The organism is Litorivivens sp. (assembly GCF_041625495.1).
Lineage (GTDB): Bacteria > Pseudomonadota > Gammaproteobacteria > Pseudomonadales > Spongiibacteraceae > Litorivivens.
In genome coordinates this window covers 1-41,085 of sequence record NZ_JBFJTH010000012.1, presented here as the reverse complement: position 1 = coordinate 41,085, position 41,085 = coordinate 1, and the positions used below count along the sequence as shown (strand labels likewise).

At 55.3% G+C, this 41,085-nt stretch carries 38 protein-coding genes, 1 tRNA gene and 1 pseudogene; 13 read left to right on the top strand and 27 right to left on the bottom strand.

What is annotated here, in order from left to right:
- From ABYP39_RS02675 to ABYP39_RS02665, 3 genes are all read right to left on the bottom strand, one after another.
- Window positions 1–314: SDR family NAD(P)-dependent oxidoreductase (locus tag ABYP39_RS02675; protein WP_372781009.1), on the bottom strand; the 314-nt coding region annotated here is incomplete at its 3' end.
- Between the two features lie 41 nt (window positions 315–355).
- Complete coding sequence (locus ABYP39_RS02670) at window positions 356–925, bottom strand: nuclear transport factor 2 family protein (RefSeq protein WP_372749622.1); 570 nt, start codon at window positions 923–925, stop codon at window positions 356–358.
- Between the two features lie 72 nt (window positions 926–997).
- Window positions 998–3,433 carry a TonB-dependent receptor gene (locus ABYP39_RS02665; protein ID WP_372781007.1) on the bottom strand — a complete coding sequence of 812 codons (2,436 nt, stop codon included), beginning with the start codon at window positions 3,431–3,433 and terminating at the stop codon, window positions 998–1,000.
- 289 nt (window positions 3,434–3,722) lie between these two features.
- Between ABYP39_RS02665 and ABYP39_RS02660 the strand changes: the two genes are divergently transcribed.
- The gene (locus ABYP39_RS02660; protein WP_372758882.1) at window positions 3,723–4,565 is read left to right on the top strand and encodes a sugar phosphate isomerase/epimerase family protein; all 843 of its coding nucleotides are present in this window, start codon (window positions 3,723–3,725) and stop codon (window positions 4,563–4,565) included.
- A 53-nt stretch (window positions 4,566–4,618) separates the two neighbouring features.
- Here the strand turns inward: ABYP39_RS02660 and ABYP39_RS02655 are convergent, their stop codons facing one another.
- The 5 genes from ABYP39_RS02655 to ABYP39_RS02635 all read right to left on the bottom strand — a co-directional run bounded on the left by ABYP39_RS02655 (window position 4,619) and on the right by ABYP39_RS02635 (window position 9,395).
- Entirely contained in the window at window positions 4,619–4,861 is a 243-nt protein-coding gene (locus ABYP39_RS02655; protein WP_372749041.1) for a hypothetical protein, read from the bottom strand.
- 12 nt (window positions 4,862–4,873) lie between these two features.
- A complete protein-coding gene (locus tag ABYP39_RS02650; RefSeq protein WP_372781005.1) occupies window positions 4,874–7,117 on the bottom strand; it encodes a xanthine dehydrogenase family protein molybdopterin-binding subunit in 2,244 nt (747 codons plus the stop codon).
- Window positions 7,114–7,596 carry a (2Fe-2S)-binding protein gene (locus ABYP39_RS02645; protein ID WP_372758885.1) on the bottom strand — a complete coding sequence of 161 codons (483 nt, stop codon included), beginning with the start codon at window positions 7,594–7,596 and terminating at the stop codon, window positions 7,114–7,116. The genes ABYP39_RS02650 and ABYP39_RS02645 overlap by 4 nt, the downstream gene beginning before the upstream one ends.
- Before the next feature lie 22 nt (window positions 7,597–7,618).
- Window positions 7,619–8,479 carry a xanthine dehydrogenase family protein subunit M gene (locus ABYP39_RS02640; RefSeq protein ID WP_372781011.1) on the bottom strand — a complete coding sequence of 287 codons (861 nt, stop codon included), beginning with the start codon at window positions 8,477–8,479 and terminating at the stop codon, window positions 7,619–7,621.
- Window positions 8,480–8,636: 157 nt separating this feature from the next.
- Window positions 8,637–9,395 carry a prolyl hydroxylase family protein gene (locus ABYP39_RS02635; protein WP_372781003.1) on the bottom strand — a complete coding sequence of 253 codons (759 nt, stop codon included), beginning with the start codon at window positions 9,393–9,395 and terminating at the stop codon, window positions 8,637–8,639.
- A 135-nt stretch (window positions 9,396–9,530) separates the two neighbouring features.
- Here ABYP39_RS02635 and modF point away from each other — a divergent pair, with 135 nt between their 5' ends.
- On the top strand, window positions 9,531–10,979 hold the full coding sequence (gene modF, locus ABYP39_RS02630; protein ID WP_372781001.1) for a molybdate ABC transporter ATP-binding protein ModF: 1,449 nt from the start codon (window positions 9,531–9,533) through the stop codon (window positions 10,977–10,979).
- Window positions 10,980–11,064: 85 nt separating this feature from the next.
- Here the strand turns inward: modF and ABYP39_RS02625 are convergent, their stop codons facing one another.
- The 3 genes from ABYP39_RS02625 to ABYP39_RS02615 all read right to left on the bottom strand — a co-directional run bounded on the left by ABYP39_RS02625 (window position 11,065) and on the right by ABYP39_RS02615 (window position 16,077).
- Window positions 11,065–12,744, bottom strand: a complete 1,680-nt coding sequence (locus tag ABYP39_RS02625; RefSeq protein WP_372780999.1) for an MFS transporter — start codon at window positions 12,742–12,744, stop codon at window positions 11,065–11,067.
- Between the two features lie 99 nt (window positions 12,745–12,843).
- The gene (gene oadA, locus ABYP39_RS02620) at window positions 12,844–14,646 is read right to left on the bottom strand and encodes a sodium-extruding oxaloacetate decarboxylase subunit alpha (protein ID WP_372780997.1); all 1,803 of its coding nucleotides are present in this window, start codon (window positions 14,644–14,646) and stop codon (window positions 12,844–12,846) included.
- 15 nt (window positions 14,647–14,661) lie between these two features.
- Window positions 14,662–16,077, bottom strand: a complete 1,416-nt coding sequence (locus tag ABYP39_RS02615; protein ID WP_372749789.1) for an acetyl-CoA carboxylase biotin carboxylase subunit — start codon at window positions 16,075–16,077, stop codon at window positions 14,662–14,664.
- Window positions 16,078–16,194: 117 nt separating this feature from the next.
- Here ABYP39_RS02615 and ABYP39_RS02610 point away from each other — a divergent pair, with 117 nt between their 5' ends.
- On the top strand, window positions 16,195–17,130 hold the full coding sequence (locus ABYP39_RS02610; RefSeq protein WP_372780995.1) for a LysR family transcriptional regulator: 936 nt from the start codon (window positions 16,195–16,197) through the stop codon (window positions 17,128–17,130).
- A 73-nt stretch (window positions 17,131–17,203) separates the two neighbouring features.
- Here the strand turns inward: ABYP39_RS02610 and ABYP39_RS02605 are convergent, their stop codons facing one another.
- The 11 genes from ABYP39_RS02605 to ABYP39_RS02555 all read right to left on the bottom strand — a co-directional run bounded on the left by ABYP39_RS02605 (window position 17,204) and on the right by ABYP39_RS02555 (window position 27,583).
- A complete protein-coding gene (locus ABYP39_RS02605) occupies window positions 17,204–17,500 on the bottom strand; it encodes a DUF6122 family protein (protein WP_372749180.1) in 297 nt (98 codons plus the stop codon).
- Window positions 17,500–18,408, bottom strand: coding sequence for an alpha/beta fold hydrolase (locus tag ABYP39_RS02600; protein WP_372749181.1), 909 nt, complete (start codon window positions 18,406–18,408; stop codon window positions 17,500–17,502). The genes ABYP39_RS02605 and ABYP39_RS02600 overlap by 1 nt, the downstream gene beginning before the upstream one ends.
- Window positions 18,409–18,463: 55 nt before the next feature.
- The gene (locus ABYP39_RS02595; protein ID WP_372749185.1) at window positions 18,464–19,645 is read right to left on the bottom strand and encodes an acetyl-CoA C-acyltransferase; all 1,182 of its coding nucleotides are present in this window, start codon (window positions 19,643–19,645) and stop codon (window positions 18,464–18,466) included.
- Between the two features lie 55 nt (window positions 19,646–19,700).
- Window positions 19,701–20,618: an SDR family NAD(P)-dependent oxidoreductase gene (locus ABYP39_RS02590; RefSeq protein ID WP_372749182.1), complete on the bottom strand. Its 918-nt coding sequence runs from the start codon at window positions 20,616–20,618 to the stop codon at window positions 19,701–19,703.
- Between the two features lie 11 nt (window positions 20,619–20,629).
- Window positions 20,630–21,088 (bottom strand): MaoC family dehydratase, encoded by a 459-nt coding sequence (locus ABYP39_RS02585; RefSeq protein WP_372749183.1) that lies wholly within the window; start codon window positions 21,086–21,088, stop codon window positions 20,630–20,632.
- A gap of 161 nt (window positions 21,089–21,249) precedes the next feature.
- Window positions 21,250–23,037 (bottom strand): acyl-CoA dehydrogenase, encoded by a 1,788-nt coding sequence (locus ABYP39_RS02580; protein ID WP_372749184.1) that lies wholly within the window; start codon window positions 23,035–23,037, stop codon window positions 21,250–21,252.
- Window positions 23,038–23,218: 181 nt separating this feature from the next.
- Window positions 23,219–24,379: an epoxide hydrolase gene (locus ABYP39_RS02575; protein WP_372780993.1), complete on the bottom strand. Its 1,161-nt coding sequence runs from the start codon at window positions 24,377–24,379 to the stop codon at window positions 23,219–23,221.
- Between the two features lie 33 nt (window positions 24,380–24,412).
- The gene (locus tag ABYP39_RS02570; protein ID WP_372750014.1) at window positions 24,413–24,814 is read right to left on the bottom strand and encodes a hypothetical protein; all 402 of its coding nucleotides are present in this window, start codon (window positions 24,812–24,814) and stop codon (window positions 24,413–24,415) included.
- 1 nt (window position 24,815) lies between these two features.
- Window positions 24,816–25,304 (bottom strand): ribosomal protein S18-alanine N-acetyltransferase, encoded by a 489-nt coding sequence (gene rimI, locus ABYP39_RS02565; RefSeq protein WP_372780991.1) that lies wholly within the window; start codon window positions 25,302–25,304, stop codon window positions 24,816–24,818.
- Entirely contained in the window at window positions 25,277–26,023 is a 747-nt protein-coding gene (locus ABYP39_RS02560; protein WP_372750016.1) for a hypothetical protein, read from the bottom strand. The genes rimI and ABYP39_RS02560 overlap by 28 nt, the downstream gene beginning before the upstream one ends.
- Window positions 26,024–27,583 carry a 2-isopropylmalate synthase gene (locus ABYP39_RS02555; RefSeq protein WP_372758777.1) on the bottom strand — a complete coding sequence of 520 codons (1,560 nt, stop codon included), beginning with the start codon at window positions 27,581–27,583 and terminating at the stop codon, window positions 26,024–26,026. It abuts the gene before it with no gap.
- A gap of 226 nt (window positions 27,584–27,809) precedes the next feature.
- Between ABYP39_RS02555 and ABYP39_RS02550 the strand changes: the two genes are divergently transcribed.
- The 4 genes from ABYP39_RS02550 to ABYP39_RS02535 are packed head-to-tail and all read left to right on the top strand — an operon-like array spanning window position 27,810 to window position 32,190.
- Window positions 27,810–29,141, top strand: a complete 1,332-nt coding sequence (locus ABYP39_RS02550) for a succinylglutamate desuccinylase/aspartoacylase family protein (RefSeq protein WP_372747396.1) — start codon at window positions 27,810–27,812, stop codon at window positions 29,139–29,141.
- A 9-nt stretch (window positions 29,142–29,150) separates the two neighbouring features.
- Complete coding sequence (locus ABYP39_RS02545) at window positions 29,151–29,675, top strand: ATP-dependent zinc protease (RefSeq protein WP_372747397.1); 525 nt, start codon at window positions 29,151–29,153, stop codon at window positions 29,673–29,675.
- Window positions 29,676–29,710: 35 nt separating this feature from the next.
- On the top strand, window positions 29,711–31,255 hold the full coding sequence (locus ABYP39_RS02540; RefSeq protein ID WP_372780989.1) for an inactive transglutaminase family protein: 1,545 nt from the start codon (window positions 29,711–29,713) through the stop codon (window positions 31,253–31,255).
- On the top strand, window positions 31,252–32,190 hold the full coding sequence (locus tag ABYP39_RS02535) for an alpha-L-glutamate ligase-like protein (protein WP_372747399.1): 939 nt from the start codon (window positions 31,252–31,254) through the stop codon (window positions 32,188–32,190). The genes ABYP39_RS02540 and ABYP39_RS02535 overlap by 4 nt, the downstream gene beginning before the upstream one ends.
- Window positions 32,191–32,281: 91 nt before the next feature.
- Here ABYP39_RS02535 and ABYP39_RS02530 read toward each other — a convergent pair whose 3' ends face one another.
- Window positions 32,282–32,500: a hypothetical protein gene (locus ABYP39_RS02530; RefSeq protein ID WP_372747400.1), complete on the bottom strand. Its 219-nt coding sequence runs from the start codon at window positions 32,498–32,500 to the stop codon at window positions 32,282–32,284.
- A gap of 85 nt (window positions 32,501–32,585) precedes the next feature.
- Complete coding sequence (locus ABYP39_RS02525) at window positions 32,586–34,064, bottom strand: HDOD domain-containing protein (RefSeq protein WP_372747401.1); 1,479 nt, start codon at window positions 34,062–34,064, stop codon at window positions 32,586–32,588.
- A gap of 153 nt (window positions 34,065–34,217) precedes the next feature.
- Between ABYP39_RS02525 and ABYP39_RS02520 the strand changes: the two genes are divergently transcribed.
- Window positions 34,218–34,901 carry an SDR family oxidoreductase gene (locus ABYP39_RS02520; RefSeq protein ID WP_372764102.1) on the top strand — a complete coding sequence of 228 codons (684 nt, stop codon included), beginning with the start codon at window positions 34,218–34,220 and terminating at the stop codon, window positions 34,899–34,901.
- 95 nt (window positions 34,902–34,996) lie between these two features.
- Here the strand turns inward: ABYP39_RS02520 and ABYP39_RS02515 are convergent, their stop codons facing one another.
- Window positions 34,997–35,590 carry a hypothetical protein gene (locus ABYP39_RS02515; protein WP_372747403.1) on the bottom strand — a complete coding sequence of 198 codons (594 nt, stop codon included), beginning with the start codon at window positions 35,588–35,590 and terminating at the stop codon, window positions 34,997–34,999.
- A gap of 278 nt (window positions 35,591–35,868) precedes the next feature.
- Here ABYP39_RS02515 and groES point away from each other — a divergent pair, with 278 nt between their 5' ends.
- Both groES and groL read left to right on the top strand, forming a co-directional pair.
- Entirely contained in the window at window positions 35,869–36,183 is a 315-nt protein-coding gene (gene groES / locus ABYP39_RS02510) for a co-chaperone GroES (RefSeq protein WP_372747404.1), read from the top strand.
- Complete coding sequence (gene groL, locus ABYP39_RS02505; protein ID WP_372780987.1) at window positions 36,180–37,808, top strand: chaperonin GroEL; 1,629 nt, start codon at window positions 36,180–36,182, stop codon at window positions 37,806–37,808. The genes groES and groL overlap by 4 nt, the downstream gene beginning before the upstream one ends.
- A gap of 41 nt (window positions 37,809–37,849) precedes the next feature.
- Here groL and ABYP39_RS02500 read toward each other — a convergent pair whose 3' ends face one another.
- Window positions 37,850–38,158, bottom strand: a complete 309-nt coding sequence (locus ABYP39_RS02500; RefSeq protein ID WP_372759470.1) for an SET domain-containing protein — start codon at window positions 38,156–38,158, stop codon at window positions 37,850–37,852.
- A 149-nt stretch (window positions 38,159–38,307) separates the two neighbouring features.
- Here ABYP39_RS02500 and ABYP39_RS02495 point away from each other — a divergent pair, with 149 nt between their 5' ends.
- On the top strand, window positions 38,308–39,030 hold the full coding sequence (locus tag ABYP39_RS02495; RefSeq protein WP_372780985.1) for a 4'-phosphopantetheinyl transferase: 723 nt from the start codon (window positions 38,308–38,310) through the stop codon (window positions 39,028–39,030).
- 325 nt (window positions 39,031–39,355) lie between these two features.
- Here the strand turns inward: ABYP39_RS02495 and ABYP39_RS02490 are convergent.
- Window positions 39,356–39,432 (bottom strand) — tRNA-Pro (locus ABYP39_RS02490).
- 197 nt (window positions 39,433–39,629) lie between these two features.
- On the opposite strand from ABYP39_RS02490, the gene ABYP39_RS02485 reads away from it, so the two are divergent.
- The gene (locus ABYP39_RS02485; RefSeq protein ID WP_372780984.1) at window positions 39,630–40,289 is read left to right on the top strand and encodes an ABC transporter ATP-binding protein; all 660 of its coding nucleotides are present in this window, start codon (window positions 39,630–39,632) and stop codon (window positions 40,287–40,289) included.
- Window positions 40,289–41,085: pseudogene (locus ABYP39_RS02480) on the top strand (ABC transporter permease); the annotation flags it as partial. The gene ABYP39_RS02485 and the pseudogene ABYP39_RS02480, both read left to right, overlap by 1 nt.

Below are 41,085 nucleotides of genomic sequence, written 5' to 3'. Positions count from 1 at the left end.
TCATCTGGGAGCGAGAAGGCGTTGTTCACAAGAACATCCAAACGGCCTTGTTCCTCGCGCACGCGATCGAATAATGCGGCCACATCACTGTCGCTGCTGTGATCCACTCTGACAGCAATGCCTTTTCCGCCACGTTTCGAGCAGGCTTGTGCAGTCTCCCCCACAGTACCGGGCAGTGCGTGCTCACCGTGCGCAACGGTTCGGCCTGTCACATAAACCGTGGCTCCCTCACTCGCCAAAGCCAGCGCAATGCCCTTCCCTATACCGCGGCTCGCGCCAGTTACAACGGCAACCTTTCCCTCAAGACTCGCCATTCGCTGCTCCCTTCTCACTTCTGCGCGTATCTGTGATCGCGCTATGCCCTACCAAAAAACGTCTTACTGTAATCATCTGTGGTTTTCCCAATAAAATGACTACCACTGAATGACTGTCCCATTAATCCCTGCGACCAGTCTGCCGCAGCACCCCAGTCCTGATGCCAGTCATAAAGCATGGTGCGCTGGTAAATACGCCACTCATTGCCCCGTTTTTCCAATGCATCCAGATAGCGCCCACCGATGACAATATCCCGAAAGCGGTCAGCTCCATCCTGACCACTATCAATACGGTGGTAAGACATGACATGTGTTTCCACCCTGCTGTTATCTGACGATGCATTTGTCGGGTTGTCCGAACTCAGCTCGACAAGTGACTGCCCGAGTATATGTTGTGTCAGCACAACTGCCGGAGAACCAGGAAGCACCCAATGCAGATACTCTTTCAATGTTCCCGCAAAGATACCGAAATCCAGCTGCGCATCCGGCCAGAAGCATGCAACAAGCTCCGCTTCACAGCGCCGGTCCTCACCGCGTGCCAGTCGTGCTATGCAGTCACGAATTTTTTCCCGGTCAATAACGTTAATTATTTCGTTGTGCTGTTCACTCACGAAACCTGATCCAGATAGCATTTCAAAAATAAAGCCGGGCTAATGCCCGGCAGTGAATCAAGACTGTTGACTTTAAAAGTTGTAGCGGAAATTCAACCCGATTTCGCGCTCGGGTGTGACGCTGATTTCACGGTAGGTTGATGAACGTGTTTCACCGGATGCTGATGTGAACGAAGGCGGTTGTAATACCTGTACGCCGACACCCGCCGGGGTAGCACCACGGCTCAGCACTTCTTCTTCGTCGGCAATGTTTTTGGCATACAACATCGCCTCCCATTTGCCCTCACTGCCGCGGACACCAGTGTAAAGATTCAGGATATTGTAGGAGTCCACATTGTCGAATGCATTCGTCGGGTCGTTCTTTGACGAACCATAGACAGTCCACAAGCCGCGCACGTACGCATTGAGACCGGCGACTTCAAAGCCATACTCGGAGGACAGGGTGGTGGTCCACAGCGGTGCGTAATTGGAGCGGTAATCCACATCACAGGCACCGACATTCTGGCCACCCGTAGCGGCATCAATCTGGGCGACTGTGGGTGCAGAACCACTGGAATCAGGCTGGCCATCTGCCGGCGCGTAATCGTTGCAGGGCACAGTGCCGCCGTCGATTTCACCCTTGGCATAGCTGAACAGGGCGCCCACCGACCAAACAGAGCTGACCTGATAACGGGTTTCCACTTCCAGCCCGTAAACGTCTACCGGCACCGCAGCCACAAAGCTGTGCTGTTTGACAGAACGGGTTCCAGAGGAATCGGTTTCTACGTAGTACACACCTTCGCCACCCGCGCGATAGGGGTAGTTATCAAACGTCTGATAGTACAGCGCTCCGTTCAGTTGCATGCGCCCGTCCAGCAATGTGGATTTGGCACCAAACTCGATGGAATCCGAGGTTTCCGGATCGAGGCTCTCAAACTGTCGCTCGCGCGCACTTTTATTGCGACTGAAGTTGCCCACCACGTTAATACCCGGCCGCCAGGAGGAACCCGCTGTGGCGTATGCCATCAGGTCATCGCTGTAGTGATGCTTGTAAGACAGGGAGTAAATGGTTTCTGTCCAGTCTTCATCGGTATCGGAAATGGTAGCACCAGAGACCCTGACCTGGTTTTCGGTCTGGTAATCGATATATCGCAATCCGCCTGACAGTTCCGATTTCTCGTTCAGCATCCAGGTCACATTAGCGAAGACCGATTGCTCAGTGGATTCGCCCTGGGAGGTGACCGGCGTCTGAACCACAGTAGCCAGACCACCGCCAGCAAAGGACGGCAGGAACACTGGGGTAGGCCGCATCAGCTCGGTATCGGATTCATTTTCCTGATACAGCACACCCACCACATAGCTGAATTTGTCATTGATCAATTCCGACGGCGAGAGTCTGAACTCATGACTATGTCCATTGGTTTCGGTATCTGTCACCTGTCCGTAGTCCTGCAGACGCGGATCAGAGCCCGGACCAAACACATCACCGGAATCGTCCGCATCTTTCCAGTTGACCATCATATCGGTTGACGAGCCGGCGTAGTTCAGCATCAGGCCGCCCACTTCCCAGCCCAGTTCAAATCCGAGCCGGCGCAGGTCGTGGCGAGATTCAGTGGCGATATCGCTGACCGCTTTGCGGTCACCAGCGTCAAAATCCCCCTGGGCAGGTGCTGGCTGGCTCGGGTCGGCGCGATTTGCCGATTCAACCTGCGTAAACAGCCTGCGTCTGGGCTTAATGCGCTGATACATCAGGTTCGCTTCCAGCTTTTCGTTCGGCGCATAGCGCAGCGAAATACGTGCTCCTCCCCCCTCGTACAAAGGGTCTTCATCGCTGTTGATACTTTCAACCCGGTTGCCTTCATTCTGTTCATAAAAACCCGCCAGCCGAACCGCAAGTACGTCGTCGATCAAGGGGCTTCCGACGGCAAATCGGGCGTTCTGACCACCGATATCCGTTGCCGTCAGATCAATATAGCCCTCCATTTTCTGCAGGTCAGGACGCTTAGTGGTCAGGGTAATGGCGCCAGAGGGAGAGGCGCGACCGCGCAGTGTACCCTGCGGCCCACGCAACACTTCAATCTGGCCGATATCGAACATGGCCTGCATCGCCGACAGTGACACGATGGGCGAGTCATTCATATAAAACTCGACCGTAGGGTTATTGCCACTGGCGAAGGTGTCGAAGCGCACACCCCGCACACTCGCATTGGGCGCAATGGTGTCTTCCTGCATGCTCAGGCCGGCGACCACGCTGGAAATATCCTCCAACTTGCGAATATTCAAGTCAGCAATTTTTTCAGAGGATACCGCGTTCACAGAAAGCGGCACCTCTTGCAGTGTTTCGTCTTTGCGGCGAGCAGTAACAATAACCTCTTCAATAATCTGTTCGTTTGCAGACTCGCTGGTTGATTGGGCCAGCAGGGTCATCGGAAAACCGGCCAGCATCGGCGCCAGCATCACTCCTAGCAGGCTGGCACCACTGCGATTGGAATCCCGCTGGCTGTTTTGTACTGAATCTTGTGTTGCCATAAAAATACTCGCTTCTTTGATGATCTCTTTGTCCGTACAAATCAGCACATGGAATAGCTGACTGACTGCAAGGGGCACTTTGGTAAAATGTTTCTAAAGCTAGGCTCTATCTGCCTGAGTTAAATTCAGAAACCTGAATCGAACCTTAAATTCGTAACACCGTCCTATATGCACTTATACTTATAGGTCGCGTTTTTACATCCGGTCAACTAATCAGTACACCTTATTCCGGATAGTTGTTTCGATAACCGGCCATTTCAGCCTCCATCAATGCAGCACAGAGCATGACATGAAAATTGGTATGAACCTGTTTCTCTGGACCACCCGAGTTACTGAGCAGCATTTCCCGCTGATAGAGCATCTCGCCAACAGCGGCTTCGATCTGATTGAGCTGCCCAACGCAGAGTATTCCCGGCATGAGATCAATGCGCTTCGCGGCCATCTGGACCAACTGGGCTTGGCCAGAACCGTTGCCACCCTGTGTCAGGAAGAGACGAACCCTATCGCGAACAACCCACAGGTACGGCAGCGCGCACTAGAGCAACTCCAGCGTGAGATTGATCTCACCGCACAACTGGGTGGCGAGGCCCTTATTGGCCCCATTCATTCGGCGCACAAGGTGTTTAGCGGGCAAGGGCAGAGTGACACCGAGTTTGGCTACTGTGTTGAGTTCCTGCGAACCGCTGGCGAATACGCACAATCTGCTGGTATTGAGCTAAGCGTCGAGTTTCTTAACCGCTTTGAATGTTATTTCCTGAATACCAGTAAACAGGCGCAATCGCTGGTCAATGCTGTGGCTCTGGATAATGTTGGCGTGCTTTACGATACACACCACGCCCAGATTGAAGAACGCAATCAATATGATGCCCTTAGCGAAAGCATCGGCTGCATAAACCAGATTCATGTGAGTGAGAGTCACCGTGGAACGCCAGGTACAGGCACCGTGGATTGGTCAGGGGTATTCAGTGCGTTAAATCAACACCACTATAATGGACGCATCGTCATTGAAGCCTTCGGCAACACCGTGCCAGACATCGTGTCCGCCGTTAATATCTGGCGCAATAATTTCAGTTGCGAAGAAGAGGTGTACCGGGAAGGGCTGGCGTTAATTCAAAGTAAGCTGAGCTATTGATCAACCGACAAAATCAGCGCGGCCTCTGGTGAGTGTGGGTTTTGCGGTCAACATTAGCCTCCGGCAATCCGTCCCATAAATACCAACTCGCTGTCTGCCGCAAAGCGCTCCAAAAGCGGTCTCTGAATGATCATGCCGTCGATGGCGACGGCATATTTGTGCAGTCTTTCAGGAGACAACGCCGAATAGCGCGCGCACAGCTCCACGACCAATCCACGAAAATCCGACGCCACAACCTGCGTTTCTCGCTCGCCGGTAAGCTGTTGCAGATCGCTTGGAAAGATAACCCGCGCCATAAGAGATTTACCCTAGCTCATGGCCGCCAACAGTTTGGCGGGCGTGAGCGGCAAATCGCACACCGACGTACCGGCCGCCCTGTTTACGGCGGTCACCACAGCGGGCATTGGTGGCACAATAGGCACTTCGCCCACTCCGCGCACGCCGTAGGGATGCAGCGGGTTGGGCACCTCCACAATCTGGGTGTCGATCATGGGCAGATCTGACGCAACGGGCACCCGGTAATCGAGAAAGCCCGCGTTTTCCATCGAGCCGTCCGGGTTAAACATATACTCTTCATTTAACGCCCAGCCAATTCCCTGCACTGCACCACCCTGCATCTGCCCCTCGACGTAGGCCGGATGCACCGCCTTGCCCGCATCCTGAATGCAGGTAAATCGAGTAACCGTAACCTTTCCGGTTTCGGAATCAACCGCAGCGTCACACAGGTTTACTGCAAACGCCGGTTGCGCTGTATGGGCATTGAGGCGGGCAGTTACCGTTAGCGGCCCGCCAGTGGCGCCCGCCTGCATGGCCAATTCCTGCAACGTCAGTTGTTTTTCTCCGTCAGCGGCTACCGCTTTCCCATCACGCCAAGTCACCTGCTCCGGTTCGATCTGCCAGAGCTGGGCTGCGCGCGCCTTCATATCATCTACCAGCTGCTCAGCGGCCTGAATGACCGCGCCACCGGTGGCGAGCGTTGTGCGGCTACCACCTGTTACATCGCAAAAGCCGATAGAATCGGTATCCATTACAGCCGGCTGTATGCGATCAACGGGAATATCCAACACTTCGGCAGTCATCAGCGCCATCGACGCCCGTGAGCCACCAATATCAGGACTGCCGGTTAGCACTGCCACACGGCCGTCGTCGGCCACGTTGATGGTGGCACTGGACTGCATACCGGCATTGATCCAAAAGGCGGCAGCCACCCCCCTTCCCTGACCATCGCGCAATTGAGAACGATAGTGTGGATGGGCCTGCGCCGCTTCCAGACAGGCTTTAAGACCAATTTTCATAAACGGCATGCCGATAACGGTGACATCGCCTTCATCCATGGCATTGCGCAAGCGAAACTCGATCGGGTCGATACCCAATTTTTCCGCCAGTTCATTCATTACACATTCAACACCCACCGTGGGCTGCGGCAGCCCCGGAGCGCGATAGGCGTAGACGCGCGGTTTGTTGGTGACAACTTCGCGACCGAAACTGCGGATGTTGTCGCACTTGTAACAGGCCGTTGAAAACAATACCGCCGCCATCAGCGGGTGGCCACTGTAAGCCCCCGTGTCCATCAGGATATCGGTTTCAAATGCCGTAAGTCTGCCATCGTTAGTAACGCCGATTTTAACCCGGGTTTCGGCCGCCGCCGCCGGGCCAGTCGCGCGAAACACCTCCTCCCGGCTCATCACCATTTTTACCGGGCGACCGGATTTCTTCGCAAGCACGGTGGCAACCGGCTCCAGATAAACGGTGGTCTTGCCACCAAAGCCACCACCAATTTCAGAGGGTGTCACTTTGATTTTTCCGACGTCCATTCCGGTGATGGCAGCTGTCTGGGCGCGAACAATGAATGCCCCCTGCGTACTACACCAAATATCGACCCGATCGTTCTCATCAACCTTCACCACACAGGCGTGAGGCTCAATATAGCCCTGATGGCACATGGGTACGGAATAGGTACGCTCAACGATGATATCGGCCTCGGCAAAGCCTTTGTCCAGGTCGCCACTGGCAAACTCAAGCTGGGTCCAGACGTTGGAGGGCTGTTCCGGCGGAGGCTCGACACCGTGCGTAATCAAATCTTCGTGTAGCAAGGGCGCATTTGGCTGCAACGCCTCATGCATATCCAGAACATGCGGCAACACCTCGTACTCAACCTTCACCAATTTCGCCGCCTCGTCAGCTACGCGTTGAGAGGTAGCCGCCACCGCTGCCACTGGCTGGGCGTGAAAATGTACCTTGTCCCGCGCCATCACCAACGGGACGATGTCTTTAACTTTAGTTTCTATTTCGCCGCCAGGGATGATCTTGTCACCAGGATCGGGCAGATCGTCACCCCCCATCACGGCAAGCACACCCTGCAGCTTTTCAGCGGCAGAAAAATCAATGGATTTAATCCGCGCGTGGGCATGCGGACTGCGCACCATGGCACCAAAAATCATGCCCTGCACATTAAGGTCAGCGCCGTAGCGAGCACGGCCAGTCACCTTGTCGGCACCGTCGGGCCGGATCGGGCGTGAGCCCACATATTTGAAATCGGTTTTTGCGTTCATACTTTAGCCCCCCGCATCTGTGCGCCCGCGTCGAGCACCGCGCGAATGATCTTGTCATAGCCTGTGCAGCGACACAGATTTCCCGCGAGCCAGTAACGGGCTTCTTCCTCACTGGGGTCAGGGTTTTTGTCCAACAGCGCTTTGGCAGCCACCACAATCCCGGGCGTACAAATGCCACATTGCAAAGCCGCGTGTTCCAGCAGTTTCTGCTGCACCGGATGCAACGCATTGCCCTCGGCAACACCTTCGACGGTAAGCACCGTTTTGCCCTCAACCTCAGCGGCCAGCACCAGACAGGCGCAGACGAGCGTTCCATCAAGCATTACGGAACAGGCTCCGCAATCGCCAGTTGTGCAACCCTCTTTGGTACCTGTCAGGTTAAGGTTTGTGCGCAATACATCTGACAGAACCTGCTGCGGCTCACATAAGAACTGCTCAGCTTGGCCATTGATCGTGGTCGAAACATGAATTTTCTTCAGTGGTGACATAAGATCCTGCCTCTTATACTTGGGCTTCAATACGGGCTTTGGCTTGAAGTGCAGCGCGCTTAACCAACACCCCTACCACCTGTTTGCGATACTCAGCGGTTCCGCGTTTGTCGCTGATCGGGTTGGCCGCTGCGCTGGCGGCTGCCGCCGCCCGGGTGAGAGCCGTATCATCGAGCGTACTGCCTAGCAGGGCATTTGCGGCCTCAGGCACCAGCAATGCCGTCGGCGCCACGGCGCCGATGGCAACACGCGCAGCGGTGCATTTTCCACTGGCGTCGAGCGTGAGGGATACACCGGCTCCCGCAATCGCGATATCCATTTCCGTGCGCGGAATCATCCGCAGGTAGGCATCACTCGTACGCGCGGCCGGTCGCGGAAAATCAATCGTCAGGAGAAACTCGCCGCGCGCCAGACAGTTTTTGCCGGGTCCGGTATTGAACTGCTCGACAGGCACCTGCCGGCTACCGCCCGATCCGACAATGGTGCAAACAGCGCGATTGACGATCATTGCCGGTACAGAATCCGCCGCCGGCGAGGCATTGCAAAGATTGCCGCCGGCGGAGCAGCGACCCTGCACCTGGCTCGAACCGATCATGTCCAGCGATTCGACAAAACCGGGATAAATGGCATTCAGTGCAGTATTGGCGCTTACCACCGCACCAGGAACAGCCGCCCCCAAACGCAAGCCCTGGGCAGACAGTTCAATCGACATCATTTCTGGAATATTCTTGATATCGATGATTCGGGTTGGCTGGCGTAACCCGAGCTTCATCTGAACGAGAAGGTCAGTTCCGCCAGCCAATACGTTCGCGCCCTCGCCATCACCCAAGGCTTTAATCGCCTCATCAACCGAAGCCGGCGCCAGATACTGCATCGCTTGCATACATCCTCCTCAAGAGGTCTTGTTTTTATAAGATCGTTCTGCAGTTTAATACCCTTATAAAGCACTAAGATCTGGAGATCTCTACCTTAGGTGCAGGTACATTCGCGTTTAACGTCAATGTGCAGCTGTTGTACGGACTGGCCAACAATCACCATTCCATTAACAGGTCGGTACGAATAATGTATTTGGTGCCGGAAACAATCGGCTCGGAGCTGTGAACACAGTGCAGCGGGTGCGCACCGTGCGGAAAGCACAGCACGCCACCGGCCGGCGTGCGCACGTCCACTTCTGCCAACTCCGCAGCGCGCTGCGCAGGCCGGCGGCTGTCAGTCGCGTTCACCAGAAAACGCGTAGCACCGCCCTCATAATCACCATTGAGAAAAAACAAAAAACTTGCCTGACTGTAGCGATCGTCATAGGCATTGGCAATCAACTCGCCATTGACCACCCGGCTGCCCGGCCAGGCACCGTCGCTGTGAAATCGAAAGTAGTCCTGTTCATTGTAGCGATAAAAGCGAAAGCGGGCGTTAAGCCCCATCGGTTTCCGGCTCTGATAGACCGCCACATCCCGACTTACCAGGTCCACGACACGCTGCCACAACACATCGTGAGTTGTATCATCGACCACCCAAACCACATTGTCGTTGTGACGCACCTCGCGCGGCAGCGACACAGCGGCGTCCTCCAGATAGCCCAGCGATTCACTCAATTGAATAAGTTGCAGGCACTCTTCCGGACTCAACACATTCAACAATTGATAGGCTGCCGGCACACCGGCCACCGGGACTCGCTCCACGGCTGTGGCGGGCGCCCTCGCCAACCCGGCCGGATTGGCGCAGTCATTGGCCCAGGTGGGAATAGCGGGGTTTTCGGCACCGGGTTCACGCGCTACCACATAAAACGACATGGTCAGGTCAATCACCTTCGCTGAATTTGGACACCCAGTGTAACGCAGTGATAGGCCGTGTGTTGATCTGGCTCGACTTGTTGCCCGCAGTTCAGCAACGTAAACTCCATCGCCTTTATCGGCATCAGCAGCATTATGAAACTGGAAAACATCAATATAGCCTACGGCCGACAGACAGTCGTCAGGGATATCAACTGGACACTTGACCCGGGCACCTGCTGGACCATTCTCGGCGCCAACGCCTCCGGCAAAAGTGCGCTTGCGCAAGTTCTCAGCGGCGCACTCAAACCCGTCAGCGGCCAAATATTACAGTCGCCGGAAAAGGTACTGTGGGTTTCTCTGGAATCCCAGCAAGCGCTCTACGAAGACGAACTCTACCGCGACGAAAGCGACCTGATTAACGAAGTGGACGAAGGCCGCACGGTGCGGCAATTGCTGGAAGAAATTTCGCCCTGGGATAGCGATCACGAGCACGCTTGCAAGGCACTTAATCTAGACCATCTGCTCGACCGCGGTTATCGCCGTCTTAGCAGCGGCGAGGGGCGCCGCACGTTGCTGGCACGCGCCCTGCTCGAAAAGCCCGATTTATTGATACTGGATGAACCCTTCGAGGGATTGGACCAGACTAACTACGCGCACCTGCACGAGGCACTCAATACATTGGCAGATGCCGGTCAATGGCTTGTTCTGGTGGTGAATCAGACCGCACATATCATTGAAAAATGCCAACACATCGCTCTGTTGGATGAAGGCAAACTGGTCTATCAGGGCGAACGGCCAGCAGACCTCGAAGCAGTCTGGCGCCATCTGGATAATCACCGCGAAAGCCTGCCAGAACTGCCACCGCGCTCCGCCGAGTTCCAGTTACCCGCCTGGCCCAACGACAGGGCTTTGATCCGCATTGAGAATGGGTTTGTTCAATACGGCGACGATTATCAGTTCCGCGATTTCAGCTGGCAGCTGCTGCCGGGAGAACACAGCCGAATTCACGGCCCCAATGGCTGTGGAAAATCCACTCTGCTCGGATTGATCACCGGAGATCACCCACAGTGTTATCGCAACACTATGCATGTGCTAGGTTTCCAACGCGGCAGCGGTGAAAGCATCTGGGAGATCAAAAAGCATATCGGCTATGTATCCGGGAGTCTGCACCGGGACTATCGCGCCTCAGCCAGTGCCCTAACGGTGGTCATTTCCGGGCTTACGGATTCCATTGGGGTGTATACCGCCGTTGGCGAAAAGGAAAAGGCACTTGCCATGGCCTGGCTGGACATACTGGATCTTACCGATCGCGCGCATACACCATTTCGCAGTTTGTCGATGGGACAGCAACAACTGTTGCTGATTGCCCGCGCACTGATAAAACAACCGCCGCTGATTATTCTCGACGAACCGACCGAAGGCCTGGACGACTTCAACCGTTTCTACGTATTAAAACTGGTCGAGAAACTGATAGCCGCGGGCAATAGCACTTTGCTGCTGGTATCACACCGGGGCGATGAAATTCTCACGTGCATCCAGCATACGCTCGAGTTCCGGGCGTGCGCGACGGAGAAAGTACGGTTTGAAATCGTAAAGTCATAACCGTGCCCGACACCGCCCATTACTGAATCGGGTAGCAAGGGGCGCAGCTCGCCAAGTTTGGAACCCGCCCTGCAAACAGGGCCGATCAGTTCTGAATCTGCAATGTTTCGTCTCCGCGGTCCGGGACGTCATCGCTCTGCCGCACCGATCCAGCCGGACGATCCAGCCAGCGCAATACTTTAATCGGCTCCATACCGATCTGCAGCTGGGCCGCGCGACGATGCAGATCACTGTCTTCCAGCGTCCGACGATTACGCAGGCGCAAATAATCATGCCAGGTAGGACATGTGAAACGCTCGATCCATTGTTCCGGGTCAGCAATATTACGTGACAACGACCATTCATACGCGCCGTTGCGTGACCGCGCTTTCTGTTGCTCACGCATGATGTAATAAAAATCACGCGCCTTATCAGCCGGAATGCGGTACTGCAATTCAATTGTGATCGGGCCGCTGCGTCCGCTGATACCAAGCTTCACTTCGGGATCATCCAAAGATTCTTCATCCAGCTCGGTGGAGTTATCCCGATCTGCGACAGGTAGAAAACGCCCCAATGCCATGGAAAAGATCAAGGTCGTCGCCGCAATTTGGAAGGCCACTACCACGCCATAGTCGCGCGCTACCAACCCCCAGACCCAGGAGCCGATTGCAACCCCCAGCGTAATCGCAGCGGTAGACGTGGCAATCGCCCGTCCCATCACCCAGCGCGGCACAAACAGCTGCACCATGACACTAATGGTGGTGGTGATCATCATCCACGCCAGACCAGCAACCAGCAAAGCGGCAAAATCAATCCACTGGGTGCGACTGTAGCCAAGTACAACCAGACAGCCGGCCACCGCAAGGGTGCATATCTGCAGCGTCTTTTCATTGCCAAAGCGATCGCGCATGGGCTGCAACACGAAGATGCCCGCCACCGCGCCCACTCCGAAAAAACCCAGCAAAAGACCAAACGTGCTGGCGGTGCCATTGAGCAGATCTTTTGCAATCAACGGCATCAGGGACGGCAGCGCCGCTCCCAACAGGCAAAGAACAAACGCGCGAGAGACTGCAAGTCGCACCGGCTGCATGTTAATCACATAGCGCACACCGGAGTTCACCGAGCGCAACAACCCCTCCGGTGGCAAACGGGAAATTTCCTTCTCCCGCTCCCAACGCCGCAGGGATTCCAGCATCGGTAGAAACGACAGCGTGTTTACGGCAAATGCGATCGTGGCACCAAAGGCAGCCACCAGCATACCCCCCACTGCCGGACCAACACTGCGCGCTAGGTTATAACTGATATTGTTGAGTGCCACAGCTTGGGGAATCAGCGCACTGGGCACCTGCTCGGCGACCGAGGCACCACGCGCCGGCGCGGCCAGCGCACCGCCAGTACCGACCAGAAAACATAACCCCAGCAAGACCCAGGGTGTCAGCAGATTGAACCAAGAGGCCGCCGTCATGATCGCCGCAGCTACCAGCGACAGCGTAAAGAAAACGATTTGAACCTTGCGCCGATCGTAGATATCGGCAATGGCACCGGCGGGCAGGGCAAACAGCGCCATCGGCAGAAAGGTCGCTGTCTGCACCAGCGCTACGTGATCTGCAGTCGAGATACTTGCCATAACCCAGGCAGCCGCAACACTTTGAATCAGGCCGCCAGCATTGGTAATGGTGTTGCTGAACCACATGCCGCGAAACGTCGTGTGATTCAGTGGCGAAAACACCCCCGCGCCGGTTTTCGCTGCTGCGCGCTCTGCGTTGGGGGTGTTTGTGTTAGCCATAAGAGCTCAATCCGCGTTCTTCATCCAGTGCGACTACTATAGTGAGATCACTCGCTGCTGAACAGTGGTGTTGAACAACTACGATATGCTGGGCATACCTCAAGCTTCAATTTCCACCAGAATTTCGCCCGGTGTTACGCGATCACCTTTGGCTACATGAATCGCTGTTACAGTGCCGTCTATGGTGGCTTGTACTTCGGCCTCCATCTTCATGGCTTCGGTCACCAGCACCGGCTGGCCGGCTTTAATTTCATCGCCAACAGACACCAGCACCTCAACAATGTTGCCAGGCATTCCGGTGGTCACATGGCCAGGTTTAGAGGCCTGCTTACGCCCACTGCCGCCTTCAGCCTGATATTCATTCATGGCTTCGAACACCACTTCTTGGGGCACACCGTCGAGTGTCAGGTAAAAATGGCGCTTACCGGTCCCTTTCACACCTACACCGGTAATTTCCACCTGATAGCTTTCGCCGTGCACATCAATGACAAACTCAGTGGGCGTACCGCCAACGGCTGCCTGCTGCCCCGCCTGCTCCACGGGCAGCAGGACTTCGGGTTCCAGAGTTCCAGCAGCGCGTTGCTCCAGAAAGGTCTTGCCCAGATCCGGAAACATGGCATAAGTCAAAACATCTTCTTCGGAGCGTGCCAACTCGCCAATGTCGGCGCGCAGTTTGTCCAACTCCGCCGGCAACAGGTCGGCCGGCCGAACCTCAATCACTTCTTCACTGCCAACGGCCTTGCGCCGCAATTCTTCATTGACCACCCCCGGCGCTTTGCCGTAGTGCCCCATGAGATATCGTTTCACTTCATTGGTGAGGGTTTTGTAGCGCGCACCGGCCAGTACATTCATCACGGCCTGGGTGCCGACAATTTGTGAAGTGGGCGTCACCAGAGGAGGGAAACCAAGGTCTTCCCGCACCCGCGGAATTTCCGCAAAAACCTCGTCGATTCGGTTGAGCGCACCCTGCTCTTTCAGTTGGTTGGCGAGATTGGACATCATTCCGCCCGGCACCTGATTGATCTGCACCGATACATCTTCGCGGGTAAATTCACTTTCAAACTGATGATACTTCTTTCTAACCTGCCAAAAGTGGCGCGCAATTTCATTGAGCAGCGTCAGATCGAGACCGGTGTCGTACTCGGTACCCTTGAGGGCCGCGACCATCGATTCTGTGGCTGGATGACTGGTGCCGTTAGCAAAGGCTGACAGCGCCGTGTCGATATGGTCGACACCGTTTTCAATCGCTTTCAGCTGGCACAAGGCCGCCAGGCCAGAGGTATTGTGGCTGTGCAAAAAGATCGGCAATTCCAGCTCGGCCTTCAACGCCCCGATCAGCTCACCGGTAGCAAACGGGGTCAGCAGCCCCGCCATATCCTTGATGGCGATGGAGTCGCAGCCCATCCCCGCCATCGTTTTTGCCTGTTCGACGAATGCCTGAACCGTATGCACCGGACTGGTGGTGTAGCACAGCGTGCCCTGTGCGTGTTTGCCGCTTTTCTTGACCGCCCTGATGGCTGTTTCGATGTTACGAACATCGTTCATCGCATCAAACACACGAAATACATCAATACCGTTTTCAGCAGATTTTGCGACAAAGGCTTCAACCACGTCATCGGCATAGTGGCGATAGCCCAGCAGGTTTTGACCACGCAGTAGCATTTGCAACCGCGTATTGGGTAGCGCCTCACGCAACTGCCGCAGGCGTTCCCAGGGGTCTTCTTTCAGAAAACGTACACAGGCATCAAAGGTTGCCCCGCCCCAAACTTCCAGCGACCAGAAACCCACGCTGTCGAGCTTGTCGCATACCGGCAACATATCTTCGGTACGCAAACGCGTGGCAATCAGCGACTGATGACCATCGCGCAAGACCACGTCGGTAATGTGTACAGGCTTACTCATGAGATTCTCCAACAATTAGACGCCGGCATAGGCGGCAATAGCAGTAGCGATAGCCAGGGCAATATCCTCTGGCCGGCTTTTTTCCGAGTACTGCATCAACTCCGGGTGTTGATCGACGAAACTGGTATCGAAACGACCTGAGCGAAAATCAGGGTGCTGCAGTATTTGCTGATAATAGGGCGCGGTGGTTTTGATACCTTGCAGACGCATGTCATTCAGGGCGCGCACAGCTCGATCCAGCGCATCTTCCCACTGCAGACTCCAGACAATAAGCTTCAGGCACATAGAGTCGAAATACGGAGGAATGTCGTAGCCGGTATAGATGGCCGTATCAACCCTGACTCCAGGGCCACCGGGCGCATAGTAGCGGCTGATCTTGCCAAAACTCGGCAGAAAATTGTTTTTTGGGTCTTCCGCGTTAATCCGCAACTGCAAGGCATAGCCCCGGTAACTGATGTCCTGCTGACGAAAGCCAAGTGGCAAACCGCTGGCAATGCGAATCTGTTCGCGCACGATGTCCACCCCAGTAATCTGCTCGGTGATGGTGTGCTCCACCTGCACGCGGGTATTCATTTCCATAAAGTAGACTTGATTGTCTGACAGCAGGAACTCAACCGTGCCAGCATTTTCATAGCCCACCGCCTCCGCGGCTGTAACTGCCAACTCTCCCACATAGGCCCTCTGCTCGGGTGTGAGCTGGGGTGACGGTGCAATTTCAATCAACTTTTGATTACGTCGCTGGATGGAACAATCGCGCTCATAGAGATGAACCACGTTGCCATGGCTGTCTGCCAGCACCTGCACTTCAATGTGCTTGGGGTTAACGATGCATTTTTCCAGAAATACATCGGCATTCCCGAACGCTTTGGTAGCTTCGGATATCACACGCTCATAATTACGCTCGAGTTCGGCTTCGTTGTCGCAGCGGCGAATACCCCGACCACCGCCGCCCGAAGTTGCCTTGAGCATCACCGGATAACCAATACGCTCGGCTTCCTGCTTGGCCTCGGCCACGTCTGCGAGGTTACCCTCACTTCCGGGCGTCACCGGAACACCGGCCTTGACCATGGCCTGACGGGCCTGGGTCTTATCGCCCATACGATGTATCACGTCCGCCGACGGTCCAATAAACAGAATGCCTCGCTGCGCACAGATACGCGCCAGCTCGGCGTTTTCCGACAGGAACCCATAACCGGGATGCACCGCATCGCAACCTGTTTCAACCGCCAGGTTCACAATGTGGTGCGGATTGAGATAGCCCGCCAGCGGGTCACTGCCCAGACTGTGGGCCTCGTCAGCCCGCTTCACATGCAGGGCGTAACGATCCGGGTCGGTGTATACCGCCACCGAGCGGATATTCATTTCGGCGCAGGCTCGGACGATGCGGACAGCTATCTCGCCCCGGTTGGCGATCAGAATTTTTTTGATCATGCGGCTCTCGATAATCGAGTGAATCAGGCACCCACCCTAAGACATTCCACCGGAAAGGAAAAATTGATATTAATGTGATTTACTATAAGCAATTACTTATAGACAAATGACATTGCCGTGCAGCCCTCATTTCTTCATCGCCTGACTCTGCGCCAGATCGAAATCTTTCTGGCAGTTTGCCGCCTCCAAAGCTATTCGCGCGCCGCTGAGGATCTGGCCCTGACACAACCTGCCGTCAGCGCGCAGATACGACAGGTCGAACAGGTGGTCAACGACACACTGTTTGACTACGTTGGAAAACAGCTACTGATCACACCGGCAGGCAAACTATTGGAACGCGCCGCCCGCGATCTGCAACAACGCCTGGTCAGCCTGGAGATGGAGCTGGCTGAATTGAAAGGTGAAGTGCGCGGCACACTGTCCATCGCCGCCGAAACCAGCGCCCAGTATTTTCTGCCCAGCGTGATAGCACCGTTTCTACAACAAAACCCCGCCATCGATGTGCAGCTCGCCTTCGGCAACCGGGCGCAGGTACTGAAACGCCTCGCGGACAACCGCAACGAACTGGTGATTACCGGCTCTCCGCCCAACGACCGCACCTATCAATTTGCCCCGGTGCGCGACAATCCCTTGCTGGCCGTTGCAGCACCCGGCCACCCACTGACCGGGCGACAGCCGCTGAGCTTTCTGGAACTGATGCAGCAGACCCTGCTATTGCGCGAGCCCGGATCCGGCACTCGGCTAGCCATAGAAGACTACGCTGCCACACGGGCTGTGAAACTGTCCCGGACTTTACAGCTGGGCTCGCTGGAGGCTATCAAGAGCGGGGTAATGCAGCAGCTTGGCGTCAGCATTCTGCCCAGCGATGCTTGCCATCGTGAAATCGCCCACGGCGAGCTGGTTGCGTTGACTGTGGAAGGCTTTCCCTTGCGACGCTCCTGGTGCGCACTCAACCATCGGCGGCGCCAGCTAACACCCGTTAGCGCGCGCTTTCTGGACCACTTGCTGCAACACGGCATCGGCCCGACAACCGCCACCAATCAGACAAGGTAAAGCGCGACCAGCGAGCGGCCCCGCATCACCACAAATCGGCAACCAGCAAACGAAAAAGAAAGCTCCGGAGGAATTACTGGGTCAGGCAATCGACCCCGTCAAGGATCATGTGAATACTCAAACCCAAGCCCACCAAACGAGTGCGTGGCAGGAAACACAAGGCCAGATACAGAGGAAAAACCACCGCCTGATGCAAGGGGTGAAAACCAATACTGCAGCGCTGCGGGTCGTACACGGGCTCTGCCAGTAGATGATCAACATCCACCAGCATGGTTGCCAGCATAATCAGCAAGGCTCTGCGCCAATTGCTGCGATAAAAAACCACCGCGACTAGCAATGGCACTATCACATGCAGCACCAAATGCAGCATCAGTTGGCAACAGCAGCGCCAGCGTGCCCCGCAATCATTTCGACAAAATCCGACAACAACGGCTCGGGCAGATCATGCCCCATGCCATCAATCACCTCGAGACGGGCACCCGGAATATGTCGTGCGGTATCTTCGCCACCCTCGACTGGCACCAGCGCATCGTCCCTGCCATGAATCACCAATGTCGGTGCAATAATGCGCTTGAGTTCATTCACGCGACTGCCGCACGCTGCGATGGCCGCCAACTGACGGGCCGTGCCTCCGGGGCAGTAACTGCGGCGATAGCCGGCCAATAATCGAGCACGCAGGGCCTCATCATTGGGAGGGTATGCGGGGCTGCCTATCAGGCTCCAGGTTCGCATCGCGTTGCGCAGGTAGTCTTCCTCGCTGCGTGCAGCGGGCGTCATCAACACTTTTAGCACCTCAGCTCTGGGCTGAGGTAATTGGCGCGCACCACTGGTGGACATGATCGAGGTAAGACTGGTTACCCGCTCTGGATAAAGCGCTGCAACCAATTGCCCGATCATTCCGCCCATCGACGCACCCACTACATGAGCTGCACCAATCTGCAAAACGTCAAGTAAATTGACCACATCACTTGCCATATCCCGCAACTGGTAAGGCACTTTGACTGACAACCCGAGTTTGCGGCTGATCAACAACTTCAGCGGACCGGGCGCGCGCTGGTGCTCAAATTTTTGTGAAAGGCCGGAATCCCGGTTATCGAATCGAATCACTCGATAACCTCGTTCAGCCAAGCCCGCACACAGCGGGTCCGGCCAACTGATCATCTGCATGCCAAGCCCCATAATCAAAACCAGGGCGGGCTGTTCAGCGTCACCAAACTCCTGAACATTCAGGGTAAGGCCGCCGACATCAACAAGACGCTCTTCCGACACTTTACTCATTTATTGCGATCCTTCAGCGAATGGGCGCCAGCCAATGCTGGCGCCGCCTCGATGCTTATACCACCTCAAACAAGCCAGCAGCACCCATGCCGCCGCCGACACACATGGTGACAACAACATACTTCACACCGCGACGCTTGCCTTCAATCAGCGCGTGCATGACCATCCGTGCACCGCTCATGCCGTAAGGGTGACCAATGGAAATAGCACCGCCGTTAACGTTCAGGTTCTCGTTGGGAATGCCCAGCTTATCGCGACAGTAGATAACCTGCACCGCAAAAGCTTCGTTCAGCTCCCACAGGCCAATGTCATCCATTTTCAGACCGGTGCGCTGAAGCAGCTTGGGGATCGCGTAGATAGGGCCAATACCCATTTCATCCGGCTCACAACCCGCAACAGCCATACCACGATAAATACCCAGCGGCTCCACATTGCGCTGTTCGGCCAGCTTGCTGTCCATCATGACAACCGCAGCGGCGCCATCAGAAAGCTGAGAAGCATTGCCCGCCGTGATAGACCCGCCGTCGCGAACGGCTTTCAAGCCCTGCAGGCTTTCCAGCGTAGTCGAAGGACGGTTACCTTCGTCCTTGGTCAGGGTCACCTGTTCTTCACTGGTCTCACCGGTTTCCTTGTTCATTACCAGCTTGGTTGCGGTTACTGGCACGATTTCATCGTCAAACTTACCGGCTTCCTGTGCCGCAGCAGTGCGCTGCTGGGATTGCAGGGCATACTCATCTTGCGCATCACGAGAAACGTTATAACGATTGGCGACCACCTCAGCGGTATCGAGCATGCCCATATAAATGTGCGGTGCATTGCCAATGGATTTCGGGTCAACCATGCGGTGCACATTCATGTGCTCGTTCTGCACCAGCGAAATGGATTCGCAGCCACCTGCAATCAGCATCGGCGCACCATCCATAACGATCTGTTTGGCGCCGGTGGCAATTGTCATCAAACCCGATGAGCACTGACGATCAATGGTCATACCGGAAACGCTGACCGGCAAGCCCGAGGCCATGGCAACGTGACGCGCCAGGTTCGCGCCCTGACTACCCTGTTGCAGCGCCGCACCAAATATACAGTCGTCGATTTCGTTCGGATCAACCCCGGCACGCTCAACGGCGGCCTGCACTGCAAAAGAAGACAGCGATGGAGCTTCCAGATTATTAAATGCACCACGGTAGGCTTTGCCAATTGGGGTGCGAGCAGCGGATACAATAACAGCGTCTTTCATCATTCCCTTCCTAAACAGGTCTGTGACGCCCCTCCGCAGGAGAGGCACCTAATCATTACTTCAGTGATTCCAGGTAAGCCTGGGCTTTGAGCAGAAACTTCTCTGACTGCTTCATGCCCGCTTCGATGGTGCCTTGGCGGCCAGTATCATTAATGGCTTCCCAGTTGGCCAGCACACCTTCAGGCGTTTGGTCTTGCGGCGCCAGATACACACCATCGGTTTCAAACACGCGCGCACTGGCATAGCCACCACCACCTGCCGCAAGAATCATGCGGTTGGGGGCATCGTCGTGACACAGGGTCAGAGCGCCGGCGGTAACTGCTTCAGGTACCAGCATGTCGAGTATTTCCTGAGGCATCAGATCTTCAGTCATACGCGTAGCGGCGGTCGGCGCCAGTGCATTGGTGCGCACATTGTATTTAGCGCCTTCAAGGCCCAGCGTATTCATGAAGCCAACAACGGCCATTTTCGCCGCGCCATAGTTGGTCTGACCAAAGTTTCCGTACAGGCCACTGGAGGATGTCGTCATAACGATGCGGCCATACTCCTGTGCCTTCATGATTTCCCAAACCGCCTTGGTGCAGTTCACGGATCCCATCACATGAACATCCATCACCAACTGGAAGTCCGCCAGATCCATTTTTGAAAAGGATTTGTCGCGCAAAATACCAGCGTTATTGATCAGAATGTCAACGCGGCCCCACTTGTCCATGGTCTGCTTGACCATGTCTTCGACTTCAGCCATCACCGCCACATTGGCGCCGTGCGCGATGGCTTCACCACCCTTGGATTCAATCTCAGCCACCACCGCTTTAGCGGCATCAGAAGAGGCACCACTGCCATCACGGGCACCGCCCAGATCGTTAACCACCACCTTGGCGCCGCGCGCGGCCAGCTCCAGTGCATGTGATTTACCCAGACCGTTACCGGCACCAGTAACAATGGCGACTTTGCCATCAAAACGTACAGACATTGATTTCTCCTTTATGCGACAACTTGAACGGTGAGCCACTCGGCGATCAGCGCCGGCTTGTCTTCACCTTCTATTTCTACGGTAACTTCAGATTTCATTCGGAACTGCCCCGGCTTGGTCTCGTCGATAGCCACTACCCGCGCATTGGCACGGATGCGTTTACCCACTCTCACTGGCGCCAGAAAACGCACCTTATCGAAACCATAGTTGATACCCATTTGCATACCATCAATCACGAGACTGTACTGCTCAGAAAAATGTGACAGCAGAGACAGACTTAAGAAGCCGTGGGCGATTGGCCCACCAAAAGGCGTTTGCGCGGCTTTTTCCGGATCTACGTGAATAAACTGATGATCAAGCGTGCAGTCGGCAAACTGGTTTACACGATCCTGAGTCACTTCCAACCAGTCCGACGGGCTCAGCTCTTTGCCAATCCAGCCTTGAAGGTCTTCTTTTTTTACGACTTGCATGCGTGCTTCTCCTTATTGATTGGGAAATTCCCTAAGCGTACTCCCCTCTCGATGAAAGAGGGGATTATAAAACGGTATCGCTCCTGAGTACTGTCACCTTAATTACACAACAGCTACACGATAGGTACGCGAAAGTGACGTAAAGGGGCGCAACACCCTATTTAAAACCACTCATCCTGCATATCCAGGCAAGTACTGTCCAAATCTCGAAGAACCTTAGACCACACCTCGATCAGCGGCAGTTCATAGCGGAAAAAGTAGCGCATCGCCTGCAGCTTGCCCTGATAGAAACCGGGGTCGGATCCGAGTTTCTGCTGGGCAATCAGGCCCTGCTTCAACCACAACCAGGCGATAACGACATGACCAAACATATCGAGGTATTTCACCGAATTGGCCAGCGCCAGATCAATGGGCTTTTCCATCATCGCGCCCAGCAGGCTTTCTGTGGTTTTCTGTAAGGTCGCCAGTGCATCGGTCAGCTGCGCCGCTTCAGCAGCCAGCTCTCCGCCTTCGGCCTGACTGATCGTCTTCTGAATCTCGGCAAGGCAGGCTTTGTAGCCTGCGAGATTATTCATCGGTACTTTGCGCGCCAGCAAATCCAGCGACTGAATACCCGTTGTGCCCTCGTGAATGGGATTCAGGCGGTTGTCGCGGTAGAACATTTCTACCGGATGCTCGTTGATGTAGCCGTGACCGCCCAATACCTGAATCGCCAAGTCGTTGGCTTCCGGCCCGTATTCCGACGGCCAGGATTTGATCATCGGCGTGAGAAAATCCAGCAACAGGTGTGCCTGCTGTCGCTCTTCTTCCGTGGGTGCCGTCTTTTCGTCATCCGCCAATTGTGCCCCGAGCAGACATAGCGCAAACCCGCCCTCTGCGAAGGCCTTTTGGGCCAACAGCATACGCCGCACATCGGCGTGTTCAATGATATTCACCGGCGGTGAATTGGGGTCTTTCTGGGAGGGAATACGGCCTTGCGGGCGTTCGCGGGCATAGTGCAGCGAATATTGATATCCGGTCAGCGCCATGACTGCCGCACCGGTTCCCACCATAATCCGGGCTTCGTTCATCATATGGAACATATAGGAAAGCCCTTTGTTTTCCTCGCCCACGAGGTAGCCGACAGCCCCGTCTTTTTCACCAAAGCTCAAGGCGGTAGAGGTCTGCCCCCGACCACCCATCTTGTGGAAAAGACCAGCAAGCGCCACGTCGTTGCGCTCACCCAGCGAGCCATCCTCATTGACCAGAAACTTAGGCACAATGAACAGCGATATTCCCTTCACACCTTTCGGCGCCCCTTTCACCCGCGCCAGCACCAAATGAACAATGTTCTCGTTCAGTTCATGGTCACCACCGGAGATGAAAATCTTGGAGCCGGTAACGCGATAGCTACCGTCATCTGACTTCACCGCCGAGGTGGTCAGATCCGCCAGGCCAGAGCCCGCACCGGGCTCTGTCATGGCCATGGTGCCAGCAAAACGCCCTTCTCGCATGGGACGCACCCAGGTCTCAATCTGTTCCTGCGTGCCATGAGCTTCGATCAGGTTGCAGTTGGCGTTGGTCAAACTCAAATAACCCAGCGTTGTGCTGCCTGCGGCTGTCAGGTAGGCAGAGGCTGCCGATGCGACAATCGGTGGCAGTTGCATACCGCCCAGCTCATAGTCAGCTGTCGCTGACACAAAGCCGGCCTCTGTCGCCGCATCAACCGCTGTTTTTATTTCCGGGATCATGTGCACTTTTTCGCCGTCGAAGGTCGGCTGGTCGGTATCGACCTTCTGGCGAATTGGAATGAAATACTTTTCCGCAATCTGACGGCCGGTATCGATGGAGGCATTAAAGGTTTCGCGGCTATGGTCGCTATAGCGAGGCCGCTCAGTCAGGGCTTCTGCGTCGAACAGCTCATAAAGCATAAACTGCAGATCACGTTCGCTGAGTATTGGTGCTGCCATGGTGTCCCCTAACGATCAGAATAAACGAGCCGCCTATTCTGTCTGCTGGGGCCTGGCGCGTACACGACATGGCATGTCAGTGGACGCGCTGGGTCCTGGAGGGTCCTGGAGAGTCCAGACGTGTCTTCAACCGACAGGGCACAAACCGTTAAATGCCCGCCCTGCGGGCGTTTGCCGCCGATTAGGCAGGCAAATCGCCTCGCGTCTGCAAGGCCTGAGCGAAACGCCAGAGCTCTTCAGCAAACACCTGCGGTTGCTCCAGCGCGGCGAAGTGGCCACCTTTCTCCGCTTCAAACCAGTGTATGAGATTGTAGCTCGCCTCAGCCCATGCCCGTGGCGGCCGCACCAGTTCACCGGGATAAATAGTGGCTCCAGTGGGCAGTTTCACCCGCTGCACCGTGTCTTTGTGTCGGCGATGCTCGAAATAAAGCCGCGTCGATGAGGTAATGGACTGCGTAAACCAGTACAGGGATATATTGGTCAGTAAGCGGTCCCAGCTCACCGCATTGCGAATGTCGCCATCGCAGTCCGTCCAGCTGTAAAACTTTTCGGTAAGCCAAGCACACAAGCCTACCGGCGAATCATTCAGCCCATAGCCGAGCGTTTGCGGCCGCGTGGCCTGCAGCTTGTAGTAACCCATCCCTTCTTTGGCAAAGGCGGCATCGCCCTGCAGCCGCTGTCGCTCCTGCTCGCTGACTCCGGCCATAGGATCGCCGTCTGCCGGCGGCCCGGCCAGCAACATATTGAAGTGCACACCTTTACAGTGTTGTGGGTCAAGATCGGCTAACTGCCGGGTAATCATGGCTCCCCAGTCGCCACCCTGGCACAAGTAGCTGTCATAGCCCAACAGCGCCATCAATTTGCTGTGCCGCTCGGCAATGGCGCGGGTGTGCATGCCCGGTGACTTGGCGGCCTCTGAAAAAGCATAGCCGGGCAGTGAAGGCGCAACCACATGAAACGCGTCTTCAACGCGACCGCCATATTTTTCCGGCTCCAGCAGGCGCGGCAGCACGTCGAGGAACTCCACAATAGAGCCCGGCCAGCCGTGGTTAATCAACAAGGGAGTGGCGTTTGCGTGGGGTGAACGCTGGTGAATAAAGTGCGTGGTAAGACCGTCGAACGCCAGCGTAAACTGGTTGTAGCGATTCAGCGCCGCTTCCTGCTGGCGCCAATCGAAATCGTGCCGCCAGTAGTGCACTAGTGCTTGCAAGGTAGCCAGGTCGGTGCCGTAAGCCCAATCTGAGGTATTAAGCTGATCTGGCCAGCGAGCTCTGTCTAGGCGCTGATGCAGATCGACAATGTCATCGTCGCTAATCGCAACTGTAAACGGTTTGGGTGCCATGCGTTCTTCCATCGGATTGTACGGCGCCCCGGATTAGGAGGTTTCCTTAAGCGACAGCGTGTCCAGAATCTGGTCCACCACTTCCCGATCCATCATCCGGTTTTCAGGATCGCAGTCGTAACTTACCAAAAGCAGACAGTGCTCGCTGCCCAGATACCACTCACGCACCCAGTCGTCACCGTCGACAAATTCCTGATAGAAACCATCGAAATCGCCCAGCATCGTCGGTTCAACCGACTTGAGGTTTACATCCAGAGATTCCAGCAATGCGTGAATACCGGCCTCGATATCGCGTTCACCGTCGGTAATCAGAGAGGTCAGGGTGATCACACCGACTTCGTCCGGGTCCGTAATGACAATGCTGTCGTCATCCTGATCAACTACCCAGTCCTCCGGCAACGACAGAAACCACCAGTCGGTTTCCAATTCACGCATGCTACTGCTCCTTCCGTTGTAATTGGCAGAGCAAAACCAGCGCGTCTTCACGCCCGCCTGCCACTGGGTAATAATTTTTGCGCTCGCCAATACTGGCAAAACCGAGCTTTTTGTATAGCGCCAACGCAGCCGTATTTGAACGCCGCACTTCCAGAAAACAGTGTTTCAGATGTTGTGCAGCAAACGCTGCAAGACAGTGCTGCAACAGGTGGCTGGCATAGCCCCGCCCCTGACAGGCTGCAGGCACCGCGATATTCAGCAGGCTTACCTCATCGCAGACCACAGAAAATGCCGCGACCGCCAGTAATTCATTGTCTGCAACCAGTTTGTAGCATAAATCCTGCTCCAGGCTGCTTTTCCAGTCTGCCTTGCTCCAGCAGTATGGCCCAGCGCTGCGTTCCAGTGTCATTACCGCGTCGAGCTCGTCGACGCCCAGCCTATCCACCTCTGGCGAGGAAAGGCTCAGCCCCATGCCTGCAGGCTCTGCCACAGTGCCCGTTTCGCCAGTGGGTTCATCAGAAAATGGGATACGCTGTGACTGCTCAACACTCGACAATGAGAATAATCACCCGCACCAAAGTCTGCCGCTTGTTCACCCAGCAGCAGTATTCGGGGAATTGCATGGCGTTCACAGTTGGCCTGCACCGCTGCCGTGACGGCCTCGCGTGCCGCTGTGGCGCCCTGTTCAATCTGGGCATTGCCTACCAGAGGCCAGCGAAACAGGTGATGGTGAAGGCTGTCTTTGATGCTCCCTTCCCATTCTCCGTCCAGACGCGATATTGCCAACAGCAGGTTGGCCGTAAACCGCACAATTGCGGGCTCTGGTGTGGCCGCAGGTGAGCTGTCAACAATCATGGCAAGACCGGCCACCTGATAAAATCGCAGGGTGAACTGAAGCCTTTCTTGCGGTTTTGCTTCGGCTGTTGCTGGCTTTGTGGCTGCCGCTGTCGGCGCCGATTTTTCGCGCGGCAGCAGGTCTTTCAGCAAGGCTTCCCTATTGATCTCGGGCGCCGCAGACGTGGCAGGCCGCACAGAAACCGGTTCCACGCCAGCCGCTGGCGGGCCTGCATCTGTAGTCACCGGCTCTGGCAGGGTTTCACACAGTACCGGCGGCGGCGCGCCTGGCAAAGCGATACGCGGGAAGAAGCTTTCCACGCCCATCGCGTCCAGATAGGCGAGTCGCTTGCCTTCCGGTAGTTGCTGAAACATTTACACGCCTTCTTTCTGGGGGTGAGTGCGCATAATACCGGATGCCAGCAAATTCAGGGCATTGAGGTAGGCTTTGACCGAGGCCACGATGATATCGGTATCGGCGCCGTTGCCATTCACAATCACATTATCTTTTTCCAGACGCACCGTCACTTCTCCCTGAGAATCAGTGCCCTGGGTGATCGCGTTGACCGAATATAGCTTGAGGGTGGCACCGCTATTGGCCAGCTGCTCGACCGCCTTAAAGGCCGCATCTACCGGACCATCACCTTCAGCCTCGACAAACTCTTCGCTGCCATCGACCGCAATTCGCAATTTGGCCTGTGGTTTCTGCCCGGTACGAGAATGGGATTCCAACCCAACGAAGCGGTATTTCTCCCCAGAATCAGCCGGTACAACTTCGCTGACCAGCGCCTGCAGGTCTTCATCAAAAATTTCGTGTTTCTTGTCGGCCAGATCCTTGAACCGGGTGAAGGCGTCGTTAAAGGCCTCATCGCTGGCAAAGCTGATACCCAGTTCCGTCAGACGGGCTTTAAACGCGGCACGACCGGAGTGCTTGCCCAATACCAGTTTATTGGTATTCCAGCCTACATCCTCAGCCCGCATGATCTCGTAGGTTTCACGGTATTTGAGCACGCCATCCTGGTGAATGCCGGATTCGTGGGCAAACGCATTGGCGCCAACAATAGCCTTGTTGGGCTGCACCGGGAACCCGGTCACCGTCGACACCAATCGCGAGGTCGGTACGATCTGGGTGGCATCGATCCGGGTTTCAACCGGAAAGACGTCGGCCCGGGTGCGCACCGCCATCACAATTTCTTCGAGCGAGGCGTTGCCCGCTCGCTCACCCAAACCGTTAATGGTGCACTCGACCTGACGAGCACCTTCCAGCACCGCAGCCAGAGAGTTGGCTACTGCAAGCCCCAGATCGTTGTGGCAATGCACGGAAAACACTGCCTTGTCGGCATTGGGTATCGCCTGCATCAGGCGGCCAATCAAACGTCCATACTCCTGAGGCTCAGCGTAACCCACCGTGTCGGGCAGGTTGATGGTGCTGGCTCCCGCGGCAATGACCTGCTCAATAATTCGGCACAGGAAATCAAACTCGGAGCGAGAGGCATCCTCACAGGAGAACTCTACGTCGTCGGTCAGATTGCGGGCGGTCTGCACGGCACGCACGGCCTCGCTGACCACCTGATCCGGTTTCATCCGCAGTTTATAGTCCATGTGAATGGGCGAGGTGGCTATAAAGGTGTGAATACGCGACAGCGCAGCAGGCTTGAGGGCTTCACCCGCGCGCTCGATGTCTTTAGTGGCAGAGCGCGCCAAAGAGCAGATCCGGCTGGTTTTGACCGCCTCTGCAACCGCCTTAACTGACTCAAAATCACCCTGACTGGCAATGGCAAAGCCGGCCTCGATCACGTCGACACCCATTTTTTCGAGCATTTTGGCGATGCGCACCTTCTCGTCTCGTGTCATCGACGCGCCGGGGCTCTGCTCGCCATCTCGCAAGGTAGTATCAAATATGATCAGTGAATCTTTGGCCTGCTCGTTCGCCATTACCTTCTCCCGCCAGAGTCCTTATGTACTGTTAGGCTATTTTCACACAGAATGCGTGTAAAGCAGAGGGCGATATCGTCCTTGATCGGGCAAGAGCACGGATTCAAGCCATTGTAGACAAACCGAAAGTTCCATTGATACACGTGCATATTTCGCAAATTCTTCACAGCAGACCTATAACACTTAGGATAAAGTGCGCACACATTCACTCAGGGTAAAGTGGTTTATGATTCGACTCCATCGCGGTCTCTTGTTCGGCAGTGCGCTGCTGGCCAGCTTAAGCTGGGCAACTGAGCGTGTTTCTGACGTTGAACCCATCAAGCCCGAGCTCCCTATAGATCGCTCTACCCAGCGCCCTCTGCTGGGCAAGCCCATCACGCCTGGCATTCTGGATCGGCGCGCGTGGTCTGCGGGCCAACCCCTATCCGGGCTGGCTCTTCCCACGCCAGTACTGATTGCGGCGGGCAACACACCCGGCCCAACCATGTGTCTGACCGGCGCCGTTCACGGCGATGAGCTCAATGGGGTAGAGATTATCCGGCGCATCATGTTCGCACTGGATACCGAGAATCTGACCGGTACGGTGATTGCAGTACCCATCGTCAACCTCTACGGTTTTCAGCGCAATTCACGCTACCTGCCCGATCGCCGCGACCTCAACCGCTATTTTCCCGGCAATCCCACCGGCAGCTCCGCCGCGCGCATCGCTCACCACTTTTTCCAGGATGTGATTAGCCACTGCCATGCATTGATCGACATTCACACTGGCTCGTTCCACCGCACCAACCTGCCCCAGCTGCGGGCAGACCTGAGCAACCCAAAGGTAGCGAAGCTGAGCCAGCTGTTTGACAATTTTGTGGTACTGCACAGTGTTGGCGCTGTGGGCACGCTGCGACGTGCGGCCGTGGAAGCAGGCATTCCAACCGTTACCCTTGAAGCTGGCGAACCACTCTACCTGCAGCCGGAAGAGGTGGCCCAGGGGGTGCGAGGCGTACTCTCTGCGATGCGTGGTTTTGGCCTGATGGGCGAATACAACAAGGTCGCCTCGGATCAGAAGGTGTTCTTCGAATCAATCTGGCTGCGCGCAGATCAAAGTGGCGTATTGTTCAGCGAAGTGAAAGTGGGTGATTCGGTTAAAAAAGGCGAGATACTCGGCTCCGTGACCGATCCCATTACCAACCGCAGCACGGTGATCCGCGCCAAAGCCAAGGGCACCATCATAGGTATGGCCCTGAACCAGATGGTGATGCCAGGTTTTGCGGCCTATCACCTTGGCCTGCACAAGACCGAAGGCGCCGCCGTTGACAAGGCTGCCGAGGGCGCCGCAGATGCGGCACTGGAAAGCGTGCGCAAGGTTGTGCACGAAGTCGCAAAAGAAGCGGCTGCTAGCGCCAGTGAAAGCGGGGATGATCCACAGGCCGTGAATGAGGCGGCGCGCAAGGCCGCCGAAGAAGCCACTAAATCCGTGATTACCAAGCCGCTGCCGGTACGCGGCAAGGGGGAGGACACCTCCGAAATGGAGCCGCCCGCCCCCGAACCCGACGATCACCCTGAGTAAGGAGGAGCTATGTCGACCTGGATGAAGACCACACTGACCGGGCTATTACTGGCACTTGCTGCCAACCCTGTGCTGGCCGAAAAAGACCGAGCCGGCAAGGTCATTGCCGGCTGGGTTGAACGCGTTACCGTGCTGGACATACGCGACACCCCAATCAAGGCGAAGCTGGATTCGGGCGCCAACACGTCGTCTATTCACGCTATTGATGTAAAAGAGTTTGAGCGCGACGGCAACGACTGGGTGCGTTTCAAATTTGTCGATAAAGACGGCGACACCAAGGAAATGGAGCGCCCTCTGGTCCGAGGCGTGAAAATCAAAGATCTCGACGGTGGTGCTGACCGCCGCCCGGTGATAGAACTGGATATGTGTTTTGACGGCCGCGTTCATACAACCCAGTTTACGCTTAGCGACCGTGGCGAATTCAACTACCGTATCCTGCTGGGTCGGCGCTTTCTCGGCGGTGTAGCCGTCATCGATTCAAGCGCTACTTACCTGACTAAAGAGCACTGCCGTGAGGTAGAGCAAGAAGATTAATAACGGGCTGAACAGCGCCCGCATGGGGATAGCCAATGCGCGACTTAAAACTGAGAATTCTCGCTGCCATACTGTTTGCGGTTGGCTTGGGGCTTTGCATCTACAAAGTGAATGTCTTCGGCCTGCCACTCAAGCCGGGACAAGACGAAGAGGTCTGGACCGTACAGGCTCGCATCGCCTTCAAGGGTACAGGCAAACCCACCAAGGTACAGTTTGCAGTGCCGCATCAGGCGCCTGGCTTTGTCACGCTTGATGAAGACTACATCTCCGGCAACTACGGACTGGCTATCGAAAACGACCGGGAAAATCGCTGGGCCAACTGGGCGGTACGCCGTGCCAATGGCCCACAAACGCTTTATTACCGGATTTCCATCGCCCGCGACAGCAACAGCAATGAGCTCACTGGTCCAACTCCCCCCTTTCCCCAAGCACCGGTCTACCCGGAGCCGTATAACTCGGCCATCAAAGCGATTCTCGACGATGTGCGCAATGAATCAGCCGATATCGCCACCTACACCCGCGAACTGCTACTGCAACTCAATGCGGACAAACCCAATGAGAATGTCGCTCTGCTGCGCGGACGCGCCAACAATGATGAAGCCTGGGTCTATGAAATCAGTGAAGTCCTCAAGGGTTCCCGCATCCCCAACCGAATACTGTATGGGCTGGAGCTGAGCGAAACCGTCAATAACGCACAACTTAAGCCCTGGATTCAGGTACACAACGGACGGCGCTGGTTATCGTTTAACCCGCTCACCGGCCAGCCCGGACTGCCGGAAAACTTTCTGGTATGGCGTATCGGCGAAGGCCCACTGGTCTGGGTTGAAGGCGCCGGCGCTGCCGAGGTGGTCTTCTCGGCCGCTCGTAATTACCGCGAAATTGTCGACATCGCGCGAAAGCGGGCTGAGCGCATGGGCTCGTCGCTCATCGATGCCTCCCTGTTCAACCTGCCACTGGAAACCCAGAATGTTTATCGCATTCTGCTGATGGTACCCATGGGCGCGCTGCTGGTTGTCATTTTGCGCAATGTGGTAGGCATACGCACCTTTGGTACCTTTATGCCCGTCCTGATTGCACTGGCCTTTAGAGAGACCCAGTTATTCTGGGGGATCATTTTATTTACCTTGATGATCGCGGTGGGCCTCTCAATTCGATTTTATCTGGACCGGCTGATGCTACTGCTGGTACCGAGGCTAGCGTCGGTGCTGATTATCGTGGTGATTATGATGATTCTCATCAGCATACTGACGCACTATTTCGGTGGCACCCGCGCCATGTCAGTAGCGCTGTTCCCGATGGTTATCATGGCCATGACCATTGAACGCATGTCCATCGTCTGGGAAGAACTCGGCGCCGGCGATGCCATGAAAGAAGGTGCCGGCAGTCTGTTCACCGCGGTGCTCGGCTACCTGCTGATGACCAACGACATTCTTGTTCATATGTTTTTCGTGTTTCCGGAGCTGCTGCTATGCATGCTGGCGATCACTTTGCTGTTTGGCCGCTATACCGGCTATCGGCTCACGGAACTGTGGCGCTTTCGCGCGGCACTCAAGTTTGACCCACCGGAGCCGAAATCATGATTACCTGGGCCAGGCGCCTGCGTGAGCGCGGCATTGTCGGTATTAACCAGCGCAATGCCGAGTTCATCATGCCCTACAATCCGCGCAACCAGTTTCCACTCGTAGACGATAAGAAACGCACCAAACTGCTGGCAATTGAAAACAATATTGCCGTACCCGAGCTCTACGCCACCGTGGAAATCGAACACGATGTACGCAACCTGAGCGATACGCTCAAGCCGTACAGCAGTTTTGTTATCAAACCCAACAACGGCAGCGGCGGCAACGGCGTACTAGTGGTCACCAGCCGTATTGGCGACCACTTTGCCAAAGCCAGCGGCCAGATTATGAGCAGCCTGCAGGTACAGCGCTACACCTCCAACATTCTCAGTGGCATGTACAGTCTAGGCGGTGTACCCGATACCGCGATTATCGAGTATCGGGTGGAAAGCGACCCCTTCTTTGACGCCATCAGCTACCAGGGCGTGCCGGATATTCGGGTGATTGTGTTTCGCGGCGTGCCGGTGGCTTCCATGCTGCGCTTGCCGACTAGGGATTCCGACGGCAAGGCCAACCTTCATCAGGGTGCCATCGGTGTCGGCATTGATATCAAAACAGGGATAACCCGCAGCGGCGTGCGCGCCAATGACGTGACCAAAGTCCACCCGGACACCCTCCAGCCCATCGACGGTCTGCAACTGCCCTACTGGGAAACTATCATGACACTTGCTGCGCGTTGCTCGGAAATGGTGGGGCTGAACTATATTGGCGTCGACCTGGTGATCGACCGGGACAAGGGCCCGCTGATGCTGGAACTGAATGCTCGTCCAGGACTCAACGTACAGTTGGCCACAGGTCGCGGCCTGCTGTTCAACCTCAGGCTGGTTGAGCAGATGGAGAACATTCCAACGCGCGCCGAAGACCGCGTGGCCTTGGCGTGCGAAAAGCTGTATTGAGCCATTTCAGTCTCACGCTTTGCGCGGCAAGCGCATAAAAAGGGCGACACGATGGTCGCCCTTTTGCTACGTCGTTTTTTACATCACTGGGTTACTCAGCGTTTTCTTCACCGGCTGCGCCCTCTTCTTCAGCTGGCGCCTCTTCAGGCTCTGCAGGTTTGGGCTCCGGCGCCTTGATCAGACCAGCGTCTTTAAGAATCCGCACTTTCTCTTCTGCATTGATCCAGCTTCGGCCTTTACCCTGAACACCAAAACGACCATTGCGCTTTTTCACAATGGTGTACTCGCTGGTACGCTTTACAATTTCCATCACAGCTTTCCTTTATCCGTTTGACATGAAGCCACGGCTAGGCCGCAGCGAAGGCAGTGTAACGGATTCAAATTAGCGGGAAAAGTTAGCCCACCAGCGCCATCAAACGATGCTCCGGCGTTTGCAATTCAATCGTGTAGTTACCCGCGTTGCGGGCACGCATCAGGGCATCGGCAGCCGCTTCCAGCAACCTTGTTTCCGATTCGAAATGCAGTTCGCCAGAGCTGCCCGCCACGCCGGCACTCACCTCCAGCGCAACCTTACTACCACTGGCTACGGCATAACGTGCCTCACGAAACAGTTCGGCAATGCGCTCGACGATACGCGCAGTATCTTCTATCGAAGAACCAAGCAAAATAAGGGCAAAGGTGTCTCCGTAGCGACTGACAAAGTCCTCGATCCGTATCTGTTCCTGCAGCTTGCGACTGACAACCCGGAGCAACAAACTAGCTACTTTACGGCCGTGCTCCTTCTCTAGTTGCTTAAGGTTATTGATAGACAGAAACGCAACACTGATCGGCCGGCCACGGAGCATCTTGAAACTGTTTTTTAGGCTGTTTTCAAAGGCCTTACTACTCATGATGCCGTCCAGCTCGCCTTCATCGTCTAGGTAGGTCTCCCGACTCAATGAAACAAAAGCTTCCGGTTGTTTAGCACGCGGACTGGAAGAAATCGACGTCGCGTCCGCTGCGACATCAACACGGGTGTCGCCAGTCGATTTAACAATGCTGGAAAATAGTGAAGACGCGTGGTTAATGGCTATATCAATGTCCATTATCAGTTGCATACACTGGGAATCGCGAATACTGAAATAGCGGTACAGCGTTTTACTGAGGCGTTGATACGCGACCTTACCACCACCGGCCAGAAAAAAATCGGCAATCATACCCGACGCCGCAACACAGGCAAGAAAGCCCTGCTCAGTCTGACTCTGATCGTCATGACTACTTACAACGGCCATTACCGTGCGGTCATGCAGCCCCCACTTCTTCAACAGTGCGGCACCGAATTTAGCGTGATCGAACCCCAGCGACGCCATCTCGGTCGCGCACACCTGCTCATGGTTACATTGACCGTCGGCCAATGTTTCGTACACATGGGCTTTAACGCGATCCAGCGCCAGCATGCCAATATCCTGTAACAGCGCCGCCAGAAATAACTCATCCAGAGCCTCTTCACGCTGTACACTTCCCAATTCACGGGCGGCAACAGCCGCTATCAAACTGCGCTTCCAGAACTGGTTGTAGTCGAGTGACGGTCCAGCTTGCTCAGTCAGCGATTTGATCAGCGTCAGCGACAGCGCCACATCTAACACCGCCTTGAAACCCATGATAATCACAGCACGCTCGACTGACTCTACCGTTGCCCCCAGATTGTGGGCAGGGGAGTTGGCATAACGCAGTAACGTTCCAGCCAGCGCCACATCCAGCGACACAACCTGCACCAATTCCTCCAGCGTTATGTCCGGTTGCGAACGCAAGGCGATCAACTGCCGTCCAATTTCGGGCATGGTCGGCAATTGAGCTTCTCCGCTCATAATTTTTGCAATGTCTGAATCTGACAAGATTAATCCCTGAAATACCAATAACCTCAAGCTTAGATGAGCGAATGACACAGCGACATCCGTACTGTCCGCAAGTGCTTGCACACTGGGGTGTCACGCCTTGCCAACACCTCGCCTATTTCCCTAACATGCAAAAAACATGAGGATTTTTCGATGACTCACAAACCATTGAGCGGCAAGCGAATTCTGGTTACCCAGGCTGGCGAATTCATGGGGCCCGCGCTGTGCCAAACCCTGGCAGACCAGGGCGCAGACGTGGTGGCTAACCATGACAGCCTGATAGACATCGACAAACCCGCCGCGCTACTGGCGGAAGCGGGCGAGATTGACGTGTTGCTCGCCAATCTCGCCCTGCCAGCGCCCAGCACCCCGGCGATTGAGGTGGAAGAAGACGAATGGCAGCAGGTCTTTGCCGCGCTGGTTGACCCGCTGCCCCGGCTCTGCAAGGCGGCCTTGCCGAACATGATCCAGCGAGGACAGGGAAAGATACTCTTGATGGGCAGTGCCTCGGCCCTGCGTGGCATGAAACGCGCTTCCACCTACAGCGCTGCCCGGGGCGCGCAGTTGGCCTATATTCAGGCACTGGGTGTGGAAGTGGCGGCGCAGAATATTCAGGTAAACGCTATTGCCCAAAACTTTGTTGATAACCCAACCTACTTTCCCCCAGAGGTGCAGGCCAACCCGCGCTTTCAGGAGCGACTAAAGCGAGAAGTTCCGCTGGGCCGTTTGGTCGGCGCGCGCGAAGACGCTGAATTCGCGGCTTTTCTCTGCAGCGACGCAGCTAACCATTTTGTCGGACAGGTATTTCCTGTATGCGGAGGCTGGGTGCAGCGATAGTACGCTGCATAAAAGGCAAGCAACCCAACTTATAAGTGTGCAACTTTGTATGTGTTTGCGCGCCTGGTAGAAACTTGTCCGGTTTGCCTACTCGATCAGTGGAGCTGGCCTTGATCCATCACGCAAATCCCCAGCGCCTCCAGCTGCTCGCGCAAGCGAATATCACCTGTGGCACGCCAACGCTCATACAGCCCCAACACATCCGAGGCGTCGAAAAGCTGCTCTTTTGAGCAGGCCTGTTCCACCAGATGCAGCATGCGGCTAAAGGTTTCGGCCAGCTCTGAAAAGATATGACGATTCTTTGGCGCATTTTCAGACAGGTAGCTGTATGCGCCTCCGCCCATACCAACAAAGTAGTCTTTGAGAATGCCGCGACGGGCATAACGTTCGGGAAACAGCGCGCCAATGAACAACGCCATGTCACCTAATTGCCGCAAGATGAGACAGCGCTCGCGCGTTGTGCCCGCTTCGTGGGCATCTTTGTAAAGCAGGGCCAATGGCCGAATTCCCAGCTCACCTTCGTCGTAGCTAAACAGCTGATCACTGTCCCCAAACCGTGCCAGCACGTTGCCCATATACCACAGCGTGTCTTCCTGCGGTGGCGGCGCCAGCTGCTCGCCGCATTCCTGCAGGCGCTCACGAAAGTAGTCGGCAAGGTTTCGCTCGAAGATAGGTTGTGAAGTCGGCATCTACTAGTCTCCTGTTCACGCTAGACCTACTAGGTTTTTATAATATATAGCCCCAAAATATCTAGTTGAAAAATAAGGATTTGTACGGCAGTTCACCCCTACCGCGCCCTAAACCACAAATTTCATCTAAACCGCATATTCTTTATTCTCAAATAATCTAAACGACACCGCTTGAAAACGCGCAGACTGGCGCCCATTAAGCCGCTCAGAAGGAGACGTGACCCATCCCCTGTCGCCTCCTTCCCTAACAACATAAATGTTAATTGGAGGAATGCTCGATGAGTATCAAGCCGCTCTACGATCGGGTGGTTGTCAAACGCCTCGCTGCGGAAACCAAAACCAAAGGTGGCATCGTTATCCCGGACAAAGCCGCGGAAAAATCCACACAAGGTGAGGTTATAGCAGTGGGCGAAGGTGCTCTTCTCGACAACGGAGAACTGCGCAGTCTGTCAGTCAAGGCCGGCGACCGCGTACTGTTTGGTCAGTACGCCGGCTCCGAGGTCAAGATCGATGGCGAGGACTACCTGATCATCAAAGAATCTGAAATTTTTGCCATTGTCGAACAGTCTGAAATTCAGGAGAAAGCAGCATGAGTGCCAAGACAGTCAAGTTTTCCAACGATGCCCGCGAGCGCATGTTGGCAGGGGTGAATATACTCGCTGACGCCGTCAAAGTTACGCTGGGACCCAAAGGTCGCAACGTTGTGCTCGACAAAAGCTTTGGTGCGCCGCGCGTAACCAAAGACGGCGTATCGGTAGCCAAAGAAATCGAGCTTAAGGACAAGTTCGAAAATATGGGCGCACAGATGGTGAAAGAAGTGGCTTCCAAAACCGCGGATGTCGCCGGTGACGGAACCACCACCGCAACCGTTCTCGCCCAAGCCTTGGTCCGCGAAGGTCACAAAGCCATCGCCGCCGGCATGAACCCGATGGATCTCAAGCGCGGTATCGATACCGCTGTGGCTGCGGCCACCGAAAAGCTTGGAAAAATGTCCAAGCCCTGTGACGACAATAAGGCCATAGGTCAGGTTGCTACCGTGTCTGCCAACTGGAATACCGACATTGGCAACATTCTGGCCGAAGCGATGGCAAAAGTCGGCCGCGATGGTGTCGTAACCGTCGAAGAAGGCAAGTCGCTGGAGAACGAGCTGGAAGTGGTAGAAGGTATGCAGTTCGACCGCGGCTATCTGTCGCCCTACTTCATCAATAACCAGGAGAAGATGCAGGTTGAATTGGATAACCCCTACATCCTGCTGTGCGACAAGAAAATCAGCAATATTCGCGACCTGCTGCCTGTACTGGAAGCCGTCGCCAAAGCCAGCCGCTCACTGCTGCTGATTGCTGAAGATATAGAAGGCGAAGCGCTGGCCACACTGGTGGTCAACAACCTGCGCGGCATACTGAAAACGGCCGCTGTCAAAGCGCCCGGCTTTGGCGATCGCCGCAAAGCCATGCTGCAGGATATCGCGGTGCTCACTGGTGGCACCGTCATTTCCGAAGAAGTGGGGCTTGGCATGGATACCACCGATATTGATCAGTTGGGCACAGCCAAGCGTGTTGTTATCAACAAGGAAAACACCACCATTGTTGATGGCGCCGGTAACAAGGCCGACATTACTTCCCGGGTTTCCCAGATTCGTGCCGAGATTGAGAAGTCCACCTCTGACTACGACAAGGAGAAGCTACAGGAGCGAGTCGCCAAACTGGCGGGCGGCGTGGCCGTGATCAAGGTTGGTGCAGCCACCGAAGTGGAAATGAAGGAGAAGAAAGACCTGGTCGACGACGCCTTCCACGCCACCCGTGCGGCGGTTGAAGAAGGGATTGTTCCCGGCGGCGGCATCAGCCTGATCCGTGTTGCCGAGCAACTACGCAAGGACAATCTGAAAGGCGCAAACGCCGACCAGGACACCGGCATCAAAATTGCCTTGCGGGCGATGGAAGAACCTTTCCGTCAAATCGCCGCTAACGCCGGTGTCGACGGTAGCGTGGTACTGGACAAAGTGCGCAGCAATGACAACATCAACTGGGGCTATAACGCCCAGACTGGTGACTACGTTGACATGATCGAGCACGGTATTATCGACCCGACCAAGGTAACCCGCTCTGCCCTGCAGAACGCAGGTTCCATCGCCGGACTGATCCTGACCACTGAAGCCATGGTAGCCGAGCGCGTCGACGACAAGCCCAAGTCGGCCGCACCACAGATGCCGGACTTCTAGGTAGCTCACACCAGGCAGGGGTAGATTTTACCTCTGCCTTTTCAGGCCCATTCTTCCCCGTAGTCGTGCAATAACTCTTCACCTGGCGCAATGTCGCGCAGCGCCACCACACTGAAGTCATCGTAATAAATGACATTTGATGGCCTTGCGTGGTTGATATATTTCAGATCACACAGCACCCGATACATGGAATTATCATCCAGAGTGAGTGTGTGCTCACACGCTTCCTGCGTCTTCTCTACTTTACAATAACCGAGCACTGAGCCGGCTTTAATGGATTTTTCCGCAAACAGTCCCTTGCCACTGATCGGACTTTTCCCTACTTTTACGCCCCGGTGGGTCTTCGCCATAACAATCGGCTTTCCTCGTTGATATTTTGAATTCGCTTTATTCAACCATAGAAGACCGGCAATTGTTGAGTACAAAGAGCCAGTTACTTTGGTAAAGTGTCGCTCTCTAAGCAACGCACATGATATAGGCCAATCAACCGGGACCCGGCATGCCCGCCATAACGCAGTTAACACCGAGCTATTTCTTACCGACCTCCATCGTGCTACCCAACGCACCAGCGTCAATCATCGCGCGCGCAGCCAGGCGTAACGACGCGCATTTTTCCGACAGCTTCTTTAGCCAGTGTGGCATTGACTGCCCGTCTAACATAAAACGTGCAGTTACAAAGCGTCGCAGTGAGTATTTTATTGGCCGTTATCTGGCACAAATGGCGCTGTCTGCGGCCGGTGCTACCAACACAAGCATTAGTACCAATGAAGATCGATGCCCGATTTGGCCGCAGTCGATGTGCGGCAGTATAACCCACACGGACGATTTTGCGCTGTGCGTCGTTGCATCCACCGAGGCACAATCCGTACTGGGAGTAGACGCCGTTGACTGGATGACGGACACCCAAGCTGAGCGCGTTACACGCAAGATCGTTAGTGCAGAGGAGACTGCACTTATCAATAGCAGCACACTTGGCTACAGCAAAGCACTCAGTCTCTGCTTTTCAGCCAAAGAGAGTATCTACAAAGCCCTATTCCCCTATGTAAGGCAATTTTTCGGCTTCAGTGCTGCCAGACTTCTGGCAATTGACACCGACATAGAGGCTTTATACTTTGAAATAACGCAGACATTGCCAAACAATCCGCTTGCAGGGCGGGAACTCTGCGTGCGCTACATTCTTGAGCCTAATAGAGGGATAACCTGGCTAGCTGCTCCTATTTAAGGTACCTGCTTTCCCACTTGGCAGCATCGTCTGCATGTCACAATATCACCAGCTACCGCAGTCAGTTCTATAGGCATACCCAGTGTCAATTAAAGCAAAGCGACAATAACGGGCTTGCTCCAACCTCATCGATGCCCGGGAAAATTGCCCACCACCTTACTAAGCAGAAATATGAAGCCGAGCCGACCGACAGGAAAGCCAACTCAACTGATCTTTGCATCTTATAGTTAGCTAAACACGTTCGCCGCGGTAATACACAGGGGCAACAGTGATGACAGGCAATGAAACGCGCTAGTACGCTAAGAAAATAACTTTTTGATTTTACTGGTCGGAGTGAGAGGATTTGAACCTCCGACCCCTGCCTCCCGAAGACAGTGCTCTACCAAGCTGAGCTACACTCCGACACATAGCGGGACCCTGCCCTGCGGCAGGGCGCGGTAGTGTACCAAACGCCTGATACAGGCTCAATATTAGCCCACCAAAATACGCGCACACGCCAAGCTGATCTACACTGAAGGGATAACGAGGAGAGTCGGACTATCGAACCAACACCTCCAGAACGGGTTTTCTGCGCCCGCAATGTCACCAAATCTTACCCCATGGGCGAGGTGGTAGTGCATGCGTTACGCGGGGTCGATCTCGATCTCTTTGCAGGCGAGTTGGTTGTCCTGCTGGGGGCGTCCGGCTCCGGCAAATCCACCCTTCTGAATATTCTTGGCGGATTGGATACAGCAACAAAGGGCGAGGTCAGTTATTGCGGCCAGAGCCTGACAAATGTTCGGGATAGAGAACTGACGCGCTACCGCCGCGACCATGTGGGTTTTGTCTTTCAATTCTACAACCTAATTCCAAGCCTCACGGCGCGGGAAAATGTGGCGGTGGTTACCGAGATTGCCGCAAACCCGATGCGCCCGGAAGATGCCCTTGGTCTCGTTGGCCTCCAGGAGCGGCTTAACCATTTCCCGGCCCAAATGTCTGGGGGTGAACAACAGCGAGTGGCCATCGCTCGCGCCATCGCCAAAAATCCGAAAGTACTGCTATGCGACGAACCCACGGGGGCCCTGGACTCGAAAACTGGCACCGTTGTGTTGGACGCGCTGGTTCGGGCGAACAAGGAGTTGGGAACCACAACGGCCATTATTACCCACAACGCTGGAATTGCAGCAATCGCAGACCGCGTCATTTTACTGGGCGACGGCCGCATCACCGATATCCATCATAACGCACACCCACTTAAGCCAGCCGAGGTTAGCTGGTGATGCGAGCGCTTACACTCAAACTGTGGCGCGAACTCTGGCATCTTCGAGGGCAGGTGTTGGCGATTGCTCTGGTTATGGCCGGCGGCGTATCGGTCTGCGTAATGAGTCTGTCTACCTATGATTCTCTGCTGACTACGCGCGATACCTACTATCGGGAGCACGGCTTTGCGGATATTTTCGCCAACCTGAAGCGCGCCCCCAAGTCGCTAGCAAGGCGGATTGAGGCCTTACCCGGTATTGCATCGGTGGAGCCACGGGTGGTCGCTCAAGTTAATCTCAGCCTGCCGGATTTTAGTGATCCGATATCCGGCGTATTGGTCTCCATACCTGCTGCAGGGCCTCGGCTGAACCGACTGCATATAGCCGCTGGACGCATGCCGGACAGCCGACGTGACGAAGTACTGATCAGTGATACTTTTGCCGCAGCGCACAACCTTTCATCCGGCGCCGCCATTCAGGCGGTTATCAATGGCCGAAAGCGCGAGCTTACTGTCGTCGGGATCGCTCTTTCCCCTGAATATATTTACCAGATTCCGCCCGGATCGATCATGCCTGACTTTGCCCGTTTCGGCGTCATGTGGATGCCCGAGCAGCGCCTTGCTACGGCTTTCAATATGGAGGGCGCATTTAATGACATCGTTATTCAGGTTCAGCCGCAGGCGACTATTCAGGACATCATTGATCAGCTTGATCCCATGCTCCAACCGTATGGTGGACAAGGTGCCTATGGCCGCGATCTTCAGCTTTCAAACCGCTTCCTGCGAGAAGAGTTCAATGGGTTGAAGATGATGGCTTA

Bases quoted from the DNA above. Each gene is read 5' to 3' on its own strand.
- ABYP39_RS02560 (WP_372750016.1), bottom strand. From the start codon at position 26,023: ATGTTTCAGCAACTACCGGAAGGCAAGCGACTCGCCTATCTGGACGCG.
- ABYP39_RS02590 (WP_372749182.1), bottom strand. From the start codon at position 20,618: ATGTCTGTACGTTTTGATGGCAAAGTCGCCATTGTTACTGGTGCCGGT.
- ABYP39_RS02535 (WP_372747399.1), top strand. From the start codon at position 31,252: ATGATTACCTGGGCCAGGCGCCTGCGTGAGCGCGGCATTGTCGGTATT.
- ABYP39_RS02585 (WP_372749183.1), bottom strand. From the start codon at position 21,088: ATGCAAGTCGTAAAAAAAGAAGACCTTCAAGGCTGGATTGGCAAAGAG.
- ABYP39_RS02520 (WP_372764102.1), top strand. From the start codon at position 34,218: ATGACTCACAAACCATTGAGCGGCAAGCGAATTCTGGTTACCCAGGCT.
- ABYP39_RS02580 (WP_372749184.1), bottom strand. From the start codon at position 23,037: ATGGCAGCACCAATACTCAGCGAACGTGATCTGCAGTTTATGCTTTAT.
- ABYP39_RS02640 (WP_372781011.1), bottom strand. From the start codon at position 8,479: ATGCAGTATCTGGCGCCGGCTTCGGTTGATGAGGCGATTAAAGCCTTG.
- ABYP39_RS02655 (WP_372749041.1), bottom strand. From the start codon at position 4,861: ATGGCGCGGGTTATCTTTCCAAGCGATCTGCAACAGCTTACCGGCGAG.
- ABYP39_RS02555 (WP_372758777.1), bottom strand. From the start codon at position 27,583: ATGGCGAACGAGCAGGCCAAAGATTCACTGATCATATTTGATACTACC.
- ABYP39_RS02595 (WP_372749185.1), bottom strand. From the start codon at position 19,645: ATGAAAGACGCTGTTATTGTATCCGCTGCTCGCACCCCAATTGGCAAA.
- ABYP39_RS02530 (WP_372747400.1), bottom strand. From the start codon at position 32,500: ATGGAAATTGTAAAGCGTACCAGCGAGTACACCATTGTGAAAAAGCGC.
- ABYP39_RS02495 (WP_372780985.1), top strand. From the start codon at position 38,308: ATGCCCGCCATAACGCAGTTAACACCGAGCTATTTCTTACCGACCTCC.
- ABYP39_RS02615 (WP_372749789.1), bottom strand. From the start codon at position 16,077: ATGATCAAAAAAATTCTGATCGCCAACCGGGGCGAGATAGCTGTCCGC.
- ABYP39_RS02550 (WP_372747396.1), top strand. From the start codon at position 27,810: ATGATTCGACTCCATCGCGGTCTCTTGTTCGGCAGTGCGCTGCTGGCC.
- ABYP39_RS02665 (WP_372781007.1), bottom strand. From the start codon at position 3,433: ATGGCAACACAAGATTCAGTACAAAACAGCCAGCGGGATTCCAATCGC.
- ABYP39_RS02540 (WP_372780989.1), top strand. From the start codon at position 29,711: ATGCGCGACTTAAAACTGAGAATTCTCGCTGCCATACTGTTTGCGGTT.
- ABYP39_RS02660 (WP_372758882.1), top strand. From the start codon at position 3,723: ATGAAAATTGGTATGAACCTGTTTCTCTGGACCACCCGAGTTACTGAG.
- ABYP39_RS02635 (WP_372781003.1), bottom strand. From the start codon at position 9,395: ATGTCGTTTTATGTGGTAGCGCGTGAACCCGGTGCCGAAAACCCCGCT.
- ABYP39_RS02485 (WP_372780984.1), top strand. From the start codon at position 39,630: ATGGGCGAGGTGGTAGTGCATGCGTTACGCGGGGTCGATCTCGATCTC.
- ABYP39_RS02605 (WP_372749180.1), bottom strand. From the start codon at position 17,500: ATGCTGCATTTGGTGCTGCATGTGATAGTGCCATTGCTAGTCGCGGTG.
- ABYP39_RS02575 (WP_372780993.1), bottom strand. From the start codon at position 24,379: ATGGCACCCAAACCGTTTACAGTTGCGATTAGCGACGATGACATTGTC.
- groES (WP_372747404.1), top strand. From the start codon at position 35,869: ATGAGTATCAAGCCGCTCTACGATCGGGTGGTTGTCAAACGCCTCGCT.
- ABYP39_RS02570 (WP_372750014.1), bottom strand. From the start codon at position 24,814: ATGCGTGAATTGGAAACCGACTGGTGGTTTCTGTCGTTGCCGGAGGAC.
- ABYP39_RS02650 (WP_372781005.1), bottom strand. From the start codon at position 7,117: ATGAACGCAAAAACCGATTTCAAATATGTGGGCTCACGCCCGATCCGG.
- ABYP39_RS02600 (WP_372749181.1), bottom strand. From the start codon at position 18,408: ATGAGTAAAGTGTCGGAAGAGCGTCTTGTTGATGTCGGCGGCCTTACC.
- ABYP39_RS02545 (WP_372747397.1), top strand. From the start codon at position 29,151: ATGTCGACCTGGATGAAGACCACACTGACCGGGCTATTACTGGCACTT.
- oadA (WP_372780997.1), bottom strand. From the start codon at position 14,646: ATGAGTAAGCCTGTACACATTACCGACGTGGTCTTGCGCGATGGTCAT.
- groL (WP_372780987.1), top strand. From the start codon at position 36,180: ATGAGTGCCAAGACAGTCAAGTTTTCCAACGATGCCCGCGAGCGCATG.
- ABYP39_RS02515 (WP_372747403.1), bottom strand. From the start codon at position 35,590: ATGCCGACTTCACAACCTATCTTCGAGCGAAACCTTGCCGACTACTTT.
- ABYP39_RS02500 (WP_372759470.1), bottom strand. From the start codon at position 38,158: ATGGCGAAGACCCACCGGGGCGTAAAAGTAGGGAAAAGTCCGATCAGT.
- modF (WP_372781001.1), top strand. From the start codon at position 9,531: ATGAAACTGGAAAACATCAATATAGCCTACGGCCGACAGACAGTCGTC.
- ABYP39_RS02625 (WP_372780999.1), bottom strand. From the start codon at position 12,744: ATGGCTAACACAAACACCCCCAACGCAGAGCGCGCAGCAGCGAAAACC.